The sequence below is a fragment of the Enterobacter sp. E14S genome, from assembly GCF_055666685.1.
Genome location: NZ_JBVODQ010000001.1, coordinates 966,866 through 1,023,860, shown reverse-complemented (window position 1 = coordinate 1,023,860; position 56,995 = coordinate 966,866). Strand labels below are relative to the sequence as shown.

Sequence of the window (56,995 nt, the reverse complement as noted above, 5' to 3'; positions counted from 1 at the left end):
AGGGCACCACGCGCTGGCCTTCCTGCTCGAGGGCGATCAGCGTATCGGTGGCAATGGCTTCAATTTCCGGCACGACAAAATCGGGTTTCTCGCGCGTAATCAATTCGCGAAGGGCTTCGCCATCCAGCATGTTAATCACATAAGAACGATGGGCGACGTGCATGGCGGGTGCGTCGGCGTAACGGTCTACGGCAATGACTTCCACACCTAAACGCTGGCATTCAATGGCGACCTCTTTCCCCAGCTCGCCCGATCCCAACAGCATCACTCGCGTCGCCGCAGGTCGCAGCGCAGTTCCTAAACGAATCATAACAATCCCCCTGAAAAAGTTGCGCGCAGTATAAACGAAAACGTTTGCGTCTGTCTTGTGCAGGGCTAAACGAGGGGGCAGAAATTTGCGCATCTTTAGCCCGACCAGACATTTCCTGACGCCCGCTCGCTTACGCTGTGAAACATGTTCACCGTTAAGTGAGGGAAACCATGTCTGGCTGGTTAAATCAACTGCAATCCCTGTTAGGGCAGAAAACATCGTCTGGCGAACGGGACCTCAGCAAACTGCTGGTACCCGGGGCGCTCGGCGGGCTGGCAGGCCTGCTGGTCGCGAATAAATCCTCACGCAAGCTGCTGGCAAAGTATGGTACAGGCGCGCTGCTGGCCGGCGGCGGCGCCATCGCGGGCACCGTGCTGTGGAATAAATATAAGGACAGGGTACGGACCGCGCACAGCGATGAACCGCATTACGGCGAGCACACCTCGCCGCTGGATCTGCGTACCGAACGGCTCATTCTTGCGCTGGTTTTTGCCGCGAAAAGCGACGGGCATATTGACGATAAAGAACGATCGGCCATCGAGCAGCAGCTGCGCGAAGCCGGTGTAGAAGAGAAGGGAAGAGCGCTGGTGGCGCAGGCGATAGAACAGCCGCTTGAGCCGCAGCGTCTTGCGCAGAGTGTGAAAAATGAGGAAGAGGCGCTGGAGCTCTATTTCCTCAGCTGCGCCGCCATCGATATCGATCATTTTATGGAGCGCAGCTACCTTAACGCTCTGGGCGATGCGCTAAAGATCCCTCAGGACGTGCGCGAGGGTATTGAGCGGGATATCCGGGAGCAAAAACAGGCGTTACAGGGTTAACCGTCGCCGTCGCGACGCTGTTTCGCTTGCATCATGCGTGGGTTTTGCCAACCTTATAGGGTGTAAAACTTAAAAGAATGATGACATGCCACCGAAAGCCCGACGTACTCCTTATGCGATCACCACGCATGGCGATACGCGTATAGACAACTATTACTGGCTGCGGGACGATTCGCGCTCCCGGCCAGAGGTACTCGACTACCTGCACGAGGAAAACGACTATGGCCGCAAGGTCATGTCCAGCCAGCAGACGCTTCAGGACCAGCTCCTGAATGAAATGGTGCAGCGTATTCCTCAGCGCGATATCTCCGCGCCCTGGACCAAAAACGGCTATCGCTATCGCCATATTTACGAGCCCGGCAATGAGTATCCCATCTACCAGCGACAGTCGGTGTTAAGCGCCGAATGGGATGAGTGGGATATTCTGCTGGATGCCAACCAGCGCGCCGCCCACAGCGAGTTTTATACCCTGGGCGGTATGTCCATTTCGCCCGACAACGCGGTGATGGCGCTGGCGGAGGATTATCTCTCCCGCCGCCAGTACGGCCTGCGGTTTCGCAATCTGGAGACCGGCAACTGGTATCCGGAAATGCTGGAAAACGTCTCCCCGGATTTTGTCTGGGCGAATGATTCCGAGACGGTTTACTACGTCAAAAAGCACGCGTCGACGCTGCTGCCTTACCAGGTGTGGCGACATACCGTGGGAACAGACTCCGCTGACGACGAGCTGGTTTATGAAGAGAAAGACGAAACGTTCTATGTCAGCCTGCATAAAACTTCCTCACGCCACTATGTGATTATCTTCCTTGCCAGCGCGACGACGTCGGAAGTTCTGCTGCTGGATGCCGAACTGCCGGATGCCCAGCCGCTCTGTTTCCTGCCGCGCCGTAAGGATCACGAGTACAGCCTGGATCACTTCCAGCACAGCTTTTATTTGCGCTCCAATCGCGAGGGCAAAAACTTTGGTCTCTATAAAACCAAAGTGCGCGATGAGCGCAAGTGGGAGGTGCTTATCCCCGCGCGGGATCAGGTGATGCTGGAAGGGTTCACCCTGTTTACCGACTGGCTGGTGGTGGAAGAGCGTCAGCGCGGGCTGACCAGTATCCGGCAAATCAACCGTAAAACCCGGGAAGTGGTGGGGATTGCGTTTGATGACCCGGCCTACGTGACGTGGATTGGGTTCAACCCTGAACCCGAATCGTCGCGGTTGCGCTACGGCTACTCCTCCATGACCAGGCCGGACACCCTGTTTGAGCTGGATATGGATACCAGGCAGCGCCAGGTGATTAAACAGACCGAGGTAAAAGGGTTTGAGTCCGAAAACTACCGCAGCGAGCACCTGTGGGTCACCGCCCGTGATGGCGTGGAGGTGCCGGTCTCTCTTGTTTACCATCGGGCCCATTTCCAGAAAGGCAAAAACCCGATCCTGGTATACGGCTACGGCTCGTATGGCTCAAGCATGGACGCCGATTTCAGCAGCAGCCGGTTAAGCCTGCTCGATCGCGGTTTTGTTTTCGCCATCGCCCATATTCGCGGCGGCGGTGAGCTGGGCCAGCACTGGTATGAAGACGGGAAATTCCTGAAGAAGAAAAACACCTTCAATGACTATCTCGACGTCTGCGATGCGCTGATTGAGCAGGGCTACGGCGATCCGCAGCTCTGCTTTGGGATGGGGGGCAGCGCGGGCGGCATGCTGATGGGGGCGGCGATCAACCAGCGTCCCGACCGCTTTAAGGGGATTGTCGCGCAGGTTCCGTTTGTCGATGTGGTCACGACCATGCTCGATGAATCCATTCCCCTTACTACCGGGGAGTTTGAGGAGTGGGGGAATCCGCAGGATGAGATGTACTACCGCTATATGAAAGAGTACAGCCCGTACGATAACGTCGAGGCGAAAGCCTACCCGCATATGCTGGTCACCACCGGTTTGCATGATTCTCAGGTGCAATACTGGGAGCCGGCAAAATGGGTGGCAAAACTGCGGGAGTTGAAAACCGATGACAATCTGCTGCTGCTGTGTACCGATATGGATTCCGGACACGGGGGGAAATCGGGGCGATTTAAATCGTACGAAGGGGTTGCGCTGGAATATGCCTTTTTAATAGGCCTGGCGCAGGACACACTGCCAGGCCGTGCGGAGCGTTAAGCGTCGCCCAGATAATGTTTCAGCGTTAAGCGCAGCTCCGGGCTCATTCTGTCGAGGTTGTTATACAGCCAGCGCAAATAGCCCGGGTCTTTATCCGCCACCTCGGACACCGGCTTCCCGCGATATTTACCAAAGGTAAACGTGGTCAGCAGCGCGGGACGTCCGGTGATCGTCGCCATGTCATCCGGCGTCCAGCCAGAGATATTCATAATATCAATCAGCAACGCGGCGGTGATATAGCAGTCATACAGGGCGCGGTGATGGTGAAGCCCCTCAGGGGTACGAACGCTGAGCTTGCGGGACTTGTACAGCGCCATGTTGCTGTATTTAATCCCCGGCCACAGACGACGCGCCAGCTTCATGGTGCAAATCCATTCCCCCGGCATTTCAGGCAACACCCGGCGGTCAAAGCTGGCGTTATGCGCGACGTACCACGGGCTACCGTAGTAGTGAGGAATGATCTCTTCGATCCACGGCTTATCCGCCACCATCGATTCGGTAATGCGATGGATAGCCATCGCCTGAGGGCTGATGGGGCGATCGGGACGCACCAGATGGCTCATTGGGTTGACGATTTTACCATCAACCACGTCGACAGAGGCCACTTCCACTATTCCGCCCTGAAGATCGCAAGTTTCGGTATCGATGACGCGCAGCATTGAAAACTCCTGAGCTTAAAACGCCTAGCCTAAAGGAATGATATCGCCTTGCCAACCCTCTCCGCCGAGCGTGCCGGTCACCAGAAGCTCGCCCTTATCCGCGCGCACGATCAGCTGGCCTTTTTCATCCCACAGCGCGCTGCCGCCGCAGGCGTTCGCCATCAGCACCGCAATGGCATATTTATGCGCGAAGCGCTGCAGGTTACTGATGGACTGCCGCCAGCGATTATCTCCCACCGACTGGCAGCTGGTAACAAGCGTTGCCCGGTGATCGAGATTGGGCGAATCGGGATGTGCATCAAGGATGGTAAGGTGTTTATCCCCCGGCACGAGGCTGGCACCGCGCCCTTGCGGATAGCGCAAAATGCGATGGCGAGCGGGCGATAACAGCACAAGGCCTTTCTGGCGCTGGCCATTCTGCTCCAGGGGGAGCCCGGCAATAACGGTGATCTGGTGTTGATGTGCTGCGTTGAGCAGCGGCTCCAGCTGCGCGTCATCGGGCGGGGGAGGTAACGTCGGCGCGCCAGAGCCCGTTAATGAGAGTTCAGGGAAAACCAGCAGATCGCACCGCTGCCGTGCTGCTTCGGCGATGAAGCGCAGGTGGTGCTTAACATGGTCATCTACAGTCTGATGCAGCCCGCCATACTGGGCTGCCGCTATATTCCAATGTGACATCGTGACTTCCTTATACACTGAGTCGCAGAGATTTAAGGATACACCTAAAATAATCAGGGTTTTCTTATCCTGCCAGATTCCGCGTAAGGAAATGTAACGACTCGTTAAGCTTATTTAACTTTAGGCTCGTACGGTAAACGGGAGAGGTTAACCGAGGCGAGGCGGTGGGCGATGAGTCTTTCGCGAAACCAGTCGCGCAGATGGGCGGGCTGTTCCCGTTCCACGACTTCAGCCACGACGGGCATGTTGTAACGCTCTTTGAACGCGACGCCAGCGGCAGCGAGATCGACATTCACTTTATCCATCTCGTCCTGCGGAAGGGCGGCCAGATTGATCTTCATTACCTTCTCCTTTTTATGCGGCGGCAACGTTACCGCGATTGCACGACGATGACAAGCGGAGGCAGGATGATCCTCGACTCGTTTATTATACAGCGTTATTCTTTAGCACACAGACATAACAAAAAGGAATGATAGGATGGGTTTCTCCGCTTCCCGCGCGGTCTGCGCACTGGTTTTTGTGGCCTCGACAATGATGACGCCTTCCGTGCTGGCACATGCACATCTTAAACAGCAGATCCCGGCAGCAGACAGCGTGGTGACCGCACCGCAGGCACTTACGCTGAATTTTTCAGAAGGTATCGAACCTGGATTTAGCGGTGTGGTGGTAACGGATGCGCAAAAGCAGGCCATCAAAACGGGAACCGCTACGCGCGACGAAAAGAACAAGGCTCAGCTCACCGTGCCGCTGGAACAAACGCTGGCGTCAGGGAGTTACCAGGTGGACTGGCATGTGGTCTCCGTGGACGGCCATAAAACCAAAGGCAGCTATCACTTTAGCGTGAAATAGCATGCTGGCGCTGTGTTATATCGGGCTACGCTTTATCCATTTCGGGGCGCTGATGCTGGTGTTTGGCAATGCGCTTTACAGCGTCTGGTTTGCGCCTTCCTCTCTCCACCGTCTGCTGTCCCGGCGTTTTCAGTCGCAGCAGAAAGTGGCGGCCTTAGTGAGCCTGGCGGCAGCAGTCCTGATGTTTGTGCTGCAGGGTGGATTGATGGGCAACGGCTGGGGAGATGTGTTTGCGCCACAGATCTGGTTCAGCGTGATGGGAACCCGGTTTGGCGGCGTCTGGCTGTGGCAAATAATCCTCGCTGCGCTGACGGTCGGTGCGGCATGGCTCGCGCCGCTGAAAGGTTCGCGGCTGCTGCTGCTCGCAATGGGCCAGCTTATCCTGCTGGCTGGGGTAGGGCACGCGGCGATGAACGACGGTCCGACGGGGGCGCTGCAGCGTCTTAATTATGCTTTTCACCTGATATGTGCCGCCACCTGGCTTGGCGGATTACTGCCCCTGCTGTTCTGCATGCGCCTGGCGAAAGGGCGCTGGCAGAATGCCGCCATCTTTACCATGATGCGCTTCTCGCGCGTGGGGCATTACGCCGTTGCGGGCGTCCTGCTCTCCGGGGTGATAAATGCGCTCATGATACTGGGCCTCGATATTCCCTGGCAGGCTGGCTACGTGCGGTTTTTGTTGTTCAAATGTGCGCTGGTGGCGTTGATGGTGGTAATTGCGCTGGCAAATCGGTATTTTCTGGTGCCACGGTTTCGTCCGGAGAGCGGGCGAGCACAACAGATTTTTATCAGGATGACACAGGCAGAAGTGGTGCTGGGAGCGCTGGTGCTGGCAACGGTCAGTCTGTTCGCCACCTGGGAACCCTTCTGACAAGGTTAAATATCATATGAAAAAGACAGTACTTTCTCTCTTATTGCTGGCCTGTACGGGGAGCGCGCTTGCCGCACCGCAGGTTATCACCGTGAGTCGTTTTGAAGTGGGTAAGGACAAATGGGCGTTCAATCGCGAAGAGGTGATGCTGACCTGCCGTCCAGGTCATGCGCTGTATGCCATCAATCCGAGCACGCTGGTGCAATACCCGCTAAATGATACCGCAGAGCAGCAGGTAGCCAGCGGCAAGAGCAGCGGCCAGCCGATTAGCATTATTCAGATCGATGACCCGGCGCATCCGGGACAAAAAATGAGTCTGGCGCCATTTATCGAGCGCGCCGACAAGCTCTGCTAACGTTCGGGTTTCCAATAAAAAACCGCAGATGCTTGCGAAAGCACTGCGGTTTTTCACTTTTAATGATGCTCTGGCGCTTTTTTTCCGACCGCTTTTGCTGTGGACTGGAAAACCTGGCGTCGTCATCTATTCTTAAAAGGCAAGGCGACTTAGCCTGCATTAATGCCAACTTTTAGCGCACGGCTCTCTCCCAAGAGCCATTTCCCTGGACCGAATACAGGAATCGTATTCGGTCTCTTTTTATCTGTATGTTTTTCAAAGCATTGTTCGGTGTTGACTCTAAATCACCCGAAACTTTCTCGAACATTCCATATCCTGTCTAAACCATAACATACTCAGGACCGCGTGCGTCCAGGGTTTTTTGGGATCTTTGTTAAAATTTTGTGGCCGAGCGACCGCTGAGCAAACGCCTTCTGGCGAGCAAAAGGGCAGCCCTAAGTTAAATAATGAACGCGCTGAATTTGTCTTTGTGGCGGACAATGTACTCCGGGAAGTTTTCAACCGTTAGCTCTTGCTTAATTAACGTCCTGTCACGCCCCCAGATATCTTCCGCATTTTTAATGACCTTCATGATGTGTTCCGGGTTGTTAAACTCAGGAAGATCGTATTCAGTATGGGATATGGTCGACATTTTTTCTGAGATGCGCTCGGGTGTCATTACCCACGAGAAGTGCCAGCCACCATTGTCAATAATGCTGTTGTTAATCTTGAACCAGTTCCACTTTAGCCAGGACCAGTTTTTAACGCTTCGGGTGCGTTTAAGATTCCTGAATGATTCAGGTTCGCCGCCAAAGAAACTAACGAGATTTTTATATTGTGTGGCTCTCGGTAATTTACATTTTCTTGGCGTGTTGTCAGTATTAAAAACCTGCAGGTTGAACTGATAATTATAGAAATTCTGATAAATAGTGGTGCAGAGCTTTTTGGGATTTATCGATGCTACCACCTGTGGTGAAAATATCTCATCGACATCGGAAACTAAAATCAAATCATCATCGCTGGCCTGCGTCAAACCCTGCATGATGGCATTCCTCTGCGCGGCTTCATTTGCCCACGCATCCACCACCATTCCCTCTGGCAGACCCGCAATCACCTCCCGAGCCGGGTGTGATTCTTCAGCAGCTTTCGTAATCGGCTCTTTATCATGAACAACGTAGATAATTTTATCTTTAAACTGGCTGTATTTATTAATGTCAAAATGCAGCGGCCTCTTTTTACCTGTAAAGGTATGCGTTGACTCAACGATAACGAAGCGATCGACAACGTCCGCAAGCGTGTTCAGCCTGATTTCGAGAAGCATATCTTCATCGTAATATAAGAAGCAGTCATAGATCATTACCGAAGTCCCTCATTTTTGCGCCCACATTGCGCTCTTCCCAACGCATTCGCCGGTTTCATTTCGCGCAATGCTAACTGAGCGCCCTCGCCCTGTGCAATAGTGGGCTGCTTTACCATTCTTTTTTTAAACGGAATGCATCCGCTATGCAGTGAGCGAAGACGTCGGCCAGGCTTAAAAGTGGGACTTCACGGACGCCTCTATTTTATCGAGCAGCTCAAAGCGACGGCGGTATTCGGCGCGTTTTTTACTGGCAATTTCTTCAAGGGATTTACGCTCCATCTGCAGCGGCAGCTGCCAGCAGAAGGCCGAAAGCTTTTTACCGTCCAGAGATGCCCAAAATTCATCGTAGCTGGCGTGGAAATGGCGGCCTTTGCTCAGGCGATATCGCAACGCGCGGAAAACGTGTCCCTCATCGCTGACGGCAAAAATCGCCCGGACAGATGACTGCGCAGCCAGCTGAAAAAGAACTTCCATCAACACGCGCTTAGGGAACAGGCCGTGGCAGGCGCGGGTGGCCTGCTTAATGACGTCTCGCGATACGCTGCGGCGGGGCCCCTGAAGCCCGCCGATAACCATGACTTGCTGACCGTTACTGCGCGCGACGCTAAAGGTCAGGCTGGCCAGCAGCGTATCCTCGTTGTCGCGTAGCCATAGCGTGCTTTCGCCTTCGCGCTCGGCTTTCCCCGCAGAGGAGGCATTGACCGTATAGGTTACACCGTCTTTGGCGTGGAACTGCACAACGGTTTGCTCCTGCGGGCTGCTCAGGGCCTGAGCGAGACCGCTCTCTCTCAGGCTATCAATCCAGTAGTAGTGGTTGACGATAGCGTCGGCGCGATCGTTAGCCGTCAGGCCGCGCATCAGATACTGTCGGTGGGTCTTGCTGGGCAACGTAATTTGAGAGGCCAGCAGCCTGTCGAAATCGTCGCGACCCGAAAGGGCTTCCAGCATGCGATGGGTAGAAGACCAGAACAGAAGCGAGCGTAAAAGGAATTTAAGGCGATATTCGCGTTTACGCCAGATTGGACCCGGCACGCGTTTGCCGTTCACCAGCTCGGAAATAATGTTTGTGCGATGCGGATAGAAAACATCGTTATGCAGGTGCGTATTAGACACGTGAAGACCCCTCTTTTTTTATACCCTTATTCTAAAGAGCCAATAAAAAGGGATTAATAGCGCGAGGATCTTTATTTCTGTTTGGTTTACCGTTTGTTTCACTTCGTGACGACCGCGCCGGCCTGTCGCCTTTTCTGCGGCGGCTATACTGTTTAAAGGAGGTTCTATGTATCAGCGAATTGAAGGTGGGATGTGGCGCCACATCTGGGTTGTCAGCGATATACACGGTTGTTACCAGTGGCTTATGGATGAGCTTAAACGCCGTCACTTTAACCCGTATGAGGATTTACTTATTTCGGTCGGGGATGTGATCGATCGTGGCCCTGATAGCGTTAAATGCCTGCAGTTAATTCATGAAAAATGGTTTCGTGCCGTGCGGGGAAACCATGAGCAAATGGCTCTCGACAGTCTGGATAATAACGATTTTTCACTCTGGACGATGAATGGCGGAATATGGTTTTCGCATCTTGAACGCGACCAGCAACAGCTTGCCCTGTCGTTGCTCGATGCCTGTCGCGATTTACCGCATATCATCGAGATAACCTGTGCGAACGGTCTGAATGTGATTGCCCATGCGGATTATCCGGCCGCGGAATACCGGTGGCAAAAACCGGTTAGCGCCCAGCGCGTCTTATGGAACCGCGACAGGCTGATGGGATTTATGGTGGGCAAAGGAGAGGGCATCAGCGGCGCGGATCATTTCTGGTTTGGGCATACGCCTCTCGACAGAAGATACGATTTTAATAATCTTCACTACATTGATACGGGGGCTGTTTTCGACGGTTACTTCACGCTGGCGCAGCTGCAGTAATAAATAACCCGCCTTCGGGCGGGTTCTCTTTAGGTCAGGCAAGACGCATGACCCAGGCATCGGTTTTACTATCGTAATGCTCACGGTAAAGGACAGAATGTTCACCATCAAGTATTGCCGGGACGCTGGTGTCTGCATCCCATGCATCGAGCTGCATGCACAAATCCGGGTCGGATTTGCAGGGAATACTTAACGTTCGATCGCCTTGTGCTTCGCCGCGCAGCTCTGCGTCGTCGATCTCAAAAGCGCCAATACGCACGCTGGTTTTCGTCATAGTGCTCTCCGGGTCGGTTGTCAAAATCTGGTATGACCAGTGCGATCACCCATTTCTGATCGTAGACAAGGAGAGCAAAATCGCCAGTAAAAAAATGCGCTTTTTTCAGGCTGTGCGATCGTTACCGGTAAACAGGCGGCCGTCCCGAACCAGCTCGCGCGGATAGCTGTTTTTCAGCCTTGAACCGACCTTTTTTGCCAGCCCCAGCGGATATCCCTGATACGTCACTATCACTTCATCGCCAGATGGTGTGCTGTCCGGATAGACATCGCGACCGCGGTACCACTCTTCGGCTTCCTGATGCGTCAGGGCAAAGGTATTCTCGCATCCGGCAAGGGCGATAACGGCCTCATGCTGCCAGCGATACCCTTTATTATGCACTTCCGCCAGGCGGATACCGATTCGGGAAAAACGGACCTTTCCGATAAGCGGCTCGATCTGAGCCGGGAACAGCCATATCTCTTTATCACGCATCCAGGGGTGCAGGCTCTCATCCCAGAACAGCCCAACCTTTTTGGCGGCGGCTTCAAGCTGTGCTGCTTCGCGACCTTTAAGGGGAGCAAACGGGAAGTTGCCGACCTTAAATTTAGGCGCGGGCAGGGGCTCAACGGCCTGCGTTTTACGCAGACGCGCCACAAAGAACCCTTCGCAGTCGTAAATCTGCGGGAACACGTGGAGGAAACCCTCCGGCGTGACCGCCTCCTGTGCCGAGGCAAACAGGCCGTTAAGCGGCAGGAACTCAACTGCCTCCGGGTAGTTCGCTTTCAGCCACAGGCAGACGTCTTCGTTTTCATCGCGGTTTAAGGTACACGTTGAATAGACCAGCGTGCCGCCTGGGCGCAGGGCATGGAATGCGCTCTCGATCAGCTCGCGCTGCGTGGCGGCGATCTCAAGGTTGCTTTCAACTGACCAGTTCTTTAACGCGTCGGGATCTTTACGCACCACCCCTTCGCCGGAGCAGGGCGCGTCCAGCAGAATGGCATCGAAGGCTTCCGGTAAGGCGGCGCCAAACACGCGTCCGTCGAAGTGCGTCAGGGCAACATTATGAATACCGCAGCGGCTAATGTTGGCATGGAGCACCTTCACGCGGCTGGCGGAAAACTCGTTGGCGAGGATCGCCCCGTGGTTACCCATTCGGGCGGCAATTTGCGTGGTTTTTGAGCCAGGAGCGGCGGCAACATCCATCACGCGTTCAGGCGCATTGCCATCGGCGAACAGGGCGGCCACCGGCAGCATCGAGCTGGCTTCCTGAATATAGAACAGACCGCTCAGATGTTCAGCGGTACTGCCCAGCGGCAGCGAGGCTTCGTCATCGCGTTCGATCCAGAACCCCTCGGCGCACCACGGGACCGGCGTAAGCTGCCAGCCGTACGGCGAGACCAGCGCCAGAAAATCCTCGACGCTGATTTTCAGCGTGTTGACGCGAATACTTCGGCGTAACGGACGCTGGCAGGCGGCGATAAAATCGTCTAACGACAGGTGAGAAGGAAGCGCCTCGCGCATCTGCGCCAGGAATTGTTCAGGAAGAAATACGGAGTTTTGAGCCACGGGCACACCACAGGGAAAAGTTCAGGTGCGCAGTGTAACATAAAGGCTCCGGTGCGTTGACACCGGAGCCTGTCAGATTAACGCGGCAGGGCGGTTCCCCAATCGCGCCACTCTTTCGGTTCGCTTTCGAGCAGCAGGAAGTGTTTACCCGGCTGCGCTTTCGGCGCCAGCGGCGTGCCCGGCGGCGTGGCAAACGCGATACCGCCGCGAATGAACTGGTTGAAGGTGCCGGTTTTCACCACGCCTCCCGTCAGGCCAAAGTCCAGCGAATAGCCGGATGCCAGCCAGAATACCGAGTTATTACGGACCAGGTGCTGGTAGCGTTCGCTGATGCGTAACGCCACCATTACGCGGTCGGAGAGCGTACCGAGCGTCAGGCCCGTGACCGTACCCACTTCAATGCCGCGGAACAGTACCGGCGTGCCGATGCTCAGCGAGCCCGCTTCCGGCACTTCCACCACGATGCTCAGGCCGCCAAGGTAGCGCGAGTCGGTGATCGTGGCTTCCTGCAGTTCGAAATCACGACGGGCATTGCCCTGGCCCGGCTCAACGTTGATGTACGGCTGCAAAATGGTGTCGAGATGCTCAACGCCCGCGGCCGAGATCTGCGGCGTCACCACCGAGAAGCGCGAACCCGTGCGGGCGAAGGTCTGCACATATTCCGGGTACAGCACGGCGGTGGCCTGCACCTCGTTGCGCGAGGTGATCAGCGTCAGCTTCTGGATTTGTCCAATATCAATGCCCAGATAGCGGATTGGCATGCCTTCCGCCAGCTTGCCGGCATCAAACGCGTGCAGGGTAATCTGTCCACCCACGGCGCGTGCGGCGGTTTCGGACGGGAAGAGAATACGCTTATCGCCTTTACGCAGATTCGCGCCCGCGCCGCTGAGATTATCGAAGCTTATCGCCCCGCGCAGCGCGCGTGAGAGCGGGGAGGCCTGCACGGTCAGCCCGTTACCGTTAAGCTGAACTTTCGCGCCGCCTTCGGCCCAGAAGACGCTGTTTGGCGTCAGCAGCTTGCGGTACTCCGGCTTGATATGCAGTTCGATATCAAACGCGTCCGCACGCGGGCGAACGGCGATCACTTCCCCAACTTCAAACTTGCGATACAGCACCACGGAACCTGCCTGTACGTCCGGCAGCGTCTCGGCGCTTAATGTCAGCGTGGTGGTAGGGAGATCGCTCAGGCTGTTTTCAACCGCTTTCTCCAGGTTGGCATACAGCGGATAGCTGTCGCGCACGGGGCCTTTATCACCGGGCAGAATGCGGATGCCGCCGTTAACCCATTCGCTGGCGCTGGCACCGAGGAACTCCACGCCGTCCAGACCCACCTTCACGTCGACGCGACTGTTCACCACGAATTTGCTGTCACCGTGCACCAGGTCGCTGTACTGCGGATCGATGGCGACCGAGAAGGTCACGCCATTCGCGGAGAGCTTACGCTCCAGCACCTGGCCGACCTGCACGCCGTGTAAAATTAACGGCTGACCGGCTTCGATTCCGTAACTTTCTGGCGCATTCAGCGTGACGGTCACTACGCCCGGCTTTTGCAGCAGGGATTTATCCGCCGGGGCAATCACGAAGCTATTGCTGGGCTCACCTTCACCGGGGATGAGCTCAAATGTATTGCCGGTCAACAGCGTGCTGAGGCTGGCATCGTTCAGAGAGAGCTTTGGACTGCGCATTTCGATACGCGTTTTCTCGCGCAGGAGGTCGACCACGCTCGGATCGACAGTCATTTCGCCGGTGACCGAGCCGCCCGGGTTGAGCGTCATTTTGGTGAGCTGACCAACCTGCAACCCCTGATACATCAGCGGCGTTGAACCGGCTTTTAGCCCTTTAGCATCGGGCAGGGCGAGTTTGACGATCACGCCGCGCTGGCTGTGCGCCAGGTCTGCGTACAATCCAAATGAGTCATCCGCGGTGGCGGGGCTTGAATTTTCCGGGGAGTCAAAGGCAATGGCACCATTCACCAGCGCGGCCAGACTCTCCAGCTTCACTTTCGCACCGCTCAGGCTGAGGTCCGCATCCACGCCGGAGACGTTCCAGAAGCGGCTGCCTTTTTTCACCAGATTGGTGAAGCGACGCTCGATCAGCACGTCGATGGTGACGCCCTGTTTATTCGGGTTGATCGCGTAATCGTACACGCGGCCAACCGGGATTTTGCGGAAATAGACCAGCGAACCGCTGTTCAGAGAACCGAGATCCGGCGCCTGCAGATGGATCATTAAATCGCCGTTATTGAGACGGTACTTGGGCTGTGTATCCAGGGCAACAAAGTGATCCTGCGGCTCTCCTTTACCCGGCATCATGCCGATATAGTTACCGCCCACGAGCGCATCCAGCCCTGACACGCCGGCCAGAGACGCTTTTGGCGTGACCAGCCAGAACTGCGTTTCGCTGCGCAGGGCATCCTGCATGTCAGATTTAATACTGACCCGCACCTGAATCTTGTTCAGCCCTTTTCCAAGGGAGATGTCCTGAACCGTACCCACTTCAACCCCCTGGAAGCGAACGGGCGTTCGCCCGGCGACGATGCCGTCGGCGGTCTGGAAATCAATGGTGACGGTACTCCCGCGATCTTCATAGCTCGTCCAGATCAGCCAGCCTGCAATCATCAGGGCGATGACGGGCAGCAACCAGAATGGCGAAATGCGGCGTTTTGTTTTAATTCTCGCTTCAGTCGGCGAAGCGGGGGTTTCCTGACTCATGTGCATCCCAAAGTAAGCGGCTATCCAGCCATTCCACAGCAAGAATAGTCAATATCACCGCAGAGCCGAAATAAAAAGCCGCGGGTCCCATTGTAAAAGCAAGTAGCTGATCGCGATTGATGAGCGACATCATCAGCGAAATCACGAACAGATCTAACATTGACCAGCGGCCAATCCAGGTGACGAACCGCAGCAGCAGAATGCGGGTTCGCAAACCTTGTTCACACTTTAAGTGAATGCTGATGAGCAGGGTAAACATCACCACCACTTTGGTAAAGGGAACCAGGATACTGGCAATAAAAACGATCGCCGCCACCCCGACGTTGCTGTGCGCAAGGGAGATAATCCCGGAGAGGATAGTATCCTCCTGACGCCCGCCATTCACGTAAATGATGGAAATCGGCAGCATATTGGCTGGGATCAGAAACACCAGGGAGGCGATCAGCGCGGCCCAGCATTTTTGCAGGCTGTTGTTGCGCCGCAGTCTCAACGGAATGTGACACCGCGGGCAGCGCCCACGCGCGTCTGGCAAGCCGGTATAGTGGCATCCCAGGCAGACGCGCAGATTTTCATCAGGACGCGTGGCGGGGCGCTGAGGGTAAAATCGCTCCCAGAGCTGTTCAACGTTCAGGTGGATCAGCGTCAGGATGCTCAGCAATACCAGGCTGATGAAAGCAAAAAGTCCGATGCCGGGCTGCAAAAAGGCGTAGTCCTGTACTTTTATTGACGCAACGCCCACGCCCACCAGATAAATATCCAGCATCACCCACTCTTTGAGCTTATCCAGCATCAGCAGAACCGGGCGAAGGTTCATGCCGAGAATATTGCCAAACCACAGATAGGCAATGGCGGCGACCAGCACCAGCGGCGCGCCAACGGTGCAGAACAGCACCATGGCAGCGGTGATGGGATCGCCCTGACGGGTCATCTGCCAGATACCCTGCAGCACGTTGGCGTCAATGCGTACGCCAAGCAGGTAGAGTTTCAGCAGCGGTTCGCTCCAGGCGAAGGGCATCAGCAGCAGCATGGTGACGGCCATGGCGGCGAGGCGGGTGAGCGACCAGTCGCGGCCGTCGCGAATTTTGGCGTCGCAGCGGGGACAAAAGGCACTTTGGTGCGATTTCATCTTCGGCAACATAAAAAGCGTATCGCACTGGGGGCAACGCTGATAATGTGCACGTGGCAAAGCTTCGCTCACCGTATGGACAGTTATCTTTCTTGTCGGCGTAATTTTGGTTGTTTTTAAGGCCATCAGCTGCGCACAAATAAGTATTGTTGAAAGTTATAATAACTCATGAACGGATTCATCTTGAGCATGAGCGCATTTAATGCTTATTTTAATAGGCTATGCGGTAAATTTGTAAGACAACTAAGTGATTGAATAATGAACAAAACAGAATTCTACGCGGATCTGAACCGCGATTTTAAGGCATTGATGGCGGGTGAGACCAGCTTCTTAGCCACTCTGGCAAATACTAGCGCATTGCTGTTTGAACGTCTCTCTGACGTGAACTGGGCTGGCTTTTACCTCCTGGAAGGTGAAACGCTGGTGCTCGGCCCGTTCCAGGGCAAACTGGCCTGCGTGCGTATTCCGGTAGGGCGTGGCGTATGCGGCACGGCGGTGGCCGAAAATCAGGTCCAGCGTGTGGAAGACGTTCATGCGTTTGACGGGCACATTGCCTGTGATGCCGCCAGTAATTCTGAAATCGTTCTGCCGCTGGTGGTCAAAAATCAGATTATTGGCGTTCTGGATATCGACAGTACGGTCTTCAGTCGCTTTACAACCGAGGACGAACAGGGGCTGCGCGAGCTGGTGGCGAATCTGGAAAACGTACTCGCTGCAACCGATTATCAAAAATTCTTTGCGAGCGTCGCAGGATAATCAACGGATAACGTAGCATTTACTGATAGCGTCATTATAATGACGCCTGTTCATGCCTGCGCTTGTTGGCAACGTCCGTTGTAATCAGGAAATTTCATGGAAAATCAACCTAAGTTGAATAGCAGTAAAGAAGTTATCGCATTTCTGGCCGAGCGTTTCCCGCAGTGCTTCAGCGCGGAAGGTGAAGCTCGTCCCCTGAAAGTCGGTATTTTTCAGGATCTGGTGGCGCGTGTTGAAGGGGAAATGAACCTCAGCAAAACTCAGCTGCGTTCCGCCTTACGTCTTTATACTTCGAGCTGGCGCTACCTGTACGGTATAAAACCTGGCGCGACCCGCGTGGATCTCGACGGCAACCCGTGTGGTGAGCTGGACGAGCAGCACGTTGAGCACGCGCGTAAGCAGCTTGAAGAAGCCAAAGCACGCGTTCAGGCACAACGTGCAGAACAGCAGGCGAAAAAACGCGAAGCCGCAGCGGCAAACGGCCAGGAAGAAGCGCCTCGTCGTGAGCGTAAACCACGCCCTGCGCCGCGCCGTCACGATAATAACGATCGCAAACCGCGTGCAGACAAACCAGCAGCAAAAGCCCCGCGAGCCCCTCGTGAAGAGCCGCGCCATACGCCGGTTTCTGACATTAACGCCCTGAGCGTAGGTCAGGCACTGAAGGTAAAAGCGGGTAACAATGCTATGGACGCCACCGTACTGGAAATCACCAAAGATGGCGTTCGTGTACAGCTGACTTCTGGTATGTCAATGATTGTACGCGCAGAACACTTGTTGTTCTGAAACGGAGGCCAAGCCTGGCATGAACACTTTTTTTAAGCTCACCGCGCTGGCGGGCCTGTTTGCCATAACAGGTCACGCTTTTGCAGTGGACGATATTACGCGTGTTGATCAAATTCCGGTTCTCAAGGAAGAGACGCAGCACGCGACGGTGAGCGAGCGCGTGACCTCACGTTTTACCCGCTCGCACTATCGTCAGTTCGATCTCGATCAGGCCTTTTCGGCCAAAATCTTTGACCGCTATCTGAACTTGCTGGATTACAGCCATAACGTTTTGCTCGCCAGCGATGTCGAGCAGTTCGCTAAGCGCAAATCCGAGGTGGGTGACGAGTTGCGTTCAGGCAAGCTGGATCTGTTCTACGATCTCTACAACCTGTCGCAAAAGCGCCGCTTTGAACGCTATCAGTACGCGCTGAAAGTGCTGGAACGTCCGATGGACTTCACCGGTACTGACACCTTTAATCTGGATCGCAGTAAAGCACCCTGGCCGAAAGACGAAGCCGAGTTGAATGCGCTGTGGGACGGTAAAGTTAAATACGACGAACTGAGTCTTAAGCTGACCGGCAAAGACGAAAAAGAGATCCGTGACACGCTGACGCGTCGTTACAAATTCGCCATTCGTCGTCTGGCGCAGACCAACAGTGAGGATGTCTTCTCGCTGGCGATGACCGCCTTTGCGCACGAAATCGATCCGCACACTAACTATCTCTCTCCACGCAACACCGAACAGTTCAATACCGAGATGAGCCTGTCTCTGGAAGGTATCGGCGCGGTGCTGCAGATGGATGATGATTACACGGTGATTAATTCCATGGTCGCGGGTGGCCCGGCATCCAAAAGCAAAGCGATTAGCGTAGGCGATCGCATTGTGGGTGTAGGACAAACAGGCCAGAACATGGTCGACGTGATCGGCTGGCGTCTCGATGACGTGGTTGCGCTGATCAAAGGTCCGAAAGGCAGCAAGGTTCGTCTGGAAATTCTGCCTGCCGGTAAAGGCACCAAAACCCGTATCGTTACCCTGACCCGCGAGCGCATCCGTCTGGAAGACGCGCGGTGAAAATGTCGGTGAAAACCGTGGGTAAAGAGAAGGTAGGTGTTCTGGATATTCCTGGCTTCTACGTGGGGCTGACTGACGATGTGAAGGTTCAGCTGCAGAAGCTTGAAAAGCAGAACGTCAGCAGCATTATCATCGACCTGCGCAGTAACGGCGGCGGGGCGCTGACGGAAGCAGTTTCACTCTCCGGTCTGTTCATTCCATCTGGTCCTGTGGTACAGGTGCGCGATAACAACGGTAAAGTGCGTGAAGATGCCGACAACGACGGTGTAGTCTACTACAAAGGCCCGCTGGTGGTTCTGGTTGACCGCTTCAGTGCTTCCGCGTCTGAAATCTTTGCCGCTGCAATGCAGGACTATGGCCGCGCGCTGATCGTCGGTGAGCCAACCTTCGGTAAAGGTACCGTTCAGCAGTATCGCTCTCTGAATCGTATTTACGATCAGATGCTGCGTCCGGAATGGCCTGCGCTGGGCTCGGTTCAGTACACCATTCAGAAATTCTACCGCGTGAACGGCGGCAGTACGCAGCGTAAGGGCGTAACGCCGGACATCATGATGCCGACAGGCACGGAAGAGACGGAAACCGGCGAGAAGTTTGAAGATAACGCCTTGCCGTGGGACAGCATCAATGCCGCGACCTACGTGAAAGCGGGTGATATGACGCAATTTGGCCCTGAACTGCTGAAAGCGCATAACGACCGCATCGCGAAAGATCCGGAGTTCCAGTACATCATGAAGGACATTGCACGATTCAATGCCCTGAAAGATAAGCGGAATATCGTTTCTCTGAACTACGCACAGCGTGAGAAAGAGAACAACGAAGACGATGCAACCCGCCTGGCGCGTATCAACGATCGCTTCAAGCGCGAAGGTAAGCCTCTGCTCAAGAAACTGGACGATCTGCCAAAAGATTACCAGGAGCCGGATCCGTATCTGGACGAGACGGTGCATATCGCTCTCGACCTGGCGAATCAGGAAAAAGAGAAACCTGCCGTACAGCCCGCTCCGGCAAAATAACCTCCCAACAGGCACAAGAAATTGTGCCTGTTTCTTTTTGTTCTGCATCCTTCCGTCAGCCAGATTTCCAATTGTGTAAAGTTGTGTCTTTCTGGTGACTTACGCCTGCCGGATGCTTGAAAATAGCCGCAATACCCATACGATGTGGGTAATCGCATAGTGCGTTTTGTTAAACTGAGGTAAAAAGAAAATTATGATGCGAATCGCGCTCTTCCTGCTCACCAACCTGGCGGTCATGGTGGTTTTCGGGCTCGTGCTAAGCCTGACAGGAATTCAGTCGAGCAGCGTTCAGGGTCTGTTGATTATGGCGCTGCTGTTTGGTTTTGGTGGCTCGTTCATCTCCCTGCTGATGTCGAAGTGGATGGCACTGAAATCGGTAGGTGGTGAGGTTATTGAACAACCGCGTAACGACATGGAACAGTGGCTGATGAATACGGTGGCTCAGCAATCCCGTCAGGCCGGGATCGCCATGCCGCAGGTGGCGATTTACCATGCCCCGGACATTAACGCTTTCGCCGACGGCGCGTCGCGATGCGTCACTGGTTGCCGTCAGCACCGGATTGCTGCAGAACATGAGCCGTGACGAAGCCGAAGCGGTTATTGCCCACGAAATCAGCCATATCGCCAACGGTGATATGGTGACCATGACCCTGATTCAGGGCGTGGTGAACACCTTCGTAATCTTCATCTCCCGTATTCTGGCGCAGATCGCGGCTGGCTTTATGGGCGGAAACCGTGACGAAGGTGAAGAGAGCAACGGCAATCCGCTGATCTACTTCGCCGTTTCGATGGTTCTGGAACTGGTATTCGGTATTCTGGCCAGCATCATCACCATGTGGTTCTCCCGCCACCGTGAATTCCACGCGGATGCCGGCTCGGCGAAGCTGGTTGGTCGTGAGAAGATGATTGCCGCTCTGCAGCGCCTGAAAACCAGCTACGAGCCGCAGGAAGCGAACAGCATGATGGCCTTCTGCATTAACGGTAAATCCAAATCGCTGAGCGAGCTGTTTATGTCTCACCCGCCGCTGGATAAACGTATCGAAGCGTTGCGCAGTGGGGAATATCTGAAGTAACGCTAAGAACTCTAATAGCCGGGCAGGAGAACACTCCGCCCGGCTTTTTTTATGCCTGAACCCTGGGCTGGGTCACCCGCAGGCCGCTGACGACCGCCGCGAGGGAAGCAAGGACTCCCGCGGTGAGAAGCGCAACATGGTTGCCGTTTTGCCCGGCGAGGTTAAACATCAGGGCGACCAGCGCAGCGCCGCTGCTTTGTCCCAGAAGGCGCGCGGTCCCCAGCATGCCGCTGGCACCACCGCTGCGATGGCGCGGCGCGGAGGTGATGATGGTGTGATTGTTAGGGGACTGGAACAGGCCAAACCCTGCGCCGCACAGGATCATGCGCCAGATGATGTCCAGATCGGTTGGCGATGACGGTAGCAGAGCCAGCGCGAAAAGGCCTGTCGCCATCACCGCAAGCCCCAATGCTCCCAGTAAACCGGCATGGACGCGTTCAATTAAGTAACCTGCCAGCGGCGCCATCACCATGGTCGCCAGCGGCCAGGGGGTTAACAGCAGGCCGGTCTCCACTTCTGAACGGCCGACCACGCTCTGCAGAAAGAAGGGCAAAGATACCAGAGCCAGCATTTGGGCGCAGAACGAGCAGACGGACGTGCAAATGGAGAGGGAAAAAGGGGAATACGCAGCAGATCTACCGGCAGTAAAGGCACGGGGAGAGTGAGCTGGCGGCGAACAAAGAAGAAGCCGATCGCCAGCAGGGCAATGAGCTCCGCGCCGGTAAGCATCAGAGACTGTCCCTGCGCAAAGCCGCTCAGCGCCGTAATCAGCAGGCCAAAGGTCAGGGCATTCATCACCGCACTCGCCACATCGAAGCGCGGCATGGTGCTTTTGGGACCGTTAGCGGGAAGAAAGCGCAGGGCAAAGAATATAGCGACAATGCCCAGCGGCACGTTAATAGCAAACAGCCATTGCCATGACGCAACGGAAAGGATCGCCGCCGCTATGGTTGGCCCGGCGGCGGAAGAGACGGCGACAATAAACGAGTTTATCCCCATGCCGCGCCCCAGATGACGCTGCGGATAAATTAAGCGGATCAACGCCGTGTTTACGCTCATGAGCGCCGCGCCGCCAAAACCCTGCGCAATTCGTGCAAGCGTCAGGGTATGCAGCGAATCTGAAAGGGCGCATAGCAAGGACGTGAAGGTGAAAACCACCAGACCGCACTGATACACCCGACGGTAACCGAACATATCGCCCAGGAAAGAGAACGAGAGCAGGGAAACCACAATCGCAATCTGATAGGCATTAACGATCCATATCGAACTGGCGGGAGAGGCGTGCAGGTCGCTGGCGATGGTTGGCAGGGCAACGTTCGCGATTGCGCCGTCAAGGACGGCCATTGAGATACCAATAATGATGGTCGCTATAGCGCCATACCGCTGGGGTAAAGGCAGGCCATCGGAAAGGGTCTTTTCCATTAGGATTAAAAAAGCTCAGCGTGAAATTATTCTCAGGGTAACTATTTTAGCATTGTTACAGCCGCGATATGTCGCAGATTTGTAACGAAGTAAACGCGGATTGATTGCAGGTGACATGACGGGAACTTATAATAAAAACCGGTTCTGATTTTTATAAAACACTCTCTATGAGGTGGTAAATGGCTATTGCGGATTTGGATAAACAGCCAGATTCTGTTTCTTCCGTGCTGAAGGTGTTTGGCATCTTACAGGCGCTGGGGGAAGAGCGTGAAATAGGTATTACAGAGTTGTCGCAGCGCGTGATGATGTCTAAAAGCACCGTATATCGCTTTTTGCAAACCATGAAGTCGCTGGGCTACGTTGCCCAGGAAGGCGAATCTGAAAAATACTCTCTGACGCTGAAGCTGTTTGAGCTGGGCGCCCGTGCGCTACAAAATGTTGACCTGATCCGCAGCGCTGATATTCAGATGCGTGAAATCTCTCGCCTGACCAAAGAGACCATCCATCTCGGCGCGCTGGACGAAGACAGCATTGTTTACATCCATAAAATCGACTCCATGTACAATCTGCGCATGTACTCGCGTATTGGTCGTCGCAATCCGCTCTACAGCACCGCGATTGGTAAGGTTCTGCTGGCGTGGCGCGATCGTGAAGAAGTGAAGCAGATCCTCGAAGGCGTGGAATACAAGCAAAGTACTTCCCGAACCATTACCAGCACGGACGCGCTCTTAACGGTGCTCGATCGCGTACGCGAACAGGGGTATGGCGAAGATAACGAAGAGCAGGAAGAGGGGCTTCGCTGCATCGGCGTTCCGGTGTTTGACCGCTTTGGGGTTGTGATCGCGGGCTTGAGTATCTCCTTCCCAACCTTACGCTTCTCCGAAGAGCGCCTGCATGAATATGTGGCTATTCTGCACACTGCCGCACGTAAGATTTCTGAACAGATGGGTTACCACGACTACCCGTTTTAACCTCTGCTCGTATAAAAAAACGCCGCTCTGTTGCGGCGTTTTTTTGCCAGTCATTTCACCGGCCGATTAGCCATTATCAATCACGACGGATGTCTTACGCAGGACCGGACAGTGGGTCAAGCCAACGATCCCGCTGTCCGTATGAAGATACTGCGCAGTGCTCACGCCCTGTGCTGTTAAATATTTACATTGAATCCCTAACCCGGCTGCGTTCTCGGTGCTTCCCACGAGCACACCGTAACCCGTGAGCAGAAGGCCAATCCAGACGATGGCCAGCGCAATAATTGTTCGAATGATGAAGCGCATCATTAACCTCTTTTGTCGTTGTTATCATAAAGCTAGCGTAAACGGTTTACACGATGAAACAAGTGCAGGATTCTGAAAAAAAGCGCGATGGCAGTACAGTTAGTCCTTGTTTAAGATAAGCGTGATAACCTCGTTACATCAGGTTTTTAGACGGAGTGCGGAGTGAAAAAAATACGCTGGGTAATTCTGATTATCGTGCTGATAGCGTGCGTGGTGTTATGGACGCAGACGATCAATGTGATGTGCGATCAGGATGTACAGTTTTTTAGCGGCGTTTGCGCAATCAATAAGTTTATCCCGTGGTAATACGCATTTTTTCTCAAGGTGATTTCCTTCCTTCACACCAGTGGTAAAATAGACGTTTTTATTGAGGTGGTGAAATGGGTGAGTTACTGAATTCAGGGCTGCTGAATATGGCATCCCTGATGATTTCTTTGGTTGTTCTGCTTGTGGGCCTGGTCATCTGGTTTTTCGTGAACCGCGCCAGTTCCCGTACTAACGAGCAGATTGAACTGCTGGAAGCGCTTCTCGATCAGCAAAAACGTCAGAATGCGCTGCTGCGCCGTCTGTGTGAGGCTAACGAACCGGAAGAGAAAGACGCGCCGAAAGACGCGGTCGCTGAAGATAGCAAAGACGAAGACGACTTTATCCGCCTGGTGGCTGAGCGTTAATCTTTTTATGCTGGGAGGTGGCTGTGGTCTGGAAAAATCCCTGGTATGACCCCTCCCTGAAACATCACACCCCGAACGGTTTTCGTAATACCGATCCTGTCGGACATCAACCCGGCGATCTTGACCGTTGGCGCAAAGCGCGTAAAGAGGCCGGTTTACCGAAGCCACCCGCGCTGGGTTATAAAGACTTTATCCAACAGTGGTGGCAACCGGTTGAGCTTACGCAACCTCATGAAGATGGGGTGTGGTGGCTGGGACACGCGAGCGTGATGCTGCAGCTGGACGGCAATATCATCCTTACCGATCCGGTTTTTTCACGGCGCGCTTCTCCACTCCCTTTCCTGGGACCACAGCGCAAAACGCCTCCCGCTCTGTCAGTCGATCAACTCCATCAGCTTGATGCGGTCGTCATCTCCCATAATCATTACGATCATCTTGATGACGCGACCATTCGCCGTATTCTCAAACGCTTCCCCGAGGTCAGTTTTTTTGTTCCGCTGGGCCTGGCCGGCTGGTTTCGCCGCCGGGGGGCAAAACGCGTGGTTGAGCTCGACTGGTGGCAGAGCTTCACCTGGCAGGGAATGACGCTAACCGCCGTACCGGCACAGCACTGGAGTATGCGCACGCCGTGGAACCGCAATCGCTCATTATGGTGCGGCTGGGTTATGGAAGGTCGACATCATCGTTTCTGGTTCAGCGGAGATACGGGGTATTCGCCTGAACTACTGTTGATACCAGAACGCCTGGGCCATATCGATGCAGCCGCGTTACCGATTGGAGCCTATGCCCCACGCTGGTTCATGGCAGTCCATCATATGGATCCGCAATCGGCGGTGGCATTGTGGCAGCAGCTGGGCTGCCCTCTGGCGTTTCCCATTCACTGGGGCGTGTTTGAACTGGCAGATGAATCCCTGGATGAACCTGTGCGGGAGTTAACTGACGCGCTAGATAATTTAGCACCAGTTAATCATTCTTTCAGGATACTGAAAATTGGTGAATATTTATCCTTATAAACGAAGCGATAAAGTAGTGCATATATTCTGTCTGGAAACGCGTGCAGGATTGTTTTATTTTTATCGAAACGTTTTGCTTGCCTTCTTTTGATGCAGAGTCATAAAAATTTCATTATTTTGGTGCATAACACTGTTTATTAGTTGGTGCATTTTAATACAGTTCGGCGCGGGTTATTAACAGTGTTTTTTGTCTGAAACAATTTGGTCGCGTTACAATGATTTAAGCATAAGTTTTCACAAATTGTTCTAACTCAATCAGGACGTAAGATTTCTTTTCCCGTTTGCTGGACGCTTCGTAATGATTGAGCTATGTTAAAAAAGTCTTAGATTACAGCGCTTGTGAAAGCAAGGCTGGGTCTTTGTTACGCAGCAGGGCTGTCTGTAAGTGATGCGCATAATTGTGCAAAACCTGACAGGCACTGTTCGAATTTGTGCGGCGGATCGAGACATGTTTAAAAATGGCTTGCCATATTAAACATAGTGTGTGATAACACGTTTTGGGTCAAACGAGGTACAGTTCTGTTTATGTGTGGCATTTTCAGTAAAGAAGTCCTGAGTAAACACGTTGTCGTTGAATACCGCTTCTCTGCCGAACCTTATATTAGTGCCTCATGCAGTAATGTCTCAGTTTTATCTCAGTTAATGCCTGCGGGCTAAGAAAACACTCTAAGGAATTTTGCAAAATGGCAAAGATTAAAGGTCAAGTTAAGTGGTTCAACGAGTCTAAAGGTTTTGGTTTCATTACTCCTGCTGACGGTAGCAAAGACGTGTTCGTACACTTCTCTGCAATCCAGGGTAACGGCTTCAAAACTCTGGCTGAAGGCCAGAACGTTGAGTTCGAAATTCAGGACGGCCAGAAAGGCCCAGCTGCAGTTAACGTAACTGCTATCTGATCGAACCGCTGCTGACTGAAGCGCTTAGCACTTCAATCTCAGACATAAAGCCTCGCATAACGCGGGGCTTTTTTATGTCCTTTATCTTTCAAAATATTACCATTCGCGGTTTTGTTAGTAACTTGTTGCAAAGCTGCGAGGTTAGTAGCACTGTTTTGCCACCTTAAACCCATCTTTTCCCGTTAAATCAGTGCGTTGTTTAACAGTCCTGGGGTTCAGGTGAAGAAGAAATTGATAACGACCGCTGGCAATTTCACGCCGGCGCGTTTTGTGCTGCTCTGTTTAGCTATTTTTTGTAGTCTGGCTTTTTTGCTGGGCCGCGTTGCCTGGCTGCAAATCATCAAGCCTGACAATCTGGTGAAGCAGGAAGATATGCGATCCCTCCGCCAGCTGGCGATTGATGCGCCGCGGGGCATGATAATGGATCGCGAAGGTCGCCCCCTGGCGGTGAGCGTGCCCGTCCGGGCCGTCTGGGCCGATCCTAAAGCGGTGCTGGCAAAAGGGGGCGTTGGCATTGACGAACGCTGGCAGGCGTTGGCAAACGCGCTGCATCTCTCCCTGGGCACGCTTTCGGCGCGAATCAACGCCAACCCGCAGGGGCGTTTTATTTATCTTGCCCGTCAGGTCGATCCCGCACAGGCGAAGTGGATCGATAAGCTGAATCTGCCCGGCATCAATTTACGCGACGAGTCCCGCCGTTTTTATCCTGCCGGTCATGTGGCAGCGAACCTGATTGGCTTCACCAATATTGACGGGCAGGGCATTGAAGGCGTGGAAAAAAGCTTCAATGCGCAGCTGACCGGCAAGGCCGGAGTGCGGCAGGTAAGGGAAGACCGCTATGGTCGCGTGGTTGAAAACCTGACGGAAGTGGCGCCTGCACCGGCGCATAACATCCAGTTAAGTATCGACGAGCGGCTGCAAACCATCACCGAAGATGCGCTCGATAATGCCGTGGCCTGGAATAAGGCCGAGTCTGGTGCATCGGTGCTAATTAATATCCCAACCGGGGAAATACTCGCCATGGCGAGCTATCCGGATTTCAACCCCAATAATCGGGAAGGCGCGACGATAAACGACTTCCGCAATCGCGCGATCAGCGATACGTTCGAACCCGGCTCGACGGTCAAGCCGCTGGTGCTGATGACTGCCCTACAGCAGGGCCTGGTCCAGCCGGACAGCGTGATTGACACTCACCCGTATACCCTTGACGGGCATCGTATCCGCGACGTGGGCTATTATCCTGAACTGACGATGACCGGGATCCTGCAAAAATCGAGCGACACCGGCGTATCCCGTCTCTCCCTGGCAATGCCTGTCCAGCATCTTATTGATACATATAGAAACTTTGGGTTTGGCACGAATACGGGGCTTGGCTTAACGGGCGAGAGCGCGGGGCTGCTGCCAAATCGTAAATACTGGAGCCAGCTCGATCGTGCGACCTTTGCCTTCGGCTACGGGCTGATGGTGACGCCGCTCCAGCTGGCGCACGTCTACGCCACGATCGGCGGCTTCGGGCTCGAGCGACCTCTCTCGATTACGCGTATCGATCCACCCGTTATCGGGCACCGCGTCATGCCGGAAGAGATCGCGCACGAGGTGGAGCACATGATGGAGAGCGTTGCGCTTCCCGGCGGCGGGGGCGTTAAGGCCGCCGTTCGTGATTATCGGGTGGCGGTGAAAACCGGTACGGCGAAGAAAATTGACGACAGCGGGAAGTACGTCGATAAATACGTCGCCTATACGGCCGGCGTTGCGCCCGCCAGCGATCCGCGCTTTGCTCTGGTGGTGGTCATTAACGATCCGCAAAATGGCGCCTACTACGGCGGTGCCGTTTCCGCACCTGTATTCAGCGAGATTATGGGTAACGTGCTGCGTCTGGAGAATGTGAAACCTGACGGGTTACCGGCGGGTTCCGATCACCTAATCGTTATGCGTTAACCGGGCGTTTATAACCAGGGCGAATAGCGGTACACTTCGCCCTTTGATTATGCTCCGGAGTCACCATGTCCTTCAGCTGTCCCCTTTGCCACGCCCCCCTGACGCATTCAGATAAAAGCTATACCTGTCCGCAGGGGCATCAGTTTGATATGGCAAAAGAAGGCTACGTGAATCTTCTGCCGGTGCAGCATAAGCGCTCCCGCGATCCAGGCGACAGTGCAGAGATGATGCAGGCGCGTCGTGCGTTTCTGGATGCCGGGCACTATCTGCCGCTGCGGGAGACCGTCGCGCAGATGCTGAATGACATCCTGCCGGGTTCAGCCACCGCCATGCTCGATATCGGCTGCGGGGAAGGGTACTACACCGCACGGTTTGCCGGGATCGCACGCGAGAAGGGCGCGTTGACATTCGGTCTGGACGTGTCGAAAGTGGCCATTCGCGCGGCGGCAAAGCGTTACGCGGACGTGACGTTCTGCGTGGCATCCAGCCACCGGCTGCCGTTTGACGATGCCAGCATGGATGCGGTTATCCGCATTTACGCGCCCTGCAAGGCGGAAGAGCTGGCTCGCGTTGTGAAACCGGGCGGATGGGTCGTCACCGTGACGCCGGGCCCGCGTCATCTGATGGAGCTGAAAGGCCTGATCTACGACGAAGTGCGTCTGCATGCCCCTCATTCTGAACAGCTGGCCGGTTTTAGCCTGAAGCAGGAGCAAAGCGTGGCGTATGAAATGACGCTTAAAGGGGAAGAAGCAACCGCGCTGCTGCAGATGACGCCGTTCGCGTGGCGGGCAAAACCGGAAGTGTGGGAAGCGTTAGCTCTACAATCAATATTTAACTGCCAGACGGATTTCAGTATCCACGTCTGGCAGCGCGAAGATTAACCGGCGAAGTGTGCCCAGAGGATCTGGGCTCCAATGCCAATCAGCACAATTCCTCCCAGGATCTCGGCGCGTTTACCCAGCAGCGGGCCGATAAACCGTCCAACCATCATGCCCAGCGTGGACATGATCAGCGTTGCGCAGCCGATGGCCAGCGCGGTGGCTATAATATTGACCTGCAGGAATGCCAGACCGACGCCGACGGCCATCGCATCAAGGCTGGTGGCAATCGCCGTGGTGACCAGCAGCCAGAACCCGTGGCGGTGCTGCGGTTCTTCATCTTCATCATCACCGCCGCGAAAACCTTCAATCACCATTCGGCCACCGAGAAACACCAGCAGTACGAAGGCAATCCAGTGGTTCCACTCCAGCACGAACTGGCTGGCGAGCATGCCAAGTCCCCAGCCGATAAGCGGCGTCAGCGTTTCGATAGCACCGAAAATGAGACCGGTACGCAGGGCTTCTGAGATCTTAGGTTTGTGGAGCGTGGCGCCTTTTCCGATGGAAGCAGCAAATGCGTCCATGGACATGCCAAAAGCGAGGAGGATCGTAGCGGAGATATTCATAACAGCGTCCAGACCGGGGATATCCATATGACACATCACTGCCCCCAGTAAACAGCAGTTGATGTATCTATGGTCTCGCCTGATCGCGCCGCACAAAAGATGTGCTGTCAGCGATCCGTACGCGCCACGTTTTTCAACGAGTATGTTGACACGTACATTTCCTGCGGGCAGGAAATCGGCTACTCCCCAACGACGGGCGCAACCTTAACATATTTTGAGAATACAAAACAACAATGAGGAGGCATTATTTAAAATGCTTGGTGATAACGATTTTCATTTGTCTTTAAGCGTGAAGATATCGTTAACAAATAGAGATCAAATTAACGAAGGGGATATAGCTTTGGCTATATTTCTTGCGCACGATAAACGCAGTATATAGCCATTGCTATATATCTAACCTATTGAGTCTTAACGAGTAAATTGTATATTCTTTCCAGGTCGTCAATATTCTTCACCCGAACAAGCACGCGGCGTTGTTCTAATTGCATCACCAGCACACCGTCTTCGGATAAATTCATCTCTTTAATACGGTTATATTCTATCCACACATTGGCGAAGAAAAACCCGCGGGATTTAAAAATGATTTTTGGCGTGCGGATCCAGAACAGATAAACAGCCATTAACGCCAGCGCACATAATAACCATGTGGTTAATATTGCACCATGGCCGGTGACGTTATTGTAAATAAGAATAGCGATGAGACCCGCGAAGATAAACGCATCCACGCGCCCGCGTCGCAAAAGGGGAAGGGAGAGCAGCGTCTCGCCGTGACGGCGGGGCATGATGAACTCGTCATAGATCGCGTAAGCCAGAAGGGCTGCAATAAATAAAACCAGTACGATGTCCGTGACAGTCATTCATCCTCCAGATAAAAAAAACCGGGGGCAAGCCCCCGGCCGATAGCATTGAAACTTACAGACCCAGCAGGCCGACAGCGTAGCCCGCGATACCGATGACGAAGAAGCCAACGATAATCCACAGCGGGTTCACTTTCTTACGCAGCAGCCACATGCAGGCGAAGGTCAACAGCAGCGGTACCAGGCCAGGCATCAGCTGGTCCAGAATCGTCTGCACGGTGGTGACGCGCGTCTGACCATCCTGCCCGGTGATGGTCGATACCACCAGCGGGATGTTCACGTGCGTCCACTTGTTAACCAGCGCCCCCATGACAAACAGGCCGAGGATTGACGCCCCCTCAGTCAGTTTCTGCAGGAAGCCGCCCCCCATGTCCTTAACAATGTCCACCCCTTTACGGTAGCCGTAGGCCACACCGTAGTAACGGGTCAGCAGACGCACGGCGTTGAACAGGATGAAGAACAGCAGCGGGCCAAGCAGGCTGCCGCTCATCGCGATACCGGCACCCAGCGCCGCGAAGACCGGACGCACGGTACCCCAGAAGATTGGGTCACCGACACCGGCCAGCGGACCCATCAGGCCGACTTTGATACCGTTGATGGCACCGTCGTCAATCTCTGCGCCGTTCGCACGCTGTTCTTCCATCGCCAGCGTTACGCCCAGTACCGGAGCCGCTACGTAAGGATGGGTGTTAAAGAATTCCAGGTGACGCTTGATCGCCTGACGGCGCGCTTCGTTGTTTTCCGGGTACAGGCGTTTGATCGCCGGTACCATGGAGAAGCAGAAGCCCAGCGCCTGCATACGTTCGAAGTTCCATGAACCCTGAAACAGGTTAGAACGGATGAACACGCCACGAATATCACCCGGAGTGAGTTTTTTCTCGGTGGTAGTTTTTGTCATATCAACCATTTCGCTCACCTGCTAGTCCAGTTCGTTATCGAGATCGTTGTTACCAGCAGCCTGCGCTGGGGCACCCGCGACGCGGTTATATTTCGGGCTGAGCTGGATGTAGAGAATCGCCATTACCGCACCAATCACACCCAGTGCAACCAGGTTGAAGTTGGTGAAGGCAGCGGTCACGAAGCCGAGGTAGAAGAACGGCATTAGATAGCCTGCGCGCATCATGTTGATGACCATCGCATAACCGACGACCACGATCATGCCGCCCGCGATGTTCAGACCGCCGGTGACCACTTCTGGAATGGCGTTCAGCATGCTCTGCACTTCACTGGTACCAACAGAGATCGCCACGATAACAGCCGGGATTGCGATACGCATCGCCTGCAGGAACAGGGACGAAACGTGGATCCACGACAGTGCCGTGAGGTTGCCGTTTTCGGCCGCCTTATCCGCAGCGTGCTGGAAGGCAACGGTGATAGTACGAACGATGATGGTCAGAACCTGGCCTGCTGCAGCCAGCGGGATCGCCAGGGCGATACCGGCACCAATACTCTGGTGACCAGCAATAACCAGAACGGTCGAAATGATAGAGGCTAGCGCCGCATCGGGCGCAACCGCCGCGCCGATGTTCATCCAGCCCAGGGCGATCATTTCCAGGGTACCACCGATGATGATACCGGTTTTCATGTCACCCAGAACGGCCCCAATCAGCGTACAGGCCACCAGAGGGCGGTGGAACTGAAATTCATCAAGTACGGATTCCATACCCGCAATACATGCGACGACGAACACCAGCACAATCTGAAGAGTGGTAATCTCCATTGCACTTCTCCTATTACATAAACTTTATATGAGAACCGGCGCGGGCTTATTTCCCAACTTTGCCGATCAAATCCATCATTTTCAGTTTTTGATCCGTAGAAACCTTACGGGCTTCCAGTTCAATACCGCGCGCATTCAGCTTGTTGAATGCCTCGATATCTTTCGCATCGACTGAAATGGCGTTGTTGACCTGCGTTTTGCCCTGACGGAATGCCATACCACCGATGTTCACGGAGGTGATTTTCACGCCGCCTTCAACAATGCGCTCAACGTCTGTCGGGTTAGTGAACAGGAGCATTACGCGTTCACCCGCATATTTCGGGTTGTTATAAACGCGGATCATCTTGGCGACATCCACGACGTGCGCGGTAACGCCAGGAGGAGCAACCTGAGTCAGAAGGGTTTTACGAACGGTATCGGCGGCAACTTCGTCGCTGACCACAATAATGCGTCGAACGTTGGTCTCTTTGGTCCAGCGCGTGGCGACCTGGCCGTGGATTAATCGGTCATCAATACGCGCCAGGCCGATGACCATGTAATCGTTCGGACCCATCGGTTTTGCCGGTTCTGCCGCTTTTGGTGCCGCTGCAGGCGCAGGGGCAGGTTTTTCAACCGGCTGCGCCTTCAGGGCTTTTACCCCTTCGCGACCGGTTTCAACGGCCAGCGCCACCAGCTCATAGAACGCCGGATTGTCGTCGCGAGCCATGAAGGTTTCCACCAGCATGGGAATATTCACCCCGGCGACAACTTCATAGTGCTCTTTATCGACGACAATGCGGCTGGCGGCATTGAACGGGCTGCCGCCCCATGTATCAACGAGAAACAGCACGCCTTTGCTGGTATCCAGCTTCGCGAGTTGAGCGTTGTACTTCTCTATCAGCGTCTCGGCGTTTTCACCGGGAACGAAATCGATCCAGCCGACGTTTTCCTGCTCGCCCAACAGCATCTCTGCCGTTTTGAGTAGCTGCTCAGCAGCCCAACCATGTGTGCCTATGACAATAGCAATGGTCACTTGCTACCTCCTTTTATTATCATTAATACGTCTGCCAGGCAGTCGTACTGAGAATCGTATTGGCGAAGCGAATCGATTCAGATAAGGGTTAGAGTTCAAAAAAACTAAGACTTCCGCGAATTATTTTAGATAGTGAAAAAATAATTTATGTGATGAAGATCCGTAATTTAGCCACGCGTTACAGATTTATCTGTAGCGTAAAGCCGCTGTGTTACAGAACTTTGCAAAGGAACGTAAATCTTTGCTAAAAACACAGTGTCTCTGATATGTTTAGCCTCCGTTTAATCGTTCAGGAGTATAGGGCTACAGCCCACTATATGGACCGTCACCGACGTCAGTCATCTGCCAGGCCCTTTCGCGCCTTATTCACCGGCGATCCTCGCCACGTATCGACTCTGTTTACCTCTGTTTTGCCCACGTTGAGTGGGGCACCGTTTCGTCATTCCTTTAGCAGGAGCTTGTCATGGAATTCTTAATGGACCCGTCAATCTGGGTGGGATTGCTCACGCTGGTGGTGCTGGAGATTGTTCTCGGCATTGATAACCTGGTGTTTATCGCCATCCTTGCGGACAAACTGCCGCCAAAACAGCGTGATAAAGCGCGTCTGATTGGTCTCTCGCTGGCACTGGTTATGCGACTAGGGCTGCTCTCCGTCATCTCCTGGATGGTCACGCTGACCAAACCGCTGTTCTCCGTCATGGATTACACCTTCTCCGGGCGTGATTTAATCATGCTGATCGGGGGGATATTCCTTCTTTTCAAAGCGACGACGGAGCTACACGAGCGGCTGGAAAACCGTCAGCACGATGATGGGCACGGTAAAGGCTATGCCAGCTTCTGGGTGGTGGTGCTGCAGATTGTGGTGCTTGATGCGGTCTTCTCGCTGGATGCGGTGATCACGGCGGTCGGCATGGTGAATCATCTGCCGGTAATGATGGCGGCTGTTGTCATTGCGATGGCGGTCATGCTGCTGGCCTCGAAGCCGCTGACGCGCTTCGTCAACCAGCATCCGACGGTGGTCGTGCTGTGTCTGAGCTTCCTGCTGATGATTGGTCTGAGCCTGGTGGCGGAAGGTTTTGGCTTCCATATTCCGAAAGGCTACCTGTACGCCGCGATTGGCTTCTCGATTCTGATCGAGCTGTTCAACCAGATTGCACGCCGTAACTTTATTAAGCAGCAGTCGAATCAGCCGCTGCGCGCCCGTACCGCAGACGCGATTCTGCGCCTGATGGGCGGTCGTCGTCAGGTGAACGTCCAGTCTGATTCCGAAAACCATAACCCGGTTCCGGTCCCGGAAGGGGCGTTTGTGGAACAAGAGCGCTACATGATTAACGGCGTGCTCTCCCTGGCCTCCCGTTCGCTGCGCGGCATCATGACGCCGCGCGGGGAGATCAGCTGGGTTGATGCAAATCTAAGCGTCGATGAAATTCGCCAGCAATTGCTCTCTTCTCCGCACAGCCTGTTCCCGGTGTGTCGCGGAGAGCTGGATGAGATCATCGGCGTCGTGCGGGCAAAAGAGATGCTGGTGGCCCTGGAAGAGGGCGTCAACGTGGAAGCCGTTGCTGCTGCGTCGCCTGCGATTGTCGTGCCGGAAACGCTGGATCCTATCAACCTGCTCGGAGTGCTGCGCCGCGCTCGCGGTAGCTTTGTTATCGTCACCAACGAGTTTGGCGTGGTGCAGGGGCTGGTTACGCCGCTGGACGTGCTGGAAGCGATTGCCGGTGAATTCCCGGATGCCGACGAAACGCCAGAGATCGTTGCCGACGGTGAAGGCTGGCTGGTTAAAGGTACCACCGACCTGCACGCGCTCTCGCACACGCTGGGGCTGGAAAACGTGATCAACGATGAAGAAGACATCGCGACCGTTGCCGGCCTGGTGATCGCGGTTAACGGGCAAATCCCGCGCGTCGGCGATGTGATCGAGCTGGCGCCGCTGCACATTACGATCGTTGAAGCCAACGACTATCGCGTTGATATGGTTCGCATTGTTAAAGAACAATCAGCCCACGACGAAGATGAGTAAGCCGGCTTAGCGCAGCGGCATTAAGGGCACGATGTGCCCGTTATGATGCGCTGGCGGGGATGAACTTCCCGCCAGCCACTTCGGAAAATCCCGTAGCGGCATGGGCCGCGCATAGAAAAACCCCTGCAGGACAGGCACGCCATGGCGGCGCAAGTAGCGCGCCTGCTCCTCCGTCTCGACCCCTTCAGCAACCAGTTCGATATTCAGCCGCTGACCCAGCGCAATAATCATATCCGTCACCGTCGAGTTCACGGCGTCGGTACCGATGGCGGTGGTAAACGACTGGTCGATTTTCAGCACGTCCGGGTGCAGCTTTTCAAGCCAGGAGAGGGAGCTGTTCCCGGTCCCAAAATCGTCGATGGCGAGCTTCACCCCTTTGCGATGCAGTTCGCGCACGATGCGATAATCCGCATCCAGCAGCGCATCCCGTTCCGTGAGTTCAATCACCAGCTGCTGGCGCGGACCGGCGCTGAACCAGAGGCGGTTCAGGTCCTGTATCAATGCCGCATGACGGAAATGGCTGGCGGCGACGTTAATACCGATGTGAAAACCGGCGCTGGAAGGGAAGTAGCCTATCTGGCGCACCGTTTCGGCGATGACATAGCGGGTCAGGGGGACAATCTGGTTATGTTCTTCTGCCAGAGGGATAAACACCTCCGGGGTGATCCAACCCTGACGGGGGTTATTCCAGCGCAGCAGGATCTCCACGCCGGTGCACGCCTGGGTACGGGCATTCACCAGCGGCTGGCAGAAAAGCTCAAATTCCCGCGCCGCAATGCCCATATCGATCTCCCACGTAAAGCTCATCCGGTTTGCCGTTGCCAGCCAGGCGAGATAGCCCAGCAGCAGGCTGAGCATCAGCCCCAGCGGCAGCTGGGCTGGCAGGCTTTTTAAGGCTAATTCTCCAGGGCCTGGCCCGCTGACCGTAATGGTGAAAGGGTTTCGGGTTGACGATTGCTGGAAAAGAGAGCCCTCCTCATCAAACGTCAGGCTGTCGCTGACGCGTTGTCCATAGCGTAAAAAGCGATCGCCTACGGTTAGCGCCACGTCATTAATAAGCGGGCGCTGGGGCTCCAGGATCATTTTGGCAATCAGATCGATATTGATGATTTCGATAACGCCTGCTTCACCGTCCTGAGAGACGGGATACCACTGGATCAATATCGGGCTACCTTTAAGCAGCCACTGGTCGCTCGATAAAATCAGCTTCGCCTTGCTGGCGGGTAATTCTTTCAGGAAGTCGCGAACGGGCACATTGCGGCTCCCGAAAATACTCGAGCAGTACAGCATACCCTCGTTAATCAGGGCGATGGAGCGTACCGTCTGCAAAATGGCGGCCTGCTTTCGCAGCGCCAGGTGCGCCTGTGAGCAGGGCTGCCCCACCAGGGGCTGCAGCACGCTGCGCCGGTTCTCTAAAGAAAGCAGGACATTATCAAGGGCGCGAACGGTGTGGCTGGTAAAATCGAGGATCCGCTGTTGGTTAACATTGCGCTGTGAAATGAAGCGAATGCCTAACGTCAGGATGAGCGTGAGGAGCGCAACCGTCACACAGACGATAACGCGTTTTCGGCGATAGTTTTTAATGATCGTTTGTGCAGTTTGCATGAACGGTCGCCTGATAAGCCACCAGCCACAAAAGCCGGACGCAACAGTAAAAGTGTAGTGGGGAAAGCAGAAGGAGACGAGAAAGAAGAGGGAAATTCGCCCATCCGTTGCAGATGGGCGAAAGGCAGTATTAGTCGCACTGCACCTTAATGGCCAGGCCACCGCGGGACGTCTCGCGGTATTTCGCGTTCATGTCCTTGCCGGTTTCGTACATGGTTTCAATCACCTTATCCAGCGATACGCGAGGTTCGCTGGTACGGCGCATCGCCATACGTGAGGCGTTGATGGCTTTCACCGAGGCAATCGCGTTACGCTCGATGCACGGCACCTGCACCTGGCCCGCGACCGGGTCACAGGTCAGGCCGAGGTTATGTTCCATACCGATTTCCGCCGCCACGCAGACCTGCTCAGGGCTTGCGCCCAGCAGCTCTGCCAGACCCGCCGCCGCCATAGAGCAGGCAACGCCCACTTCACCCTGACAGCCCACTTCCGCACCGGAGATGGAGGCGTTCATTTTGTACAGCGCACCGATGGCACCTGCCGCCAGGAAATAGCGGATGTAGATGTCCGGCGTCACGGGCTCAATAAAGTGATCGTAATACGCCAGCACTGCCGGAACGATACCGCAGGCGCCGTTGGTTGGCGCCGTCACGACGCGTCCACCTGCGGCGTTCTCTTCGTTAACCGCCAGGGCAAACATGTTTACCCAGTCAACCACGTTCATCGGGTCGTTGGAGAACTTGTCCGTGGTCACCAGCATACGGCGCAGGGCAGAGGCACGACGCGGTACGCGCAGTGGACCCGGCAGAACGCCTTCGGTGTTCATCCCGCGGTCGATACAGGCGCGCATGGTTTGCCAGACGTTCGCAAAATAGTCTTCAATCTCTTTTTTGCTGTGCAGGGCCAGTTCGTTCTGCATCACCATACCGGACAGTGAAAGACCGGTCTCTTTGCAGTAGCCCAGCATTTCGGTAGCCGATTTGAACGGGTACGGTACGCTGACGTCGCCGACGCTATCTTTGCCAAAATGCTCTTCATCCACGATGAAGCCACCGCCGATGGAGTAGTACGTTTTGCTGTAAATCTCTTTTTCACCGCTGTAAGCGTGAATGGTCATGCCGTTTTCATGCAGCGGCAGGTTGTCGCTGCGAAAACGCATGCCGTCATCCTGCGGGAAATCGACTTCCTGCTGGCCGTTTGCCAGCAGCAGGCGGCCGCGTGTTTCCACGTCACGGATGAATGCCGGGATGGCATCAATATCTACGGTATCTGGCATGTTGCCTGCCAGACCCATAATAATGGCGATATCGGTGTGGTGGCCTTTACCCGTTAATGACAGCGAGCCGTAAACATCCACGGCGACACGGGTAACGCTTTCCAGTAATCTTTTTTCGACCAGATCATCGACGAACTGTTTACCGGCCTTCATCGGGCCAACAGTATGGGAAGACGAAGGGCCAATTCCCACTTTGAACATGTCGAATATACTAATCACTTTCACACTCCTGACAGGGTTACCGGGGTTCCAGTAACGATGTTATAACTGCGCATAGTGTAAGAGGGAACACCGACCTCGGCTTAACTATTCACATGAATTAAACTAATGGTTAACGATGGGTTTTGCTAATAGCGCGACGCGGATCGCAAACCTGCGAAAAAGGGTGGAATGTAAAGTATAGTCAAGGCTTCAGGCCGATTTGCAGCGCCAGTTCACGAATGATGCCCGCCGTCATGCCCCAGACAAAATAATGCTGATACCAGGACAACCAGACCCGATGGTCATGCCCGCGACGCTGAATATCCAGCGGGTGATAACGGCTGAGCCGGAGCGCCTCTTCGAGGGGCATTTCAAACACCGCTGAAACTTCATCGACGCTGGCGTGATACTGCAGGCCGGGCGGGATAATGCCCACCACCGGCGTGACCTGAAAACCGGTGACGCTGTCGACGGGCGGCAGCACGCCGATAACCTCCACCGCCTCCGGTGGAATGGCCACCTCTTCCTGCGCTTCCCGCAGCGCGGCGGCAATCAGCGAGGCGTCGGAGCTGTCTACTGCGCCACCCGGAAAGGCGACCTGACCCGCGTGCTTGCGTAAATGGGGAGAACGCTGGGTGAGCAGCAGGCCCGGCTGCGCGCGACGCACGACTGGGATCAGCACGGCCGCCTGACGCTGGTTCAGCGCTTCGCGGTTGACCTGCGGTCGTAATAGCTGAAAACGAGATAAAAAATCGTCCAGCGTCAGGTTCTCTTTTTCCACCCGTGATTACTCCAGTTGTTTCAGGATACGGTTAACTTTATCAAAGGTTTCCTGATATTCCGCATCGACCTGGCTATCGGCAACAATGCCGCCCCCGGCCGAGCAGTAAAGGTTTCCGCCGCAGGCCGTCAGCGTGCGAATGGTAATGCTGGTATCCATGGTGCCGCACAGGCTGATATAGCCGATGCTGCCGCACCAGGCGTTGCGGCGGTGCGGTTCCAGTTCGTCGATAATTTCCATGGCGCGAATTTTAGGCGCGCCGGTGATGGAGCCGCCCGGAAACGCCGCGCGGAGCAGATCGCAGGCGGTGCGAGAGGCGGGTAGACGCGCGGTAATGGTACTGACCAGATGATGCACCGCCGGGAACGGCTCGACGACAAACAGTTCCGGCACGCGCACGCTGCCAGGTTCAGCGACGCGGCCAATATCGTTACGCATCAGATCGACAATCATCAGGTTCTCGGCGCGGTCTTTCGGCGAGGCGGCCAGCTTTTCCGCCTGCTGGCGATCGGCATCGGGGTCCGCAAGACGCGGTAACGTGCCTTTAATCGGACGGGTTTGAATCGTGCCCTCGGCCAGATGAATAAAGCGCTCGGGTGACAGGCTGAGTATGGCCCCCCGTTCCAGACGGACAAACGCGCTGAACGGCGCCTTGTTGCTGGCATTAAGACGGGTAAACGCCTGCCACTCATCTCCCCGGTATGTCGCCTGGAAGCGCTGGGCGAGGTTAACCTGGTAGCAGTCACCGCTTTGCAGATACGCCTGAACGCGCGCGAATTTTTCGGCATACTCCGCTGCGGTCATGTTCGAGCGCCAGCCAGATGTAAGGGTAAACGTCTCTGCCGGTGCAGGCCGTTGCGCCTCCAGCCACGCCAGACGCGCCTGCACGTCATGATGGCTCAGCAGTGAAACCGTTTTTTTCTGATGATCGACAATTAACGCCCAGTCATACAGCCCCACGGCCATGTCTGGCAGGGAAATATCAGCCTGCGCATGCTCCGGCAGCGTTTCGAAACGGCGACCCAGATCGTACCCAAACAGGCCCAGCGCGCCGCCCTGAAAAGGGAGGTCCGGGTTCGGCGCGGCAGATAAGTCCAGCGCGTTAATGGCCTGCTGCAGCTGCTTCAGGGGATCGTCCGTTAACGCCAGGTCTTCGGTTGTCAGCGTCTTTAGCGGATCGGCCACCAGAATGTCGAAGCGGCTATAGGGATGGTCCGCATGGCCGGAATGCAGCAGCATCGCAAACGGAAGATGGCTCAGGCGGGCAAACCAGAATTCAGCGGCGTCTGCACGCCAGGGCAAGGTAATAACAGTGGGGAAGCGCATGTTCATGTGTGGCATACTACCGGGCAGCGTGAAATAATTAGCGCGAATAATTTAGCAGGAGTTGACGATGTTTGCAGGTTTACCTTCTCTGAGCCATGAACAGCAGCAGAAAGCGGTTGAGCGAATTCAGGAACTGATGTCCCAGGGGATGAGCAGCGGACAGGCGATTACCGTTGTCGCAGAGGAGATTCGCGCCAGTCATTCCGGCGAGCGGATCGTGGCGCGTTTCGAAGATGAAGATGAAGATCCAGAAGAGTAATCGGGCTTACACCGCCGCGATAATCTTAATCTCTACCTTATATTCCGGCTTCATCAGCGTGGCCTGTACGGTACAGCGTACAGGCGCGTGACCCGCCACTACCCATGCATCCCAGGCTTTGTTCATCGCCGCGAAATCCTCTTTGTTTGCCAGGAAAATCGTCGCATCCAGAATGCGGGATTTGTCGCTGCCCTGTTTTTCCAGCACCGCGTCAATCTGCGCCAGAGTGTTAGCCGTCTGCTCGAACGCATCCGCGTCCAGGTTAGCCGGTACGCCGGTGTAGTAGAGCGTCTGGTTATGGATCACCACATCAGACCAGCGGGCTTCGGCATCAATGCGCACAATTGTCATAAACGTTTCCTCGTTATTTTTCGTCGTCAGGCGGCAAGACTGCCATATTGTTCTCGTGTCGTCACTATTTGGGGTAGCACAGGAGAGGATGGGCTGACATAATCCCTGTGCAAAAATACAGTGAGAGAGCACCGTGGCAGACGATTTTTCCCCTGAAGGTCAATTAGCGCAGGCTATTCCCGGCTTCAAGCCCCGTAAGCCTCAGCGCCAGATGGCGCACGCCGTTGCACGCGCCATCGATAAGGCTCAGCCGCTGGTGGTCGAGGCCGGAACCGGTACGGGTAAAACGTATGCTTACCTTGCTCCGGCGCTGCGCGCGAAAAAGAAGGTGATTATTTCCACCGGTTCGAAGGCGCTGCAGGATCAGCTCTACAGCCGCGATTTGCCCACGGTGGCGAAAGCGCTGAAATACAAAGGTCGTCTGGCCTTGCTGAAGGGGCGCTCCAACTATCTCTGCCTGGAACGTCTTGAGCAGCAGGCGCTGGCGGGCGGCGACCTGCCGGTGCAAACCCTCAGCGACGTTATTATCCTTCGCGCCTGGGCGAACCAGACCGAAGAGGGCGATATCAGCACCTGCGCGAGCGTGCCGGAAGGCTCGCCTGCCTGGCCGCTGGTGACCAGCACCAACGACAACTGCCTCGGCAGCGACTGCCCGCTGTATAAAGACTGCTTTGTGGTGAAAGCGCGTAAAACGGCGATGGACGCGGATGTGGTGGTGGTGAACCACCATCTGTTCCTCGCGGATATGGTCGTCAAGGACAGCGGTTTCGGCGAGCTGATCCCGGAGGCGGACGTGATGATATTCGACGAAGCCCACCAGCTTCCGGACATCGCCAGCCAGTATTTCGGCCAGTCGCTTTCCAGCCGCCAGCTGCAGGATCTGGCGAAAGATTTCACCATCGCTTACCGGACCGAACTCAAAGATACCCAGCAGCTGCAGAAGTGCGCCGACCGTCTGGCGCAAAGCGCGCAGGATTTCCGCTTACAGCTCGGTGAGCCGGGCTATCGCGGTAACCTGCGCGAGCTTCTGGCGGACAAAAACATCCAGCGCGCGCTGCTGCTGCTCGATGATGCCCTGGAACTCTGCTACGACGTGGCAAAGCTGTCCCTCGGCCGTTCCGCGCTGCTGGATGCGGCCTTCGAACGCGCCACGCTCTATCGCGGGCGGCTCAAACGGCTGAAAGAGATTAACCAGCCGGGGTTCAGCTACTGGTATGAGTGCACCTCACGGCATTTCACGCTGGCGCTCACGCCGCTGACGGTGGCTGATAAGTTTAAAGAGGTGATGGCGCAAAAGCCGGGAAGCTGGATCTTCACCTCGGCAACCCTGTCGGTGAATGACGATCTGCATCACTTCACGGAACGTCTTGGCATTGAGGAGGCGGAATCCCTGCTCCTGCCGAGCCCGTTCGATTACGAAAAACAGGCGCTGCTCTGCGTGCCTCGTAATCTGCCGCTGCCGAACCAGCCGGGCGCGGCGCGCCATCTGGCCGCGATGTTAAAACCGATGATCGAGGCCAACAACGGCCGCTGCTTTATGCTCTGCACCTCTCACGCCATGATGCGTGACCTCGCCGAGCAGTTCCGCGCCACCATGACGCTGCCGGTGCTGTTGCAGGGAGAAACCAGCAAAGGCCAGCTTTTACAGCAGTTTGTCAGCGCCGGAAATGCCCTGCTGGTAGCAACCAGCAGCTTCTGGGAAGGGGTCGATGTGCGGGGGGATACGCTTTCGCTGGTGATCATTGATAAGCTGCCGTTTACCTCTCCGGACGATCCGCTGCTGAAGGCGCGCATGGAAGACTGCCGTCTGCGCGGGGGCGATCCTTTCGATGAGGTACAGCTGCCGGATGCGGTGATTACGCTCAAGCAGGGGGTAGGGCGATTGATCCGAGACGTCACCGATCGCGGGGTGCTGGTCATTTGCGATAACCGGCTGGTGATGCGCCCTTACGGAGCGACCTTCCTTGCCAGCCTGCCGCCCGCGCCGCGGACGCGGGACATAAAACGCGCGGTGCGTTTCCTGGCAAACCCAACGGCGGAGTAATTTACCCCGGAGTGTGCTAAGATGCGCGCCATTTTGTGACTGACCCTTGCGAGAGCGCGACGACTGATGCGAATTCTGGCTATTGATACCGCGACAGAGGCTTGCTCTGTCGCTCTGTTGAACGACGGTGCTGTTTCTGCTCATTTCGAAGAGTGCCCACGGGAACACACCCAACGCATTCTGCCCCTGGTAAAAGCCATTTTAACCCAGGGCAACACCTCCTTAACCGACCTCGACGCGCTGGCCTTTGGCCGTGGCCCCGGCAGCTTTACGGGCGTACGTATCGGGATCGGCATTGCGCAGGGGCTGGCGCTGGGCGCCGAACTGCCGATGATCGGCGTCTCAACCCTCGCCACGATGGCGCAGGGCGCATGGCGCATGACCGGGGCAACGCGCGTGCTGGCCGCGATTGATGCCCGCATGGGCGAAGTTTACTGGGCCGAATACACCCGCGACGAGCAGGGCGTGTGGCACGGCGAAGAGACGGAAGCCGTGCTCAAGCCGGAAGCGGTCACTGAACGACTGCAGCAGCTCTCCGGTGAGTGGGCAACCGTCGGCACAGGCTGGCCTGCGTGGCCGGAGATGGCGACCGGCACAGGCGTGACGCTGGTGGACGGCAACATGCTGCTGCCGGCTGCGGAAGATATGCTTCCGATTGCCTGCCAGCTGCTCGCGGCAGGAAAAACCGTTGCCGTTGAACACGCGGAGCCGGTTTATTTGCGAAACACCGTTGCGTGGAAGAAACTTCCTGGCCGCGAGTGAATCTCAGTAACAGGAACTGAGAAAAAGGAGTCGCATCATGGCGGTTCAGACTAAAGTAGTACGCCTTATTATGGCAGGCGCGGTTGCCATAGCACTGAGCGGATGCGTTTCCGTTCCTGATGCGATTAAGGGCAGCAGCCCGACGCCACAGCAGGATCTGGTTCGGGTGATGAATGCGCCTGAGCTGTACGTCGGCCAGGAAGCGCGCTTTGGCGGTAAGGTCATCGACGTACAAAACCAGCAGGGGAAAACCCGCCTGGAGATCGCGACCGTTCCGCTGGACAGCGGCGCGCGGCCGGTACTGGGTGAGGCCTCTCGCGGGCGTATCTATGCGGACGTCAGCGGTTTCCTCGATCCGGTCGATTTTCGCGGGCAGCTGGTGACCGTCGTCGGGCCGATTACCGGCGCCGTGCAGGGCAAAATCGGCAGCACGCCGTATAAATTTATGACCATGCAGGTCAACGGGTATAAACGCTGGCGGCTGGCACAGCAGGTGATCATGCCGCCTCAGCCGATGGATCCGTGGATGTGGGGTCCACATCCTTATCGTTACGGCTACCCGGGCTGGGGCTGGTATAACCCGGGTCCTGCACAGGTTCAGACGATCGTTACTGAGTAACTTACTGTTATTGTTAGAAAAGAGACAGCGGCTCAGCCGCTGTCTCTGTTTTTTTACGGATAAAACGAAAAAAAAGAGTGACGCGCTTCGCAACCTTAAATCTGAACAATTAATAAACTGGTACGCTGAGTTAATATAATGTTAACAAACTGTTTATTATCGGGGTTGTGATGACGACGAACACTCATTTCAGAGGTGATGCATTGAAGAAGGTTTGGCTTAACCGTTATCCCGCAGATGTTCCTGCTGAGATCAATCCTGACCGTTATCAATCCCTGGTGGAATTATTTGAACACTCGGTAAGGCGCTACGCGGACCAGCCCGCATTCGTGAATATGGGCGAGGTCATGACGTTCCGTAAGCTTGAGGAGCGTAGCCGCGCGTTTGCGGCGTATCTGCAGGAAGGGCTGGGGCTGCAAAAAGGGGACCGCGTCGCGCTGATGATGCCGAACCTGCTGCAATACCCGGTGGCGTTGTTCGGTATCCTGCGAGCCGGGATGATTGTCGTCAACGTCAACCCGCTGTACACCCCGCGCGAGCTGGAGCATCAGCTGAACGACAGCGGCGCGGCCGCGATTGTCATTGTATCCAACTTCGCCCATACGCTGGAAAAAGTGGTCGACAAAACCCAGGTTAAACACGTCATCCTGACGCGCATGGGGGATCAACTCTCGACCGCCAAAGGCACGCTGGTTAACTTTGTCGTTAAATACGTCAAGCGCCTGGTGCCAAAATACCACCTGCCGGACGCCATCTCCTTCCGCCGCGCGCTGCATGCTGGCTACCGTATGCAGTATGTGAAACCCGAAGTGGTGGCGGAAGATCTTGCGTTTCTGCAATACACGGGCGGGACTACCGGCGTCGCCAAAGGGGCCATGCTTACCCACCGTAATATGCTGGCAAACCTTGAACAGGTGAACGCCACCTACGGGCCGCTTCTGCATCCGGGCAAAGAGGTGGTGATCACCGCGCTTCCGCTGTATCACATCTTTGCGCTGACCATGAACTGCCTGCTGTTTATTGAACTGGGTGGTCAGAACATCCTCATCACCAACCCGCGCGATATCCCGGGCCTGGTGAAAGAGCTGGCGAAATACCCGTTCACCGCCATGACGGGGGTGAACACCCTGTTTAACGCGCTGCTTAATAACAAAGAGTTCCAGCAGCTGGATTTCTCCACGCTACATCTCTCTGCGGGCGGCGGCATGCCGGTTCAGCAGGCGGTCGCCGAGCGCTGGGTGAAGCTCACCGGTCAGTATTTGCTGGAAGGCTATGGGCTGACGGAATGTGCTCCGCTGGTCAGCGTGAACCCACACGATATCGACTATCACAGTGGAAGCATTGGTCTGCCGGTTCCTTCGACAGAGGCCAAACTGGTCGATGATAACGATAACGAAGTCGCGCCGGGCGAGCCGGGTGAGCTTTGCGTCAGAGGTCCGCAGGTGATGCTGGGTTACTGGCAGCGTCCCGATGCGACCGACGAAATCATCAAAGACGGCTGGCTGCACACCGGTGATATTGCGGTAATGGATGACGAGGGCTTCCTGCGCATCGTCGATCGCAAGAAAGACATGATCCTGGTCTCCGGCTTCAACGTCTATCCGAATGAGATCGAAGACGTGGTTATGCAGCACAGCGGCGTACTCGAGGTGGCGGCGGTCGGCGTCCCTTCCGGCAGCAGCGGTGAAGCGGTTAAAATATTTGTGGTCAAGAAAGATCCTTCCCTGACGGAGGAGGCGCTGGTAACGTTCTGCCGTCGTCAGCTGACGGGCTACAAGGTGCCGAAGCTGGTTGAATTCCGCAATGAGCTGCCGAAATCCAACGTCGGAAAGATATTACGACGAGAATTACGTGACGAAGCCCGTGGCAAAGTAGACAATAAGGCCTGAGCTTCACGCTAATCGCCCAGACGCCGGTTAAGCCGGCGTTTTTTATGGGCGCAAACAAAAGAGAACCCGTTTTGAATTACCAGATGATCACGACCAACGACGAGCTGGCTTCGCTGTGCGAAGTGACGCGCGACTTTCCTGCCATTGCCCTGGATACCGAGTTTGTCCGTACCCGAACCTATTATCCGCAGCTGGGTTTGATTCAGATGTACGACGGTAAACACGTGTCGCTGATTGACCCTCTCGGCATTACCGACTGGACGCCGATGCGTGACCTGCTGCTCGATACCGCCGTGACGAAATACCTGCACGCAGGCAGTGAAGATCTGGAAGTCTTTCTGAACACCTTTGGCATCATGCCCCAGCCGCTGATTGACACGCAGATCCTCGCGGCATTCAGCAATCGTCCGCTCTCATGGGGCTTTGCTGCCATGGTGGAGGAGTATACGGGCCTGACGCTGGATAAAAGCGAATCCCGTACCGACTGGCTGGCGCGCCCGCTTACCGAGCGTCAGCTGGAGTATGCGGCGGCAGACGTGTTTTACCTGCTGCCGATTGCCGGACAGCTGATGAAAGAGGCGGAAGCCTCCGGCTGGCTCGCTGCTGCGCTGGACGAGTGCCGTATGACCCAGCAGCGTCGTCAGGAAGTGGTTGACCCGAAAGAGGCCTGGCGCGATATCAGCAACGCCTGGCAGCTGCGCACGCGTCAGCTGGCATGCCTGCAGCTGCTGGCAGACTGGCGCTTGCGTAAAGCGCGTGAGCGCGATCTGGCCGTTAACTTTGTGGTTCGCGAAGAGCATCTCTGGGCAGTCGCGCGCTATATGCCGGGCAGCCTGGGCGAGCTGGACAGCATTGGCCTTTCGGGCAGCGAGATCCGCTTCCACGGTAAAACCCTGCTGGCGCTGGTCGCCAAAGCGCAGGAGCTGCCGGAAGATGCGCTGCCAGAACCGCTGCTGAACCTGATGGACATGCCGGGCTATCGCAAAGCGTTTAAGGATATCAAAGCGCTGGTGCAGGCGGTTGCAATGGAAAGCAAGCTGAGCGCGGAACTGCTCGCCTCACGTCGTCAGATTAACCAGCTGCTGAACTGGCACTGGAAGCTGAAGCCGCAAAATGGCGTGCCGGAGATGATGGCGGGCTGGCGCGGGGAATTGATGGCCGATCGCCTGAAAACGCTGCTGGACGGTTACCCGCGATAAAAAAATATGCCGGGCGAAATACCCGGCATATTTCCCCGGTGGCGCTGCGCTTACCGGGGCGGCGAAAACACAAACCTACGGACGCGACTCTTCCGCTTCCGGGAGCGTCACGTTCAGCTCCAGAATCGAAATATCCCCGTCTTTTTGTTCCAGCTGCACCGTGACCATCTCCGGGTCAATCTGCACATACTTACAGATCACTTCCAGGATGTCCTTGCGCAGCTGCGGCAGGTAGTGAGGCTCGGCGTCGCTACGACGACGCTCCGCAACGATAATTTGCAGACGTTCTTTTGCGATGTTGGCGGTGTTCTTTTTCCGCGAGAGAAAAAAGTCCAGTAATGCCATAACTTATCCTCCGAACAGGCGTTTGAGGAAACCTTTCTTCTCTTCTTCAATGAAGCGGAAAGGACGTTCTTCTCCCAGCAGACGGTCAACGGTATCGGCGTAAGCTTTACCTGCATCTGCCAATGTATCAAGGATCACTGGCTCGCCCTGGTTAGAGGCGCGTAACACGGACTGATCTTCCGGGATAACGCCCACCAGCTTAATGCGCAGGATCTCCAGCACGTCTTCCATGCTCAGCATGTCACCTTTGTTCACGCGGCCCGGATTGTAGCGGGTGAGCAGCAGGTGTTCTTTAATCGGGTCTTCGCCATTTTCCGCACGACGGGATTTAGAGGCGAGGATACCCAGAATGCGGTCTGAGTCACGCACGGATGAAACTTCAGGGTTGGTGGTGATGATCGCTTCATCAGCGAAGTAAAGCGCCATCAGGGCACCGGTTTCGATGCCAGCTGGGGAGTCGCAGACAATGAAGTCGAAATCCATTTTTTTCAGATCGTCGAGCACCTTTTCCACGCCTTCACGGGTCAGGGCGTCTTTGTCACGCGTCTGAGAAGCCGGGAGAATGTAGAGATTCTCGGTGCGCTTGTCTTTGATCATCGCCTGGTTAAGCGTGGCATCGCCCTGAATGACGTTTACGAAGTCATACACGACGCGACGCTCACATCCCATGATGAGGTCGAGGTTACGCAGACCGATATCGAAGTCGATAACGATGGTTTTCTTTCCCTTCTGGGCCAAACCAGTAGCGATGGCCGCGCTGGAGGTGGTCTTGCCAACGCCTCCTTTACCCGAAGTAACAACAATAATGCGTGCCATAGAAATTCCTTGTTAAAAAGGGATCAATTCAACGGTTGAACGGTCAACGCGTCGTCTGCCAGAAGCAGGCGAGCCGCTTTGCCATAAAATTCGGCTGGGATCTTGTCGCTCAGCCAATATTCACCTGCGATGGACACCAGTTCCGCCGTCAGGTGAGTACAAAATATTTGCGCATCTCGATCGCCACTTGCACCTGCGAGCGCACGTCCACGCATCATACCGTATACGTGAATATTGCCATCTGCAATCAGCTCAGCGCCAGCACTGACGTGGCTTGTAACAATCAGATCACAGTTTGGTGCATAAATGCGCTGACCGGAACGAACCGGCACATCAATCATTCGCGTTTTTGTGACGGTAGTAACGTTTTGCACCGCAGGAGGGGGCGTTTGCACGGCAACGGGTGCCGCACGCGAGGCTTTTTCTTTGCCCTCATTCAGAAGAGGCAGCCCCGCACGCTCAATTTCCGCTTTCAGCTCAGTATCTTTGCAGCCGCTGATGCCCACGATACGTAGTCCGGTCGAGGAGACGGCCTGCTGGAGAAGTTTCCAGTTAACCGGAGCCTCAAGACCGCTGACGTTGATAACAACAGGGGCGTGCTTTAGAAAGGCGGGAGCCTGGGCGATTTTGTCTTCTAACGCCTGACGAATAACCTCGGGTTTGCATCATGCAAATGTACCACTGATAAGGTGAAGCTACTGCCTTTAAGCTCGATGGGCGTGTTTGACATCCTGGCCTTACTCAATTTGCTATTAACCGCAACCACTCGCTGCGATATTCCGAAGAGTATCAGGCATGTTATAGTCAGGAGTATATTGAGGCAAGCAACCACCCATTAATTCAGAGTAAAAACATGTTTTGTGTGATCTACAGAAGTACAAGCCGTGACCAGACCTATCTTTATGTCGAAAAGAAAGACGATTTTTCACGCGTGCCTGAAGAATTAATGAAGAACTTTGGCCGACCACAGCTGGCGATGCTGCTGCCGCTTGATGGTCGTAAGAAACTGATTAATGCCGATCTGGATAAAGTGAAAACGGCCTTAGCCGAGCAAGGCTATTATTTACAGCTTCCACCGCCACCCGAGAATTTATTAAAACAGCATCTTGAGGCGAACGGCAAAAAATAGTCTCAACTGTTTTTGGGCACAACACATCAACCGTTTAGGGGTCGACCATGTATCAACATCATAACTGGCAAGGTGCATTATTGGATTATCCCGTCAGCAAAGTGGTTTGCGTGGGCAGCAACTACGCAAAACATATTCAGGAGATGGGCAGCGCGACGCCAGAAGAGCCGGTCCTGTTTATTAAGCCTGAAACGGCGCTTTGCGATATCCGCCAGCCGCTGGCGCTGCCGCAGGGGCTGGGTTCGGTGCATCACGAAGTTGAACTCGCGGTGCTGATCGGCGCGACGCTGCGCCAGGCCTCAGAAGAACATGTTAAAAAAGCGATTGCCGGATACGGCGTGGCGCTGGATCTGACCCTGCGTGACGTGCAGGGCAAAATGAAGAAAGCAGGACAGCCGTGGGAAAAAGCCAAAGGGTTTGATAATTCCTGCCCGATTTCGGCGTTTGTGCCGGTGAGCGAATTTACCGGCGATCCGCAGGACACGCCGCTCAGCCTCAAGGTTAACGGTGAGATCCGCCAGCAGGGCACCACGGCAGACATGATCCATAAGATTGTGCCGCTGATCGCCTACATGAGCCGCTTCTTTACCCTGAAGCCGGGCGATGTGATCCTGACCGGAACCCCAGAAGGTGTTGGCCCGCTACTCAGCGGTGACGAGCTTGAGGTCGGTTTTAACGGCCTGTCGCTGAAAACCCGCGTGCTGTAACCCCATCTTGCCGCCTGAAGAGGGCGGCAAAACTTGCAACAACGTGCCAGACTCGTTATAAGGTGCGCTTTCTTTTGACGTGTGGACATCCTGATGAACGACATCCCTTTCTGGCAAAGCAAAACTCTCGACGACATGACTGACGCGGAATGGGAATCATTGTGCGACGGCTGCGGGCAGTGCTGCCTGCACAAGCTGATGGATGAAGATACGGACGAAATCTACTTCACCAACGTTGCCTGCAAGCAGTTAAACATTAAAACCTGCCAGTGCCGCAACTATGAGCGCCGGTTTGAATTTGAGCCTGACTGCATCAAGTTAACCCGGGATAATCTGCCGACGTTTGAATGGCTGCCGCATACCTGCGCGTATCGCCTGCTGGCGGAAGGGAAAGGTCTGCCTGACTGGCATCCGCTGCTGACCGGTTCAAAAGCGGCGATGCACGGTGAACGTATTTCTGTGCGCCACATTGCGGTGAAAGAGTCCGAGGTGCAGGACTGGGAAGATCACATCATGAACCACCCGACCCGTTGAGATTAAAAAACCCGCCGAGGCGGGTTTTTTTGTGCTTGTGCGGCCTGATGCCCTCACCCCAACCTCTCCCGTGGGAGAGGGCGCAAACGCTAAAAACGGCAACCTTGGTTGCCGTTTTGCGTTTACCTTCCGAACAAATCGCGTTTCTTCGGTTTGAACGGCTGGGCAATCAGCACCAGCAGCGCCACGACGAAGTAGGCGGCAAAAATACCCACCAGCCACTGCGGCATCTCCAGCGTCAGGAATTCCCACTGACGAACGGAGCAGTCACCGGATGCGACAAACACCTGCGGCAGCCATTTGTCCAGCGGCAGCCAGCTCGGGAAGCGGGCGGCAAAATCACAGGTCATAAACGGCGACGGATGCAATTGCATCATGGTGTGCTGCCAGGAGAGTTCAATTCCTTTCCAGGCGCTGTAGATCCAGATGGCAATCCCGGCATAGCGAAGCGGCGATTTTGGGGCAATCGCACCCACCAGGCCCGCACCCATAATGCCGAACAGCGCGCTGCGTTCGTAAATACACAGTACGCAAGGTTTCAGTCCCATTACATGCTGGAACCACAGCGCGACCATTTCCAGCGCAAAGGCGGTCAGGGCCATTAACAACCACGCTCCGCGACCGCGGGAGCACTGGTTTAAAAATCTCAACATAATCATTTCCCTGGAACATGCTTAGAAAGCGCAGTGTAAACGAATTCGTTTTTCGCGCCACCTGTACCTGGCGAAATAAAACGTAATTGGATGTTTATCGTGCGAAAAGGCAAACGGGCAGCGAACTGCCCGAGATGCATAGTTTACTGCGCCGCAAGTATACCCGCTTGTACCAGCCATTGCGTACAGGGAATGAGGGTAATTTTGACGCAAAGCAATCCGACGATCGTGAGCACCAGCGTATAGGGCAGCGCCATCCAAACCATCCGGCCATAAGAAAGACGTATGAGCGGCGCGAGGGCGGAGGTCAGCAGGAACAGGAAGGCGGCCTGGCCATTTGGCGTCGCTACCGACGGCAGGTTGGTGCCGGTGTTGATCGCCACGGCCAGCAGCTCAAACTGTCCGGCGCTGATAACGCCTTGCTCCATAGCGGCTTTGGCCTCGTTGATGTAGACCGTCCCGACGAAGACGTTATCTGAGATCGACGAGAGCAGGCCGTTAAACAGGTAAAACAGCGAGAGCTGAGCATCCGGTGATGCCTGTAATACAAAGGAAATAATCGGCGCGAACAGGTGCTGGTCGATAATCACCGCCACGACGGCAAAGAACACCGCCAGCAGTGCGGTAAACGGCAGGGCTTCGGTAAACGCCTTGCCGATGGCATGTTCGTCCGTCACGCCGGTAAAGGTGGTGGCGAGAATAATGACTGACAGGCCAATCAGCCCCACTTCGGCAAGATGGAACGCCAGCGCCGCGATAAGCCAGACGCCAATGATCCCCTGAGCAATCAGTCGTAGCGTCTCCTGGCGCGTCCGCTGGCTTCGGCTCTGTACATCGAATTTATGCAGCTCCTGACGAACCGGCTCCGGGAGCTGCGCCCCGTAGCCAAAGAGGCGAAACTTCTCCACCAGCAGACAGGTCGCCAGCCCGCAGATCAGCACCGGTACGCTCACCGGGGCCATTCTCAGGAAGAAATCACCGAAGTTCCAGCCCGCCGCTTTGGCAATGATCAGGTTTTGCGGCTCGCCCACCATGGTCATCACGCCGCCCAGCGCGGTACCCACGCCGGCATGCATCATCAGGCTGCGCAGAAACGCGCGGAATTGTTCCAGCACGTCACGGTTATGCGCCTCAACGTGGCTGTCATCCTGCAGGTCCTCATTTGGGCGAGAGGAGGCCACGCGGTGATAAATTCCGTAAAACCCAACCGCGACGCTGATCACTACCGCAACGACCGTCAGCGCATCCAGGAACGCCGACAGGAAGGCGGCGGCAAGGCAAAACGCCAGCGAGAGGAACATTTTCGACGGAATGCTGAGCAGCAGGCGCGTGAAGATGAACAGCAGCAGCTGTTTCATAAAGTAGATGCCGGCCACCATAAAGATCAGCAGCAGAAGCACTTCGAGATTAGACGCCAGCTCTGCTTTGACATGCCCGGCGCTGGTCATACCGATGACGACGGCTTCAAACGCCAGCAATCCGCCCGGCAGAAGGGGATAACATTTCAGCGCCATGGCCAGGGTGAAGATAAACTCCGCCACCAGCAGCCAGCCGGCGATAAAGGGATTCACGCTAAAAATGATGGGATTAACGACCAGGAAAACCAGCAGTATCAGCTTATACCAGTCAGGAGACTGACCTAAAAAATTGCGCCATAGCGCGCGCCCAAAAGAAATTTCCACAACAGACGTCCTTCCCGTCAAGTAAGACAAAACATCAGTATACGCAAAAATCGCGGCCTGGAGGCGGATAAGGCTGCATTGTAAATTTCACAAAAATGAAACGGCGATCCCTCTTTTCTCTCTTTGCCGCGCTACCTGCCACTGCGTGCCTCTGGTATGATGAGTCCAATTTGCTAAAGCTGTGTAATGGAAATCTCACTATGGTCATTAAGGCGCAGAGCCCGGCGGGTTTCGCGGAAGAGTACATCATTGAAAGCATCTGGAATAATCGTTTCCCTGCGGGGTCCATTCTTCCGGCTGAACGCGAACTCTCTGAACTGATTGGCGTCACTCGCACCACGCTGCGTGAAGTGCTTCAGCGGCTGGCGCGCGATGGCTGGTTGACGATCCAGCACGGTAAGCCTACGAAAGTGAACAATTTCTGGGAAACGTCCGGGCTGAACATTCTTGAAACGCTGGCGCGTCTTGACCATGAAAGCGTGCCGCAGCTCATTGATAATCTGCTCTCCGTTCGCACCAACATCGCGACGATCTTTATTCGTACCGCTTTCCGTCAGCATCCGGAAGACGCCCTTGCGGTGCTGGCCAGCGCGAACGAGGTGGAAGATCATGCCGATGCTTTTGCCACTCTCGATTACAACGTGTTCCGCGGCCTGGCGTTTGCCTCCGGCAACCCGGTGTATGGGCTGATCCTCAACGGTATGAAAGGGCTTTACACCCGCATTGGCCGCCACTACTTTGCCAATCCGGAAGCGCGTAGCCTGGCGCTGGGCTTCTACCACAAGCTGAGCAAGCTCTGTACCGAAGGCCTGCACGATCAGGTTTATGAGACGGTGCGCCGCTACGGTCACGATTCCGGTGAAATCTGGCACCGTATGCAGAAAACGCTGCCGGGTGATTTAGCGATTCAGACCCGCTAAAAGAAAAAACCTCTCGTATGAGAGGTTTTTTTTCGTCGGGTGGCGGCTACGCCTTACCCGACCTACGGGTTTTGTAGGCCCGGTAAGCGTAGCGCCACCGGGCAAAAGCGTCACTACAGCGTATTCAACCGCGCCGGGCAACGTTCCAGCAGCTCGACGCTCCCGTCTTCATTCTGCTGCTCCAGCTGCACGTCAAAGCCCCACAGGCGATGCACGTGCTTCAGCACCTCTTTACGCCCTTTATCCAGCGGCGCGCGATTGTGCGGAATATAGCGCAGCGTCAGGGAGCGGTCACCGCGCAAATCGACGTTCCATACCTGAATATTCGGCTCAAGATTGCTCAGGTTGTACTGGGAAGAGAGGCGAGAGCGGATCTCACGGTATCCCTCTTCGTTATGGATAGCGGAAATCTCCAGATAGTTGTTGCGGTCGTCGTCCAGCACGGTGAAGAAGCGGAAATCACGCATGATCTTCGGCGACATAAACTGGCTGATGAAGCTCTCGTCCTTAAAGTCGCGCATCGCAAAGTGCAGCGTTTCCAGCCAGTCAGAACCGGCGATATCCGGGAACCAGTACTTGTCTTCCTCCGTCGGCGACTGGCAGATGCGCTTAATGTCCTGGAACATGGCGAAGCCAAGCGCATACGGGTTTATTCCGCTGTACCACGGGCTGTTGTAGGGCGGCTGGAACACCACGTTGGTATGGCTGTGGAGGAATTCCATCATGAACCGCTCGGTCACTTTTCCCTCGTCGTACAGATGGTTGAGAATGGTGTAGTGCCAGAAGGTCGCCCAGCCTTCGTTCATGACCTGCGTCTGCTTTTGCGGGTAAAAATACTGGCTCACCTTGCGCACGATGCGCAGGATCTCACGCTGCCACGGCTCCAGCAGCGGAGCGTTCTTCTCCATAAAATAGAGCAGGTTTTCCTGTGGCTCGGACGGATAGCGACGCGCTTCGGCGATCGTTTTTTCCTCCTCACGCTTCGGCAGGGTTCGCCACAGCATGTTCACCTGGCTTTGCAGGTACTCTTCGCGGCTCTTCTGCCGGGCTTTCTCCTCCTGCAGGGAGATTTTCTGCGGACGTTTGTAGCGGTCTACGCCGTAGTTCATCAGCGCGTGGCAGGAGTCGAGCAGTTTTTCCACTTCGTCCACGCCGTAGCGCTCTTCGCAGTCGGTAATGTATTTACGGGCGAAGATCAGGTAATCGACGATGGAGCTGGCATCCGTCCAGCTGCGGAACAGGTAGTTATTCTTGAAAAATGAGTTGTGCCCGTAGCAGGCGTGCGCCATCACCAGCGCCTGCATGGTAATGGTGTTCTCTTCCATTAAATAGGCAATACACGGATTGGAGTTAATCACAATCTCATACGCCAGCCCCTGCTGGCCGTGCTTATACAGTCGTTCAGTTTCAATAAATTTTTTACCAAACGACCAGTGCGGATAGTTAATCGGCATCCCGACGCTGGAGTAGGCGTCCATCATCTGTTCGGACGTAATGACTTCAATCTGATGGGGGTAGGTATCCAGACGATACAGCTTTGCGACCCGGTCGATTTCGGCGAGGTAAACATCCAGCAGCTCGAAGGTCCAGTCGGGTCCATCGCTCAGACGTGTGTTGTCCTTGTTCAGGGAATCAATAGTAGCCATTAGCGCGCCCTCGTTGTGGGTGCTCTCTCTGTCTGGAGAGCCTCCTTTCAAGCATAGATCAACGTGTTAAAAAGCGTGCTGGGGCAGAAATTTTTTCTTTGCGATTTCGCGTTTTTGATACGGCAAAAAAACGGTATGTCTCAGCATATTATGCTGGTTAAAAATAACGCGCAGCAGGAGATCCCAAATTAGCACTATCCCCTGATGCTGGGGGATGTGTGAGGTAAGTCACCATAAAAAAGTCGTATGTTGAATAATATTTTCAACTAGGTTATCAATCTGTAATTAGAAGATTGTTCTTTTGCACATAATGGAGTGGCTATGCGTGTTGTCATACTGGGAAGTGGTGTCGTTGGGGTAACCAGCGCCTGGTATTTAAGTCAGGCGGGACATGACGTAACCGTTATCGATCGTGAATCCGGTCCCGCGCTTGAAACCAGCGCGGCGAACGCCGGGCAAATCTCTCCGGGGTATGCGGCGCCGTGGGCTGCGCCGGGCGTTCCGCTGAAAGCGATTAAATGGATGTTCCAGCGCCATGCGCCGCTGGCCATCAGCCTTGACGGCACGCAGTTCCAGCTGAAGTGGATGTGGCAGATGCTGCGCAACTGCGACACCCGGCACTACATGGAGAACAAAGGGCGCATGGTGCGTCTGGCGGAATACAGCCGTGACTGTCTGAAAGCGCTGCGCGCGTCGACGGGGATTGAGTATGAAGGCCGCCAGGGTGGTACGCTACAGCTGTTCCGCACCGAGCAACAGTACGAAAATGCCACCCGCGATATCGCCGTGCTGGAAGATGCCGGCGTACCGTACCAGCTGCTGGAAGCCAGCCAGCTTGGCCAGGTTGAACCGGCGCTGGCGGAAGTGGCGCATAAGCTGACGGGCGGCCTGCGCCTGCCGAATGACGAAACCGGCGACTGCCAGCTCTTTACGCAGCGTCTGGCGCAGATGTGCGAGCAGGCGGGGGTGAAGTTCCGCTTTAACACCTCCGTCGACAAACTGCTGTCGGAAGGCGAAAAAATTTACGGCGTGAAGTGCGGCGACGAGGTGATCAAAGCCGATGCCTACGTGATGGCGTTTGGTTCGTACTCCACCGCCATGCTGAAAGGCATTCTCGACATTCCGGTTTATCCGCTGAAGGGCTACTCGCTGACCATTCCGGTGAAAGAAGAGAGCGGCGCCCCGGTGTCGACCATTCTGGACGAAACCTACAAAATCGCCATTACCCGCTTCGACAACCGCATTCGTGTGGGCGGCATGGCGGAAATTGTTGGCTTCAACACCGAACTGCTGCAGCCGCGTCGTGAAACGCTGGAGATGGTCGTGGGCGATCTCTTCCCGCGCGGCGGTTTTGTTGAGCAGGCGACGTTCTGGACCGGCCTGCGTCCGATGACCCCGGACGGCACGCCGATCGTAGGGCGCACGCCGTTTAAAAACCTGTGGACAAATACCGGACACGGCACGCTCGGCTGGACGATGGCCTGCGGATCGGGCCAGCTGCTGAGCGACCTGATTTCCGGGCGCACGCCGGCAATTCCGTTTGACGATTTAAGCGCCGCGCGCTATCAATCGGGGTTTACGCCTTCGCGTCCACAGCACCTGCACGGCGCGCATAGCTAAGGAGTTGTCATGTCCCGTCCTGTTCTGGCCCAGCTGAACCTGCAGGCCCTGAAGGATAATCTGCAAATTGTTCGTCG

55 protein-coding genes and 5 pseudogenes (2 of these 60 cut by a window edge) are annotated in these 56,995 nt (G+C 55.3%); 32 read left to right on the top strand and 28 right to left on the bottom strand.

Annotation, left to right across the window (positions count from 1 at the left end; translation table 11 throughout):
* Positions 1-310, bottom strand: the start of a protein-coding gene (gene purT, locus ACZ6J2_RS04890; protein ID WP_471724993.1) for a formate-dependent phosphoribosylglycinamide formyltransferase. Its footprint begins 869 nt before the window's first position; 310 of the gene's 1,179 nt are visible here — the first part of the coding sequence; it begins with the start codon at positions 308-310; its stop codon lies beyond the left edge, outside the window.
* 170 nt (positions 311-480) lie between these two features.
* Here purT and ACZ6J2_RS04885 point away from each other — a divergent pair, with 170 nt between their 5' ends.
* Positions 481-1,128, top strand: a complete 648-nt coding sequence (locus tag ACZ6J2_RS04885; RefSeq protein ID WP_024909700.1) for a tellurite resistance TerB family protein — start codon at positions 481-483, stop codon at positions 1,126-1,128.
* Between the two features lie 85 nt (positions 1,129-1,213).
* On the top strand, positions 1,214-3,274 hold the full coding sequence (ptrB, locus tag ACZ6J2_RS04880) for an oligopeptidase B (RefSeq protein ID WP_471724991.1): 2,061 nt from the start codon (positions 1,214-1,216) through the stop codon (positions 3,272-3,274).
* Here the strand turns inward: ptrB and exoX are convergent.
* From exoX to ACZ6J2_RS04865, 3 genes are all read right to left on the bottom strand, one after another.
* Positions 3,271-3,933, bottom strand: a complete 663-nt coding sequence (exoX, locus tag ACZ6J2_RS04875; protein ID WP_010432611.1) for an exodeoxyribonuclease X — start codon at positions 3,931-3,933, stop codon at positions 3,271-3,273. The two genes, ptrB and exoX, sit on opposite strands and share 4 nt — an antisense overlap.
* Before the next feature lie 24 nt (positions 3,934-3,957).
* On the bottom strand, positions 3,958-4,608 hold the full coding sequence (locus ACZ6J2_RS04870; protein WP_471724989.1) for a nitrilase-related carbon-nitrogen hydrolase: 651 nt from the start codon (positions 4,606-4,608) through the stop codon (positions 3,958-3,960).
* A gap of 110 nt (positions 4,609-4,718) precedes the next feature.
* Positions 4,719-4,949, bottom strand: coding sequence for a DNA polymerase III subunit theta (locus ACZ6J2_RS04865; protein ID WP_008500465.1), 231 nt, complete (start codon positions 4,947-4,949; stop codon positions 4,719-4,721).
* A gap of 136 nt (positions 4,950-5,085) precedes the next feature.
* Between ACZ6J2_RS04865 and yobA the strand changes: the two genes are divergently transcribed.
* The 3 genes from yobA to ACZ6J2_RS04850 are packed head-to-tail and all read left to right on the top strand — an operon-like array spanning position 5,086 to position 6,683.
* Positions 5,086-5,457, top strand: a complete 372-nt coding sequence (gene yobA / locus ACZ6J2_RS04860) for a CopC domain-containing protein YobA (protein ID WP_471724987.1) — start codon at positions 5,086-5,088, stop codon at positions 5,455-5,457.
* Between the two features lies 1 nt (position 5,458).
* On the top strand, positions 5,459-6,328 hold the full coding sequence (gene copD / locus ACZ6J2_RS04855; protein WP_471724985.1) for a copper homeostasis membrane protein CopD: 870 nt from the start codon (positions 5,459-5,461) through the stop codon (positions 6,326-6,328).
* 16 nt (positions 6,329-6,344) lie between these two features.
* Entirely contained in the window at positions 6,345-6,683 is a 339-nt protein-coding gene (locus tag ACZ6J2_RS04850; RefSeq protein ID WP_033145840.1) for a YebY family protein, read from the top strand.
* Between the two features lie 439 nt (positions 6,684-7,122).
* Here ACZ6J2_RS04850 and ACZ6J2_RS04845 read toward each other — a convergent pair whose 3' ends face one another.
* Positions 7,123-8,019: a glycosyltransferase family 17 protein gene (locus ACZ6J2_RS04845; RefSeq protein ID WP_471724983.1), complete on the bottom strand. Its 897-nt coding sequence runs from the start codon at positions 8,017-8,019 to the stop codon at positions 7,123-7,125.
* 174 nt (positions 8,020-8,193) lie between these two features.
* Positions 8,194-9,135, bottom strand: a complete 942-nt coding sequence (locus ACZ6J2_RS04840; RefSeq protein ID WP_471724981.1) for a VirK/YbjX family protein — start codon at positions 9,133-9,135, stop codon at positions 8,194-8,196.
* Positions 9,136-9,301: 166 nt separating this feature from the next.
* Between ACZ6J2_RS04840 and pphA the strand changes: the two genes are divergently transcribed.
* Positions 9,302-9,946, top strand: a complete 645-nt coding sequence (pphA, locus tag ACZ6J2_RS04835; protein WP_471724979.1) for a protein-serine/threonine phosphatase — start codon at positions 9,302-9,304, stop codon at positions 9,944-9,946.
* A gap of 34 nt (positions 9,947-9,980) precedes the next feature.
* Here pphA and ACZ6J2_RS04830 read toward each other — a convergent pair whose 3' ends face one another.
* The 4 genes from ACZ6J2_RS04830 to yebS all read right to left on the bottom strand — a co-directional run bounded on the left by ACZ6J2_RS04830 (position 9,981) and on the right by yebS (position 15,731).
* Positions 9,981-10,220, bottom strand: coding sequence for a YebV family protein (locus ACZ6J2_RS04830; RefSeq protein WP_008500472.1), 240 nt, complete (start codon positions 10,218-10,220; stop codon positions 9,981-9,983).
* A gap of 105 nt (positions 10,221-10,325) precedes the next feature.
* Complete coding sequence (gene rsmF, locus ACZ6J2_RS04825) at positions 10,326-11,768, bottom strand: 16S rRNA (cytosine(1407)-C(5))-methyltransferase RsmF (RefSeq protein WP_471724978.1); 1,443 nt, start codon at positions 11,766-11,768, stop codon at positions 10,326-10,328.
* A gap of 77 nt (positions 11,769-11,845) precedes the next feature.
* A complete protein-coding gene (locus tag ACZ6J2_RS04820; protein WP_471724976.1) occupies positions 11,846-14,479 on the bottom strand; it encodes a PqiB family protein in 2,634 nt (877 codons plus the stop codon).
* Positions 14,448-15,731 carry a membrane integrity lipid transport subunit YebS gene (gene yebS / locus ACZ6J2_RS04815; protein ID WP_471724974.1) on the bottom strand — a complete coding sequence of 428 codons (1,284 nt, stop codon included), beginning with the start codon at positions 15,729-15,731 and terminating at the stop codon, positions 14,448-14,450. Before yebS ends, ACZ6J2_RS04820 begins: the two co-directional genes overlap by 32 nt.
* A 132-nt stretch (positions 15,732-15,863) precedes the next feature.
* Between yebS and ACZ6J2_RS04810 the strand changes: the two genes are divergently transcribed.
* From ACZ6J2_RS04810 to htpX, 4 genes and pseudogenes are all read left to right on the top strand, one after another.
* Entirely contained in the window at positions 15,864-16,361 is a 498-nt protein-coding gene (locus ACZ6J2_RS04810) for a GAF domain-containing protein (RefSeq protein ID WP_008500476.1), read from the top strand.
* A gap of 96 nt (positions 16,362-16,457) precedes the next feature.
* On the top strand, positions 16,458-17,144 hold the full coding sequence (gene proQ / locus ACZ6J2_RS04805; protein WP_014884292.1) for an RNA chaperone ProQ: 687 nt from the start codon (positions 16,458-16,460) through the stop codon (positions 17,142-17,144).
* Between the two features lie 19 nt (positions 17,145-17,163).
* A pseudogene (gene prc, locus ACZ6J2_RS04800) lies at positions 17,164-19,211 on the top strand (carboxy terminal-processing peptidase).
* Between the two features lie 193 nt (positions 19,212-19,404).
* A pseudogene (gene htpX / locus ACZ6J2_RS04795) lies at positions 19,405-20,284 on the top strand (protease HtpX).
* A 49-nt stretch (positions 20,285-20,333) separates the two neighbouring features.
* On the opposite strand, the pseudogene ACZ6J2_RS04790 reads toward htpX, so the two are convergent.
* Positions 20,334-21,706 (bottom strand): annotated as a pseudogene (locus ACZ6J2_RS04790) (MFS transporter).
* Positions 21,707-21,885: 179 nt separating this feature from the next.
* On the opposite strand from ACZ6J2_RS04790, the gene kdgR reads away from it, so the two are divergent.
* Positions 21,886-22,677, top strand: a complete 792-nt coding sequence (gene kdgR / locus ACZ6J2_RS04785; RefSeq protein WP_023312208.1) for a DNA-binding transcriptional regulator KdgR — start codon at positions 21,886-21,888, stop codon at positions 22,675-22,677.
* A gap of 66 nt (positions 22,678-22,743) precedes the next feature.
* On the opposite strand, the gene ACZ6J2_RS04780 is transcribed toward kdgR, so the two are convergent.
* Positions 22,744-22,983 carry a YobH family protein gene (locus ACZ6J2_RS04780; RefSeq protein ID WP_033145832.1) on the bottom strand — a complete coding sequence of 80 codons (240 nt, stop codon included), beginning with the start codon at positions 22,981-22,983 and terminating at the stop codon, positions 22,744-22,746.
* A gap of 162 nt (positions 22,984-23,145) precedes the next feature.
* On the opposite strand from ACZ6J2_RS04780, the gene mgrB reads away from it, so the two are divergent.
* From mgrB to rlmA, 7 genes and pseudogenes are all read left to right on the top strand, one after another.
* Positions 23,146-23,289: a PhoP/PhoQ regulatory lipoprotein MgrB gene (gene mgrB, locus ACZ6J2_RS04775; protein WP_006175995.1), complete on the top strand. Its 144-nt coding sequence runs from the start codon at positions 23,146-23,148 to the stop codon at positions 23,287-23,289.
* Positions 23,290-23,363: 74 nt separating this feature from the next.
* Complete coding sequence (locus tag ACZ6J2_RS04770; protein WP_029741994.1) at positions 23,364-23,654, top strand: YebO family protein; 291 nt, start codon at positions 23,364-23,366, stop codon at positions 23,652-23,654.
* 23 nt (positions 23,655-23,677) lie between these two features.
* Positions 23,678-24,667, top strand: a complete 990-nt coding sequence (locus tag ACZ6J2_RS04765; RefSeq protein ID WP_471724973.1) for an MBL fold metallo-hydrolase — start codon at positions 23,678-23,680, stop codon at positions 24,665-24,667.
* Positions 24,668-25,192: 525 nt separating this feature from the next.
* Positions 25,193-25,337, top strand: a pseudogene (locus ACZ6J2_RS04760) (DUF2627 domain-containing protein).
* A gap of 13 nt (positions 25,338-25,350) precedes the next feature.
* A complete protein-coding gene (gene cspE / locus ACZ6J2_RS04755) occupies positions 25,351-25,560 on the top strand; it encodes a transcription antiterminator/RNA stability regulator CspE (protein WP_001062678.1) in 210 nt (69 codons plus the stop codon).
* Between the two features lie 219 nt (positions 25,561-25,779).
* On the top strand, positions 25,780-27,498 hold the full coding sequence (gene ftsI, locus ACZ6J2_RS04750) for a peptidoglycan glycosyltransferase FtsI (protein WP_471724971.1): 1,719 nt from the start codon (positions 25,780-25,782) through the stop codon (positions 27,496-27,498).
* Positions 27,499-27,563: 65 nt separating this feature from the next.
* Positions 27,564-28,379, top strand: coding sequence for a 23S rRNA (guanine(745)-N(1))-methyltransferase (rlmA, locus tag ACZ6J2_RS04745; protein ID WP_063439330.1), 816 nt, complete (start codon positions 27,564-27,566; stop codon positions 28,377-28,379).
* Here the strand turns inward: rlmA and mntP are convergent.
* The 5 genes from mntP to manX form a co-directional block, all read right to left on the bottom strand.
* A complete protein-coding gene (mntP, locus tag ACZ6J2_RS04740) occupies positions 28,376-28,942 on the bottom strand; it encodes a manganese efflux pump MntP (protein WP_471724969.1) in 567 nt (188 codons plus the stop codon). The two genes, rlmA and mntP, sit on opposite strands and share 4 nt — an antisense overlap.
* A 398-nt stretch (positions 28,943-29,340) precedes the next feature.
* Positions 29,341-29,799, bottom strand: a complete 459-nt coding sequence (locus ACZ6J2_RS04735; RefSeq protein WP_471724968.1) for a DUF986 family protein — start codon at positions 29,797-29,799, stop codon at positions 29,341-29,343.
* A 55-nt stretch (positions 29,800-29,854) separates the two neighbouring features.
* Positions 29,855-30,706, bottom strand: coding sequence for a PTS mannose transporter subunit IID (locus ACZ6J2_RS04730; RefSeq protein ID WP_006810994.1), 852 nt, complete (start codon positions 30,704-30,706; stop codon positions 29,855-29,857).
* A 12-nt stretch (positions 30,707-30,718) separates the two neighbouring features.
* Complete coding sequence (manY, locus tag ACZ6J2_RS04725; protein WP_008500490.1) at positions 30,719-31,519, bottom strand: PTS mannose transporter subunit IIC; 801 nt, start codon at positions 31,517-31,519, stop codon at positions 30,719-30,721.
* Between the two features lie 46 nt (positions 31,520-31,565).
* Complete coding sequence (gene manX / locus ACZ6J2_RS04720) at positions 31,566-32,531, bottom strand: PTS mannose transporter subunit IIAB (RefSeq protein WP_471724967.1); 966 nt, start codon at positions 32,529-32,531, stop codon at positions 31,566-31,568.
* Positions 32,532-32,797: 266 nt separating this feature from the next.
* On the opposite strand from manX, the gene ACZ6J2_RS04715 reads away from it, so the two are divergent.
* A complete protein-coding gene (locus ACZ6J2_RS04715; protein ID WP_071789402.1) occupies positions 32,798-33,007 on the top strand; it encodes a protein YoaL in 210 nt (69 codons plus the stop codon).
* Complete coding sequence (gene yoaE, locus ACZ6J2_RS04710; RefSeq protein ID WP_033145827.1) at positions 32,995-34,554, top strand: CNNM family cation transport protein YoaE; 1,560 nt, start codon at positions 32,995-32,997, stop codon at positions 34,552-34,554. The genes ACZ6J2_RS04715 and yoaE overlap by 13 nt, the downstream gene beginning before the upstream one ends.
* A gap of 6 nt (positions 34,555-34,560) precedes the next feature.
* Here yoaE and ACZ6J2_RS04705 read toward each other — a convergent pair whose 3' ends face one another.
* From ACZ6J2_RS04705 to pabB, 4 genes are all read right to left on the bottom strand, one after another.
* Entirely contained in the window at positions 34,561-36,159 is a 1,599-nt protein-coding gene (locus ACZ6J2_RS04705; RefSeq protein WP_471724966.1) for an EAL domain-containing protein, read from the bottom strand.
* A gap of 130 nt (positions 36,160-36,289) precedes the next feature.
* Entirely contained in the window at positions 36,290-37,654 is a 1,365-nt protein-coding gene (sdaA, locus tag ACZ6J2_RS04700; RefSeq protein ID WP_471724965.1) for an L-serine ammonia-lyase, read from the bottom strand.
* A gap of 184 nt (positions 37,655-37,838) precedes the next feature.
* The gene (locus tag ACZ6J2_RS04695; protein ID WP_219323053.1) at positions 37,839-38,417 is read right to left on the bottom strand and encodes a CoA pyrophosphatase; all 579 of its coding nucleotides are present in this window, start codon (positions 38,415-38,417) and stop codon (positions 37,839-37,841) included.
* 6 nt (positions 38,418-38,423) lie between these two features.
* Positions 38,424-39,749: an aminodeoxychorismate synthase component 1 gene (gene pabB, locus ACZ6J2_RS04690; RefSeq protein ID WP_471725074.1), complete on the bottom strand. Its 1,326-nt coding sequence runs from the start codon at positions 39,747-39,749 to the stop codon at positions 38,424-38,426.
* Positions 39,750-39,810: 61 nt separating this feature from the next.
* Between pabB and ACZ6J2_RS04685 the strand changes: the two genes are divergently transcribed.
* Entirely contained in the window at positions 39,811-40,002 is a 192-nt protein-coding gene (locus ACZ6J2_RS04685) for a YoaH family protein (protein WP_033145823.1), read from the top strand.
* Between the two features lie 6 nt (positions 40,003-40,008).
* Here the strand turns inward: ACZ6J2_RS04685 and ACZ6J2_RS04680 are convergent, their stop codons facing one another.
* Positions 40,009-40,353, bottom strand: a complete 345-nt coding sequence (locus tag ACZ6J2_RS04680) for a RidA family protein (protein WP_023312193.1) — start codon at positions 40,351-40,353, stop codon at positions 40,009-40,011.
* Positions 40,354-40,486: 133 nt separating this feature from the next.
* Between ACZ6J2_RS04680 and ACZ6J2_RS04675 the strand changes: the two genes are divergently transcribed.
* From ACZ6J2_RS04675 to rnd, 5 genes are all read left to right on the top strand, one after another.
* Positions 40,487-42,397 (top strand): ATP-dependent DNA helicase, encoded by a 1,911-nt coding sequence (locus ACZ6J2_RS04675; RefSeq protein ID WP_471724963.1) that lies wholly within the window; start codon positions 40,487-40,489, stop codon positions 42,395-42,397.
* 66 nt (positions 42,398-42,463) lie between these two features.
* Positions 42,464-43,159 carry a tRNA (adenosine(37)-N6)-threonylcarbamoyltransferase complex dimerization subunit type 1 TsaB gene (tsaB, locus tag ACZ6J2_RS04670; RefSeq protein WP_471724962.1) on the top strand — a complete coding sequence of 232 codons (696 nt, stop codon included), beginning with the start codon at positions 42,464-42,466 and terminating at the stop codon, positions 43,157-43,159.
* 37 nt (positions 43,160-43,196) lie between these two features.
* Positions 43,197-43,778 carry a Slp family lipoprotein gene (locus ACZ6J2_RS04665; protein ID WP_032658483.1) on the top strand — a complete coding sequence of 194 codons (582 nt, stop codon included), beginning with the start codon at positions 43,197-43,199 and terminating at the stop codon, positions 43,776-43,778.
* A gap of 203 nt (positions 43,779-43,981) precedes the next feature.
* The gene (gene fadD, locus ACZ6J2_RS04660) at positions 43,982-45,667 is read left to right on the top strand and encodes a long-chain-fatty-acid--CoA ligase FadD (RefSeq protein WP_471724960.1); all 1,686 of its coding nucleotides are present in this window, start codon (positions 43,982-43,984) and stop codon (positions 45,665-45,667) included.
* A 71-nt stretch (positions 45,668-45,738) separates the two neighbouring features.
* Positions 45,739-46,866, top strand: coding sequence for a ribonuclease D (gene rnd, locus ACZ6J2_RS04655; RefSeq protein ID WP_471724959.1), 1,128 nt, complete (start codon positions 45,739-45,741; stop codon positions 46,864-46,866).
* Positions 46,867-46,941: 75 nt separating this feature from the next.
* Here the strand turns inward: rnd and minE are convergent, their stop codons facing one another.
* The 3 genes and pseudogenes from minE to minC all read right to left on the bottom strand — a co-directional run bounded on the left by minE (position 46,942) and on the right by minC (position 48,757).
* On the bottom strand, positions 46,942-47,211 hold the full coding sequence (gene minE, locus ACZ6J2_RS04650) for a cell division topological specificity factor MinE (protein ID WP_008500504.1): 270 nt from the start codon (positions 47,209-47,211) through the stop codon (positions 46,942-46,944).
* Between the two features lie 3 nt (positions 47,212-47,214).
* A complete protein-coding gene (gene minD / locus ACZ6J2_RS04645) occupies positions 47,215-48,027 on the bottom strand; it encodes a septum site-determining protein MinD (protein ID WP_029742160.1) in 813 nt (270 codons plus the stop codon).
* A gap of 23 nt (positions 48,028-48,050) precedes the next feature.
* Positions 48,051-48,757 (bottom strand): annotated as a pseudogene (minC, locus tag ACZ6J2_RS04640) (septum site-determining protein MinC).
* Positions 48,758-48,880: 123 nt separating this feature from the next.
* Between minC and ACZ6J2_RS04635 the strand changes: the two are divergent.
* The 3 genes from ACZ6J2_RS04635 (at position 48,881) to ACZ6J2_RS04625 (ending at position 50,397) form a co-directional block, all read left to right on the top strand.
* On the top strand, positions 48,881-49,156 hold the full coding sequence (locus tag ACZ6J2_RS04635; RefSeq protein WP_029742143.1) for a YcgL domain-containing protein: 276 nt from the start codon (positions 48,881-48,883) through the stop codon (positions 49,154-49,156).
* A gap of 47 nt (positions 49,157-49,203) precedes the next feature.
* The gene (locus ACZ6J2_RS04630; RefSeq protein WP_029742142.1) at positions 49,204-49,863 is read left to right on the top strand and encodes a fumarylacetoacetate hydrolase family protein; all 660 of its coding nucleotides are present in this window, start codon (positions 49,204-49,206) and stop codon (positions 49,861-49,863) included.
* A gap of 93 nt (positions 49,864-49,956) precedes the next feature.
* Positions 49,957-50,397 (top strand): YcgN family cysteine cluster protein, encoded by a 441-nt coding sequence (locus ACZ6J2_RS04625; protein WP_033145818.1) that lies wholly within the window; start codon positions 49,957-49,959, stop codon positions 50,395-50,397.
* Positions 50,398-50,519: 122 nt separating this feature from the next.
* Here ACZ6J2_RS04625 and dsbB read toward each other — a convergent pair whose 3' ends face one another.
* Positions 50,520-51,050 carry a disulfide bond formation protein DsbB gene (gene dsbB, locus ACZ6J2_RS04620; RefSeq protein ID WP_023312182.1) on the bottom strand — a complete coding sequence of 177 codons (531 nt, stop codon included), beginning with the start codon at positions 51,048-51,050 and terminating at the stop codon, positions 50,520-50,522.
* 143 nt (positions 51,051-51,193) lie between these two features.
* Positions 51,194-52,732, bottom strand: a complete 1,539-nt coding sequence (gene nhaB, locus ACZ6J2_RS04615) for a Na(+)/H(+) antiporter NhaB (RefSeq protein WP_471724957.1) — start codon at positions 52,730-52,732, stop codon at positions 51,194-51,196.
* 200 nt (positions 52,733-52,932) lie between these two features.
* Between nhaB and fadR the strand changes: the two genes are divergently transcribed.
* Positions 52,933-53,652, top strand: a complete 720-nt coding sequence (gene fadR / locus ACZ6J2_RS04610; protein WP_023336056.1) for a fatty acid metabolism transcriptional regulator FadR — start codon at positions 52,933-52,935, stop codon at positions 53,650-53,652.
* A gap of 113 nt (positions 53,653-53,765) precedes the next feature.
* Here the strand turns inward: fadR and ACZ6J2_RS04605 are convergent, their stop codons facing one another.
* Entirely contained in the window at positions 53,766-55,298 is a 1,533-nt protein-coding gene (locus ACZ6J2_RS04605; RefSeq protein ID WP_023293929.1) for a SpoVR family protein, read from the bottom strand.
* Between the two features lie 321 nt (positions 55,299-55,619).
* Here ACZ6J2_RS04605 and ACZ6J2_RS04600 point away from each other — a divergent pair, with 321 nt between their 5' ends.
* Together ACZ6J2_RS04600 and dadX are read left to right on the top strand one after the other, a co-directional pair.
* On the top strand, positions 55,620-56,918 hold the full coding sequence (locus ACZ6J2_RS04600; protein WP_032658462.1) for a D-amino acid dehydrogenase: 1,299 nt from the start codon (positions 55,620-55,622) through the stop codon (positions 56,916-56,918).
* A gap of 9 nt (positions 56,919-56,927) precedes the next feature.
* Positions 56,928-56,995, top strand: partial view of a catabolic alanine racemase DadX gene (dadX, locus tag ACZ6J2_RS04595; protein WP_039263625.1) — the 5' portion only. It continues 1,003 nt past the right edge of the window; the window shows 68 of its 1,071 coding nt (coding positions 1-68); its start codon is at positions 56,928-56,930; its stop codon lies off the right edge, out of view.

Coding starts and splice junctions, on each gene's coding strand:
- yoaE (WP_033145827.1), top strand. CDS start 32,995: ATGGAATTCTTAATGGACCCGTCAATCTGGGTGGGATTGCTCACGCTG.
- manY (WP_008500490.1), bottom strand. CDS start 31,519: ATGGAGATTACCACTCTTCAGATTGTGCTGGTGTTCGTCGTCGCATGT.
- ACZ6J2_RS04865 (WP_008500465.1), bottom strand. CDS start 4,949: ATGAAGATCAATCTGGCCGCCCTTCCGCAGGACGAGATGGATAAAGTG.
- minD (WP_029742160.1), bottom strand. CDS start 48,027: ATGGCACGCATTATTGTTGTTACTTCGGGTAAAGGAGGCGTTGGCAAG.
- ACZ6J2_RS04715 (WP_071789402.1), top strand. CDS start 32,798: ATGTTTAGCCTCCGTTTAATCGTTCAGGAGTATAGGGCTACAGCCCAC.
- ACZ6J2_RS04870 (WP_471724989.1), bottom strand. CDS start 4,608: ATGTCACATTGGAATATAGCGGCAGCCCAGTATGGCGGGCTGCATCAG.
- ACZ6J2_RS04820 (WP_471724976.1), bottom strand. CDS start 14,479: ATGAGTCAGGAAACCCCCGCTTCGCCGACTGAAGCGAGAATTAAAACA.
- ACZ6J2_RS04845 (WP_471724983.1), bottom strand. CDS start 8,019: ATGATCTATGACTGCTTCTTATATTACGATGAAGATATGCTTCTCGAA.
- ACZ6J2_RS04680 (WP_023312193.1), bottom strand. CDS start 40,353: ATGACAATTGTGCGCATTGATGCCGAAGCCCGCTGGTCTGATGTGGTG.
- ACZ6J2_RS04665 (WP_032658483.1), top strand. CDS start 43,197: ATGGCGGTTCAGACTAAAGTAGTACGCCTTATTATGGCAGGCGCGGTT.
- ACZ6J2_RS04885 (WP_024909700.1), top strand. CDS start 481: ATGTCTGGCTGGTTAAATCAACTGCAATCCCTGTTAGGGCAGAAAACA.
- proQ (WP_014884292.1), top strand. CDS start 16,458: ATGGAAAATCAACCTAAGTTGAATAGCAGTAAAGAAGTTATCGCATTT.
- exoX (WP_010432611.1), bottom strand. CDS start 3,933: ATGCTGCGCGTCATCGATACCGAAACTTGCGATCTTCAGGGCGGAATA.
- minE (WP_008500504.1), bottom strand. CDS start 47,211: ATGGCATTACTGGACTTTTTTCTCTCGCGGAAAAAGAACACCGCCAAC.
- ACZ6J2_RS04830 (WP_008500472.1), bottom strand. CDS start 10,220: ATGACGAAAACCAGCGTGCGTATTGGCGCTTTTGAGATCGACGACGCA.
- ACZ6J2_RS04810 (WP_008500476.1), top strand. CDS start 15,864: ATGAACAAAACAGAATTCTACGCGGATCTGAACCGCGATTTTAAGGCA.
- ACZ6J2_RS04730 (WP_006810994.1), bottom strand. CDS start 30,706: ATGGTTGATATGACAAAAACTACCACCGAGAAAAAACTCACTCCGGGT.
- copD (WP_471724985.1), top strand. CDS start 5,459: ATGCTGGCGCTGTGTTATATCGGGCTACGCTTTATCCATTTCGGGGCG.
- ACZ6J2_RS04850 (WP_033145840.1), top strand. CDS start 6,345: ATGAAAAAGACAGTACTTTCTCTCTTATTGCTGGCCTGTACGGGGAGC.
- pabB (WP_471725074.1), bottom strand. CDS start 39,749: ATGAACATGCGCTTCCCCACTGTTATTACCTTGCCCTGGCGTGCAGAC.
- rlmA (WP_063439330.1), top strand. CDS start 27,564: ATGTCCTTCAGCTGTCCCCTTTGCCACGCCCCCCTGACGCATTCAGAT.
- ACZ6J2_RS04735 (WP_471724968.1), bottom strand. CDS start 29,799: ATGACTGTCACGGACATCGTACTGGTTTTATTTATTGCAGCCCTTCTG.
- dsbB (WP_023312182.1), bottom strand. CDS start 51,050: ATGTTGAGATTTTTAAACCAGTGCTCCCGCGGTCGCGGAGCGTGGTTG.
- mntP (WP_471724969.1), bottom strand. CDS start 28,942: ATGAATATCTCCGCTACGATCCTCCTCGCTTTTGGCATGTCCATGGAC.
- cspE (WP_001062678.1), top strand. CDS start 25,351: ATGGCAAAGATTAAAGGTCAAGTTAAGTGGTTCAACGAGTCTAAAGGT.
- ACZ6J2_RS04605 (WP_023293929.1), bottom strand. CDS start 55,298: ATGGCTACTATTGATTCCCTGAACAAGGACAACACACGTCTGAGCGAT.
- ACZ6J2_RS04705 (WP_471724966.1), bottom strand. CDS start 36,159: ATGCAAACTGCACAAACGATCATTAAAAACTATCGCCGAAAACGCGTT.
- ACZ6J2_RS04770 (WP_029741994.1), top strand. CDS start 23,364: ATGGGTGAGTTACTGAATTCAGGGCTGCTGAATATGGCATCCCTGATG.
- ACZ6J2_RS04685 (WP_033145823.1), top strand. CDS start 39,811: ATGTTTGCAGGTTTACCTTCTCTGAGCCATGAACAGCAGCAGAAAGCG.
- ACZ6J2_RS04780 (WP_033145832.1), bottom strand. CDS start 22,983: ATGCGCTTCATCATTCGAACAATTATTGCGCTGGCCATCGTCTGGATT.
- pphA (WP_471724979.1), top strand. CDS start 9,302: ATGTATCAGCGAATTGAAGGTGGGATGTGGCGCCACATCTGGGTTGTC.
- yobA (WP_471724987.1), top strand. CDS start 5,086: ATGGGTTTCTCCGCTTCCCGCGCGGTCTGCGCACTGGTTTTTGTGGCC.
- kdgR (WP_023312208.1), top strand. CDS start 21,886: ATGGCTATTGCGGATTTGGATAAACAGCCAGATTCTGTTTCTTCCGTG.
- fadR (WP_023336056.1), top strand. CDS start 52,933: ATGGTCATTAAGGCGCAGAGCCCGGCGGGTTTCGCGGAAGAGTACATC.
- yebS (WP_471724974.1), bottom strand. CDS start 15,731: ATGGCCTTAAAAACAACCAAAATTACGCCGACAAGAAAGATAACTGTC.
- ACZ6J2_RS04635 (WP_029742143.1), top strand. CDS start 48,881: ATGTTTTGTGTGATCTACAGAAGTACAAGCCGTGACCAGACCTATCTT.
- ACZ6J2_RS04630 (WP_029742142.1), top strand. CDS start 49,204: ATGTATCAACATCATAACTGGCAAGGTGCATTATTGGATTATCCCGTC.
- ACZ6J2_RS04600 (WP_032658462.1), top strand. CDS start 55,620: ATGCGTGTTGTCATACTGGGAAGTGGTGTCGTTGGGGTAACCAGCGCC.
- tsaB (WP_471724962.1), top strand. CDS start 42,464: ATGCGAATTCTGGCTATTGATACCGCGACAGAGGCTTGCTCTGTCGCT.
- ACZ6J2_RS04625 (WP_033145818.1), top strand. CDS start 49,957: ATGAACGACATCCCTTTCTGGCAAAGCAAAACTCTCGACGACATGACT.
- ptrB (WP_471724991.1), top strand. CDS start 1,214: ATGCCACCGAAAGCCCGACGTACTCCTTATGCGATCACCACGCATGGC.